A 56315-nucleotide genomic window follows, 5' to 3' on the forward strand; every position below is an offset into this window, starting at 1 on the left:
AGTCGGGGAACACCGGGTTGGGCTGGTGAACCTGGTAGAGCGGGATGCGGTCGACGCCCGCCGGCCGCCGCGCTGGCGACGCAATCGCTGGTGTTCGCGTTCCTGTCCCCGCCCGTCGGCGCGATCCTCGGGCACCTGGCGCTCGCTCGGATCCGGCGCACCGGCGAGCCGGGCCGCAACCGCGCGGTGGCCGGGGTGGCGCTGTCGTATGCGTTGGTCGCGCTGTTGGTCATCGCCCTGGCCGGGTGGGCCGGCCTGGCCGCGTTGCGATCCACCCCGAGCCGTACGCCGGGGCCGGCCGCCACCGCCGCGGCGCCGGCGGGTCCGACGGTCGAACCGGCAGGTGTGGCCGCCCTGTTGCCCGGCGCGGGCGACCTGAAGACCCTCACCGACGACCAGAACGTCGAGGCCGGCCAGTCCTGGGACCACCCGTCCAGGTCGGACCGGGAGGGGACCATCGACCGCCCGGAGTGCTGGGGCGCCATCGCGCCGGGAACCCCGGACGCCTACAACGTCGACGCCCTGTTCGGCTACCACGCCGCGGAATTCTCCGACACGCGCAGCCTGCTCAAATCGGTCCAGGTGATCGAGGCCGCCGCGGCGTTTCGCGACGCGGCGGCGGCCCAGTCGCAGCTGCACAAGCTGCAGGACGGGTGGCAGCAGTGCGGCGGGACGACCGTGAGCGTGACGATTCCCGAGGCGGGCGCGATCCCGTTCGCCGTGGGCCCGCCCGCCGACGCCGGCAACGGCATCACCACGTTGGGCCTGACGCCCAAGGGGCTGCAGGTGCGTTCGGCCCGCGCGATCGCGGCCAAGGCCAACGTCGTCGTCGACCTCTACGTGTCCTACAGCGGCACCACCGACGCCGACCGCCCCCGGGCCACGGCCGTGAGCATCGCGAACTTCGTGCTCAACAAGATCCCCGGCTGAGGCGCCCCAGTAGGGTGGGGCCCATGAAATACCTGGACGTCGACGGCGTCGGATCCGTCAGCCGAATCGGCCTGGGCACCTGGCAGTTCGGGTCGCGGGAGTGGGGCTACGGGGAGGGCTACGCCTCGGGCGCCGCCCGCGACATCGTGCACCGGGCCCGCGCCCTGGGGGTCACGCTGTTCGACACCGCCGAGGTGTACGGGCTGGGCAAGAGCGAGCGGATCCTGGGCGAGGCGCTCGGCGACGAGCGCGCCGAGGTCGCGATCGCCAGCAAGATCATGCCGGTGGCGCCGTTCCCCGCGGTGGTCAAGCAGCGGGAGCGCGCCAGCGCGCGCCGGCTGGGCGTCGACCGCATCCCGCTCTACCAGGTTCACCAGCCCAACCCGGTGTTCCCCGACTCGGTGATCATGCCGGGGATGCGCGACCTGCTCGACGAGGGCAAGATCGGCGCGGCCGGCGTCTCCAACTACTCGCTGGAGCGCTGGAAGAAGGCCGACGCGGCGCTGGGGCGGCCGGTGATCAGCAACCAGGTGCACTTCTCGCTCGCCCATGCCGGCGCCCTGGAGGACCTGGTGCCCTTCGCCGAGCGCGAGAACCGCATCGTGATCGCCTACAGCCCGCTGGCGCAGGGGCTGCTGGGCGGCAAGTACGGCGCGGACAACCGTCCCGGCGGCGTGCGCGCGGTGAACCCGCTGTTCGGCACGGAGAACCTGCGCCGCATCGAGCCGCTGCTGCAGACACTGCGCGACGTCGCGGCCACGGTCGGGGCCAAGCCGGCCCAGGTGGCGCTGGCCTGGCTGATCAGCCTCCCGGGTGTCGTGGCGATTCCCGGCGCGTCCAGCGTCGAGCAGCTCGAATTCAACGTCGCGGCCGCCGAGGTCGAGCTGCCGCCGGATTCCCGCGAGGCGCTCACCGACGCGGCCCGCGCCTTCCGGCCCGCCTCGGCCGGGCGCTTCCTGACCGATTTGGTCCGGGAGAAGTTGGGGCGTTAGGACTGCTCAGGACTGCTTCGAGTCCGCGAACGCTGCCGGGCTGGCGGGCGCGCCCCGCGCCACCACCACCGGCATCGAGGTGGCCGCGTCGGTCCGCAGGACGGTGTGCACCACGTCGATGAGGTCCTCGACGGGCATCAGCTTGCCGGGCATGCAGCCGCGCGACGCCCAGAGCGGGACGGCCTTCATGGCCAGGTCCATGTCCCAGCCGATGTTCATGCCGGTCTGGCTGTCGCCCTCGCCGCCGGCGCACTCGCCCACGATGAGGGTGGTGAAGCCGATGTCCGGATGCTCGGCCCGCCACGCCTCGACGAGCCGCTCCAGGGCCGCCTTGCTGACGCCGTACGCGCCGAGTCCCGGCCACGGCGGGCCGAACGTGCCCGCGTCGGAGGACAGGTAGACCGCCTTGCCCGCGGCGCCCGTCAGGTGCGGGACCGCCGCCGCCGTCACCAGCGCCGCGCCGATGACGTTGGTGTCGAAGATCCGCCGCCACGTCTCGGCGTCGGTGTCGACCATCCGTACCAGCGGACCGACGGCCGGCGTGTAGACGAGGTTGTCGATGCCGCCGAGCGCCTCGGCGGCGGCGGCGATCGCCGACCGGCACGACGCCTCGTCGGTCACGTCGCACGCGATGGCGACCGCACCCGCCCCGGCCTCCTGCGCCGCGGCCTCGATGCGCTCGCGGCGCCGGGCCAGCAGGGCGACCCGATCGCCGCGCTGCGCCAGACCGACACCGATGCACCGCCCGAGTCCGCTCGAGGCGCCCACCACCACTGTCCTTGACATATTCGCCCTCTCCTGTAACGAGCTGCCGTCGGCAAAAACCTACCGGATTGCGCCCGTCACGTGGCGATGGTCAGGCTGATCAGTTGCTGATGACGGTGTTCCGGTCCCCCAGCTTGGCCTGGTACATGGCCGCATCGGCCCGGGCCGTGATCGTGTCGACGGAATCGCCGGGCTGCGCAAGCGTTGCGCCGATGCTCAGGGTCGCGGAGTACGTCTTGCCGGCTACGTGGATGGGATCGGCGGCGCGGCAGCGAATCTTCTCCGCGATGTGGCCGAGTTCCTCGGCGCTGCGCACGCCGGGCAGCAGGACCAGAATCTCGTCGCCTCCCGTCCGGCCGACGGTGTCCCCCCGGCGAACGCTCCCCCGGATCCGGGCCGCCAGGGTCGCCAGCACGAAGTCGCCGATCCCGTGCCCCCAGGTGTCGTTGATGTCCTTGAAATGGTCGACGTCGCAGAACAACACGCCGACATGCGTTCCTACGTGTTGCGGTTCCTTCAGCGCGGAGGCGAGCCGGTCCAGGGCCTCGGCCCGGTTCACCAGACCGGTCAGGGTGTCGAAGCGCGCCAACCGCTCGAGTCGCTGCTCCGCCTCGACCTGGTCGTCGACGATGCGCAACGCCGCGATCACGCCGTCGGTGTCGCCGTCGGCGTCGACGTACGGTTTTCCGTGGCCCTCGACCCAGTGGTCGGTGCCGTCGGCGGAACGAATCCGGAACCGTTGCAGGACCGCGTCACCGGCGGCGACCCTGCGCAGCGCGTCGATGACCGTCTCCAGGTCGCGCGGATGGATATGGCGGCTGAGATCGGAGCCGGTCCAGCTTTGCGGTGGCCGGCCGAACGCGGCCTCCACGGAAGGTGAGATCCACGCGACGTCGGCGCCGCGAAGGTGCACGATGATGTCCACCGCGTTCTCGGCGAGGATGCGATAGCGCCGCTCGGCGTCGGCGCGTTCCTTGCTGACCAATTCCTTCTCGATCAGCAGTTTCTGCTCGCGCTGGCTGAGATAGAACGTGACCGCCCCGACGATGAGGGCGCCCAGCAGCACCGAGAAGGTCCACTCCGCGTGCTCACCCAGCCCGAGCCCCAGGAAGACCGGCCGCGACAGCGCAACGACGACCGGAAATCCGGCGAGGATGGCCACCAACCGGAGCAACGACGTCCGATCGGGCCGGGCGAGCAGCCAGGCGACCGGGAACCGGTCGGGGCGCGTCAGCGACGTCGCGGCGGCGAGCAGCAGCAGCGCAAGGCCCGTCATGAGCGCCTGACCGGTCGACGGCGAGTAACCCACCAGCGCCAGTGCGTTGAACAGGTACGCACCGACCGTGACCGCCGGGATGGCGGCGCCGGCCGCCATGCATGCCGGCCACACCAGGCGGGTCCACCGATCCACCCGGATCAGCGCCGCGGCGGCCGCCAGGAGCAGGACCGACAACGCCGTCTGCGGGCTTGGGCGCCCCGGCCAGGTCTGTTGCGACGCGCGCACCGCGTCGCCGAACCACACCTGGTCCATGGCCGACGACGACCCCCCGGCCGCGTACTCGATCAGGGTCATGCCGGCGAGGGCGCCGACCGCCAGCGCGAGCCCGCGCCCTGCCGGGACGCGGCCACGCGGTGGATTGCCCGACTGCGCCGCGATCGCCGCCGCCAGCGCCGCCAGCCACAACGCGGTCCACGGCATCATCTGCGGCCAGGCCGGATAGACCCTGGTCAACTCGTCGGTACCGGTCGCCCAGCCCGCCCAGGCCGCGCCGGCGAGCGCGAACCCGGCGGCCAGCGCGATCCGTCGGCACCAGGCCACGTCGTTCAGGCGTCCGTCCGGGCTCGACCTCTCCATCGGGTGCCCCTTCCTCGCCCGGCGGCGGCGCAACCGACATTGTGCGCGGAGCGGAAGCCGATGTCTCGGGGCAGAAGGTCATCAATCCCGGTGCGGAAGGTCACCAATGTGACCCGGCGATCGTCCCGCTCAGCCGCCGTCCGGGGCCTGCAGCACCACGGCGCTGTGCGCGTCCACGGTGAACGTGCCCCCGCCGGGCACCTCCTCCGCCGGGGTCTCCTCCTCCGGTCCGGTGAAGATGACCAGCTGCCAGGAGGCGCCGAATTCCTTTGCCGGCAAGGTGAATTCGATCGGCTCGTGATGGGCGTTGAAGCACAACAGGAACGAGTCGTCGAGGACGCGCTGGCCCCGGGCGTCGCGGTCGGGGATGCCGTGGCCGTTGAGGAACACCGCGACCGACTTCGCGAACCCCGCGCCCCAGTCCTCCTCGGTCATCTCCGCCCCCTCGGGGGTGAACCAGGCGATGTCGGGCAGCCCGTCCTGCCCGCGGCGACCCAGGGGCTTGCCGGAAAAGAACCGGCGGCGCCGGAACACCGGGTGGTTGGCGCGCAGCGCCGACACCGTGCGGGTGAATTCCAGCAGGCCGTTATCGGCCTTCGCCCAGTCGATCCAGGTGAGCTCGTTGTCCTGGCAGTAACCGTTGTTGTTGCCGTTCTGGGTGCGGCCGAGCTCGTCGCCGTGGCAGATCATCGGCACGCCCTGGGAGAGCAGCAGCGTGGTGAGGAAGTTGCGCTGCTGGCGGGCGCGCAGCGCGTTGACGTCCGGGTCGTCGGTCGGCCCCTCCGCGCCGCAGTTCCAGGACCGGTTGTGGCTCTCGCCGTCGTTGTTGTCCTCGCCGTTGGCCTCGTTGTGTTTCTCGTTGTAGGACACCAGGTCCCGCAGCGTGAACCCGTCGTGCGCAATGACGAAGTTGATCGACGCCACCGGCCGGCGCGCCGTGTGCTCATAGAGGTCGGCCGATCCCGACAGGCGGTAGGCGAACTCGTCGAGCGTGGCCGGCTCGCCGCGCCAGAAGTCGCGAACCGTGTCGCGGTACTTGCCGTTCCATTCGGTCCACTGCGGCGGGAAGTTGCCCACCTGGTAGCCGCCGGGGCCGACGTCCCACGGCTCGGCGATGAGCTTGACCTGGCTGATCGTCGGATCCTGTTGCACCAGTTCGAAAAACGTCGCCAGCCGGTCGACGTCATAGAATTCGCGGGCCAGCGTGGCGGCCAGGTCGAAACGGAAGCCGTCGACGTGCATCTCGAGCACCCAGTAGCGCAGCGAGTCCATGATCAGCTGCAGCGCGTGCGGATGCCCGACGTTGAGGCTGTTACCCGTGCCGGTGTAGTCCATGTAGTAGCGCTTGTCGTCGTCGACCAGCCGGTAGTAGGCGGCGTTGTCGATTCCCCGCATCGACAGCGTCGGGCCCAGGTGGTTGCCCTCGGCCGTGTGGTTGTAGACGACGTCGAGGATCACCTCGATGCCGGCCTCGTGCAGCGCCCGCACCATCGCCTTGAACTCCTGCACCTGCCCGCCCGGGGAGGTCGCGCTCGAGTACTTGAAGTCGGGTGCGAAGAACCCGATCGTGTTGTAGCCCCAGTAATTCGACAAGCCCTTGTCCACCAGGGTCGAGTCGTTGGCGAAGTGGTGCACCGGCATCAGCTCGATGGCGGTGACGCCAAGGCTCTTGAGGTGCTCGATGATCACCGGGTGCGCCACGGCCGAGTAGGTGCCGCGCAGCTGCTCGGGGATGTCGGGGTGGGTCTGCGTGAGGCCCTTGACGTGCGCCTCGTAGATGACGGTGTCGGCGTACTGGTGGTCCGGGGGCCGGTCGTTGCCCCAGTCGAAGTAGGGGCTGATCACCACCGACTTGGGCATGCTGGGGGCGGAGTCGTCGTCGTTGCGGCTGTCGGGGTCGCCGAAGTTGTAGCTGAACAGCGACTGGTTCCACTCGAATGAACCGTCGATGGCCTTCGAGTACGGGTCCACCAGCAGCTTGTTCGGGTTGCAGCGCAGGCCGTTCTCCGGCTCGTACGGGCCGTGCACGCGGTAGCCGTAGCGCTGCCCCGGTTCGATGCCGGGGATGTAGGCGTGCCAGACGAATCCGTCGACCTCGGGCAGCGGGATCCGGCTCTCCACCCCGTCGGCGTCGAACAGGCACAGCTCCACCCGCTCGGCCACCTCGCTGAACACCGCGAAGTTGGTGCCGGCGCCGTCATACGTCGCGCCCAGCGGATAGGCCCTGCCGGGCCACACTTCACCGGTGGGCGTGGGCGCGAGGGGTTCTGCGGATGTCATGGCGCTTTCAATACCCTGCGGCGGCCGCTTCCAAACAGCGGTGCGGAAGGGCTTGCGGCGGAGCGGTTTTCAGGGTTTTAACATGACTTTTACCGCGCCGTCCTGCTTCTTCTGGAAGATCTCGTAGCCGTGCGGGGCCGCATCGAGGGGCAGCACGTGGGTGGCGAAGGTGTCGACGCCGAGCGGGTCGCCGTCGCCCAGCAGCGGCATGATGTCGTCGACCCACCTCTTGACGTTGGCCTGCCCCATCCGCAGGGTCACCTGCTTGTCGAAGAGGGTGAGCATCGGCAGCGGGTCGGCCATCCCGCCGTAGACGCCGATCAGCGAGATGGTGCCGCCCCGTCGCACGATGTCGATGGCGGAATACAGGGCGCTGAGCCGGTCCACGCCGGCGGTCTGCATGACCCGCTTGCCCAGGAAGTCCGGCAGCATCCCGCTGGCCTGCTGCGCCAGCCGTGCCGCGGGCGAACCGTGCGACTCCATCCCCACCGCGTCGATCACCGAGTCGGTGCCCCGGCCGTCGGTCAGGTCGCGGATCGCGTCCCCCAGGGGCGCGTCGAGCCGGCCCAGATCGATGGTGTGGATGCCGCGCTCGGCGGCGCGGGCCAGGCGCTCGGGCACCAGGTCGACGGCGATGACCCGGTAGCCGAGATGATCGGCGATGCGCGCGGCCATGTCCCCGATGGGGCCCAGGCCCAGCACGGTCACCGACCCGCCGTCGGGGATGTCGGCGTAGGCCACCGCCTGCCAGGCGGTGGGCAGCACGTCGGACAGGTAGACGAAGCGCGAATCCGGCGGTCCCTCAGGGACTTTGATGTGCGTGAACTGCGCCTGCGGGACGCGCAGCAGCTCGGCCTGGCCGCCGGGGACTTCGCCGTAGAGCTCCGAGTAGCCGAACAGGGCCGCGCCCATGCCCTGGTCGCGCACCTGGGTGGTTTCGCATTGGGTGTAGAGCCGGTTGCCGCACATGTAACAACGGCCGCAGGAGATCTGGAACGGGATGACGACCCGGTCGCCGACGCGCAGGTCGCCGGTTTCCGGGCCGACCTCGCGCACGATCCCCATCGGTTCGTGGCCCAGGATGTCCCCGGGCTTCATGAAGGCGCCCAGGATCTCGTAGAGGTGCAGGTCGGACCCGCAGATGTTGGTCGAGGTGACCTCGATGACGGCGTCGGTGGGCCGCTCGATCTTGGGGTCGGGCACCGACTCCACCCGGACGTCGCGCTTGCCTTGCCACGTGACAGCTTTCATGGGCCTGGCGCATACCCGCGCCGCGCCGGCCGAAACGGCTCGGGTGGCCGTGTGCCGGGTTTACGCGCCGCGCGCGGTCTGATGGCGGCGCTTGAGCGGATGCTCGGCGTCGATCAGCGACCTGGCGATCTCGATGAGCTTGGTGTTGGATTGCTGCGAGAGCCGGGCGAGGAGTTCGAACGCCTCGACCGCGTCCAGGTTGAAGCGTTCCATGACCACACCCTTGGCCTGGCCGATGACGTCGCGTGACGCGAGCGCGCTGCGGAATTGGTCCTGGCGGCGCATCATCGACCACGCCAGGGCGACGTGGGTGGCGAAAACCCCGCCGACTTCCAGTGATTCGTCGGTGAACGCGTGGGGATGGTCGGCATAGAAGTTGAGCGCGGCCATGGTGCCGCTGTCGGCGAACAACTCGTAGGACAGGATGGAGCGGATCGGGGTCTGCTCGAGCGCGTGCATCTGGTATTTCGGCCACCGCTGATCGAGGTTCAGGTCCTCGACGTGCATCACGTGGTGCTGCCACACGGCCGACAGGCACGGCCCTTCGCCGTACCGGTTCTGGATCGCGTCCAGAACCATCGGGTAGCGATGCGTGGCGGCGACGTTGCTGACGGCCTTGGTCTTGTCGGCCAGCGTGATCCCCGCGTACTGGCAGCCCGCCACGTGCCGGACGCCGCTGTCGATGAGTTCGTGCAGCCCGACACCCGTGTCGGTGCCCTGGCGCTCGAGTTCGGCGATCAGCCCCGCCAGCCGTGCCACCACCGTGGTGTTGTCCACCGGCACGACGTCACCCCCTCGAGAGCTTCTTCATTCTGGTCCGTGTACGCCCACTGCATCCGCCGCCCGGCCGAGCCCCGCTCACCCGTGTCATGGTGGCGAGGACCGATCGACGGTGTCGACGCACGAAACGAAGTCTATGGGCCAGTCAACGAAGTGCAAAGCAGGTTACGAACGCTGCGCGGCCCGCGGGACGAAGCCGGCCGGCGGCAAGCGAAGGGGATTCGCGGCACGCCGAACGCCTTGCGAACCCGGAATTGTTGTGCCGCAATAAATAACGGCCGCGTCCTGGGACGCCCCGGCGGCGTCGGGCTAACCCGGCGGCACGGGTTAGACTCGCCTTGATGACCTCGATCGTGATCGTCGGCAGCGGCTTCACCGGATTCACCTGCGCCCGCCACCTGTCCCGCATCCTGGGCCGACGGCGGGCGCCCGTCCACATCACGATGATTTCCCCGGTCGACTACATGCTGTACACGCCCCTGCTGCCCGACGTCGCGGGCGGGGTCGTCGACGCCCGGTTCGTCGCGGTTCCCCTGGCCAACACGCTCAAAGGGGTCCGCGCCGTGCGCGGCCGCGTCGACGGCGTGGACTTCGCGCAACGCACGCTGACCTATTGCGACCCCGAGGAACGCAGCCACACCATGTCCTGGGACCGGCTGGTGCTCACCCCGGGGTCGGTGACGCGGCTGTTCGACGTGCCGGGGCTCGCCGCCCACGCGCGGGGGCTGAAGACCACCGCCGAGGCCCTCTACCTGCGCGACCACTTCGTCGAGCAGCTCGAGCTGGCCAACATCGAGGACGACCCGGCCGGCCGGCAGGCGCAGGCGCGGCGCACCGTCGTGGTGGTCGGCGCCTCGTATTCGGGCACCGAACTGGTGGCCCAGCTGCGGGCCCTGGCCGACGCGGCGGCCAAACAGATGGGCTTTTCGGCCGCCGACGCCAGGTTTTTGTTGCTGGACACGGCCGAGCAGGTCATGCCCGAGGTGGGACCAAAGCTGGGCGAGGCCGCGCTCAAGGTGCTGCGCCGCCGGGGCATCGACGTCCGGCTGGGCACGACGCTCAAAGAGGCGCACGCGGATCACGTTGTGCTCAGCGATGATTCGCGGGTCGACACCCACACCGTCGCCTGGGTGACGGGGGTGACCGGCGCGCCGCTGATCCAGCGGCTCGGCCTGCCGACGGAGCGGGGCCGGCTCACGGTCCAACCCGACCTGCAGGTGCCCGACCACCCCGGCGTGTTCGCGGCCGGTGACGCGGCGGCGGTCCCCGACCTGACGCAACCGGGAAAGATCACGCCCCCGACGGCGCAGCACGCGACGCGTCAGGGCAAGGTGCTCGCCCGCAACGTGGCCGCCAGCCTCGGGCACGGCACGGTCAAGCAGTACAAGCACCGCAACCTGGGTCTCGTGGTGGACCTGGGGCCCCGCTACGCCGTCGCCAACCCGCTGGGCGTGCACCTGTCGGGGTTGCCGGCGAAGGCCGTCACGCGGGCCTACCACCTCTACGCGGTTCCGCGCGCGGTCAACCGGTGGGCGGTGGCGCTGGCCTGGCTGACCGACGCCCTGTTCGCCCGGTCGGTGGTGTCGATCGGCCTGTCCTCCGAGGAGGACGCGCAATTCGCCGCCAGCGAGGGCATCCCGATGCCGAAGACCGGTTAGGCGCCGGTCCGCTTCTTGGCTCCCGCGGTTTTTGCCGCGCTGCGCAGACTGTGGTTGGTGGAGCGCAGGTCGGAGTTGGCCGCCGACAGCGCGGCGTTGTCGTCCTCGAGGCTCAGGATGCGCGCGACGCCGGCCAGGTTGACCCCGGCGTCAACCAGCGCGCTGATGCGCTGGAGCCGGGCCAGGTCGTCGGCGCTGTAGCGCCGCGTTCCGCCGTCGCTGCGGGCCGGCGTCAACAGCCCGTAGCGCTCGTAGAGGCGCAGCGACTGCACCGGGATGCCGGAAAGCTCGGCGGCAACGGAGATTCCGTACACCCCGCGGTCGGGCGCCGGCGCCCCGGTGTCACCGGCGTTGTCGGTCATCGGGCGTCCCCCAAACGAACTTGCACAGAAAATCTCTTTATCACACTTGCGGCGAGCTGTCGATGATGTTATATGAAATCTATGTCATTGGACATAGGTAATAGCCACTTCACAACAGCAGATTGGAGTGAGAGGTGACCGCCATGCTGATGCGTACCGACCCCTTCCGTGACCTGGACCGCTTCGCCCAGCAGGTGCTGGGCACGGCCGCCCGGCCCGCCGTGATGCCGATGGACGCCTGGCGCGAGGGCGAACAATTCGTCGTCGAGTTCGACCTGCCGGGCATCGACGCCGACTCGCTGGACATCGACATCGAGCGCAACGTGGTAACTGTGCGCGCCGAGCGGCCGGCCGTCGACCCCGACCGCGAGATGCTGGCCACCGAGCGGCCGCGCGGCGTGTTCAGCCGCCAGCTCGTGCTCGGCGAAAATCTCGACACCGACAAGATCGAGGCCTCCTACGCCGAAGGCGTGCTGAGACTGCGCATCCCGGTCGCCGAGCGCGCCAAGCCGCGCAAGATCACGGTCGGCCGCGGCAACGGATCTGCAGGCCACACTGCAATCAACGAAAACGCCGCGAAGAGGGAGGTGATAGACGCCTGATCGATCCGCGGGCGGGGCGGCGTTTCCGGCGCCGCCCTCCCCCGCGCCGGAATCATCGACGCGAGGAGGCGAGGTCCGCCATGAAATGGGAGCTGAACGGCCAAACGCCCGCTGTCGAAGGGGCGTTGGCGGGTGGCGTGCCGCAGCGCGCGGGGTGGTTCCGGTTCTATTTCGCGGACCAGCGGTGGGAATGGTCCGAGGAGGTGCAACGGATCCACGGCTACCAACCGGGCAGCGTCACCCCGACGACCGAGTTGGTGCTCGCGCACAAACACCCCGACGACCGCGGGCAGGTCGCGGCGACGATCGATCAGATCCTCAACAACCACCAGGCGTTCAGCACCCGCCACCGGATCATCGACACCGGTGGCAACGTGCGCCACATCGTGGTCGTCGGTGACCAGCTCCTCGACGAGGAGGGCGAGGTGGTCGGAACGCACGGGTTCTACATCGACGTCTCCCCGCTGGCCGAGGGCACGCAGGAGGAGCTCGTCACCGCGCGCCTCGCGGAGATCAACGGGCACCGCGCCGGCATCGAGCAGGCCAAGGGCATGCTGATGCTGGTCTACAACATCGACGACGGCGCCGCGTTCAACCTGCTGAAATGGTTGTCGCAGGAGGCGAACGTCAAGCTACGGCTGCTGGCCGAGCAGATCGTCGAGGACTTCCGGGACGCCCGCCCGACCCCCTACTCACAATCGGAGTTCGACCACCTGCTGCTGACCGCACACCGACGCATCCGCCGCTCCGCCAATCAACCGGTCAACGGCTAGCGGATTTGCGTGCGGCCTTCACCAACTGGGCGACGCCGCGCTCGATGCCCGCGGCGAGCGCCTCGATGTCCGGTGCGGTGTCGTAGTCGGCGGTGATGCCGAAGACGAACGTGTCGGCGTAGCTGAGCATCGCGACGCCCGTGCGCACCTGCAACGCGATCGGCGGGACCGGCAGGATTTCCAGCACCCGCCGGCCCATCAGCGTCTGCTTCTTGCGCGGTCCGGGAACGTTGGTCGCCAGCGCGACCACCGCCCGCTGGGGCAGCCGCGCGAGCAGGCGAATTCCCCACGCGGTCAAGGCGAACGGGATGTTACGGGCCGCCGAGACCAGCGCGCTGCCCCCCTCGCGCTGCCCGCTGGCCTTGGCCCGGGTGAGCCGGCTGTGCACCAGCCGCAACTGCTCGACGGGATCGGCCTCGTCGACCGGCAGCAACGGCAGCATCGCCGAGACCTGGTTGTCGGTCATGCCGAAGTGGTTGGTCGGGCGGACCGAGACCGGGACGAGGGTGCGCAGCGAGTTGTGCGTCGGCCGTTCCCCGCGCTCGAGCAGCATCCTGCGGTAGCTGTCCGTGATGGCCGCCAGCGCCACGTCGTTGAGGGTCACGTCGAATGCCCGGGCGACCCGCTTCAGGTCGGCCAGCCGCACTCGCGCCGCGCTGAACCGTCGCATCGTCGTGACGGGACCGTTCAGTGAGGATTCCGGCGCCGCGCGGAACACGCTCGCCGTGAGTTCGGCCGCGCCGAACGCGACGTGTTCGGCGGTCGCCGCCGCCGTGAGCGCGCCGCGCCCGATCTGGCCGATCCAGCTGAACGGGTTGAGGCCGAGCCTGGGCAGGCCCGGGCCGGAGCCGTCCGGCCGCTTGGCGGCGCGGATGTCGGTGGCGAAGGTGTTGGCGCCGCGGTCTTCCGCGTCGTCACTGAACCTCGCCAGCAGCTGGGCGGTCGCGATGCCGTCGGCGACACAGTGGTGAATCTTGGTCAAGACGGCCCACCTGTCGCCGCTGAGGCCCTCGATGACGTAGCACTCCCACAGCGGGCGCTCGCGGTCGAGCCGTCGCTCCATGACGGTCGCGATCGTCTCGAACAGCTCGGCGTCGCCACCGGGATGCGGCAGCGCCAGGCGGTGCAGGTGGCGGGCGATGTCGAAATGCGGGTCGTCCACCCATTCGGGGGCGCCGAGATCCAGCGGCCGGGTCCGCAACACCTGCCGGCACCGCGGAATGGTCGGCGCGCGATCGGCGAAGGCGGCGACGAACTCGTCGTAGGCCGGAGCGGGCCCCTCCATGATCGACACGCCGCCGACCGCCAGGCTCACGTGCGGATCGGAGTCTTCGACTTCGAGGAACGTCGCGTCGAGCGCGGTCAATTGCTCCATCTCGCTACTTTCCGCCCCCGCGCGGCCCCGTGGTCAGAGCCAGAAGTCCTCACCTTTCGGGGCCTAATGACGGCAGCGCGGCGGCGCCGGCGGGTCATATCGTGAGGCCCATGAGCGGGTTCAACTACATTCGGTTCTTCGAAGAAATAGGCATCGACGACGTGCCGGTGGTCGGCGGCAAGAACGCCTCGCTCGGCGAGATGTACCAGAAACTGTCCGGGCAGGGCATCCGCGTCCCGCACGGCTTCGCCACCACGGCGCAGGCGTACCGGCACATGCTGGACCGGGCCGGCGCCTGGGACGCCCTGCACGCCGAGCTCGACGGCCTCGACCCCGACGACGTCGCCGGGCTGGCGCGCCGGGGCAAGCGGGCCCGCGAAATCGTCTACGGCGCAGGGCTTCCCGACGACCTGGCCGCCGAGATCGTGGCCGCCTACCGGATGCTGCAAGCCGAGTACGGCGAGGAGGTCAGCCTCGCGGTGCGCAGCTCGGCGACCGCCGAGGACCTGCCGACGGCCAGTTTCGCCGGCCAGCAGGAGACCTTCCTCAACGTCCGGGGGCCCGAGAGCCTGCTGGACGCGTGCCGCCGGTGTTTTGCCAGCCTGTTCACCGACCGGGCCATCCACTACCGCATCGACCAGGGCTTCGACCATTTCAAGGTGTCGCTGTCGATCGGGATCATGAAGATGGTGCGCTCCGACCTCGCGTCGTCGGGCGTGATGTTCACCCTCGACACCGAATCGGGCTTCAACGACGTCGTTTTCATCACCGGCGCCTACGGCCTCGGCGAGAACGTGGTGCAGGGCGCCGTCGACCCCGACGAGTTCTACGTCCACAAGCCGACCTACCTGGCCGGCCACCGCGCCGTGCTGCGCCGCCTGGTCGGCGACAAGGCGGTGAAGATGGTGTTCGTCGAGGGCGGCACGAAGCACACGACACGCAACATCCCCACGCCCAAGGCCGACCGGGCCCGGTTCTGCGTCACCGACGCGGACGTCCTGGAGCTGGCCGGGTATGCGTGCACCATCGAGAAGCACTACGGCCGGCCGATGGACATCGAGTGGGCCAAAGACGGACTGGACGGGCGGCTCTACATCGTCCAGGCCCGCCCCGAGACGGCGGCATCACAGCGCAGCCTGACCACGGTGGAGTCCTATGTGCTGGAAGGCAAGGGAGAGGTGCTCACCGAGGGGCGCTCGGTCGGCGAGAAGGTCGCGTCGGGCGTGGCCAAACGAATAGACCACCTCGAGCACCTGTCGAACTTCCAGCCCGGGCAGGTGCTGGTCGCCGACACCACCACGCCCGACTGGGAACCCGTCATGAAGATCGCCGCCGCGATCGTGACCAACCGCGGCGGTCGCACCTGCCACGCCGCGATCATCGCGCGCGAACTGGGCATCCCGGCCGTGGTCGGCGCCGGCGACGCCACTACGAGCGTCCCCGACGGCGACGTCGTCACCGTCTCGTGCGTCGAGGGCGACACCGGGCGGGTCTACCGCGGCGAGGTGGGCTTCCACGTCGACCGCACCGAGGTGGCCGGGCTGCCGCGGCCCCGGACCCAGATCATGGTCAACCTCGGCAACCCGGATCTGGCGTTCAAGACGTCGTTCTTGCCGAATGACGGTGTGGGACTTGCCCGGATGGAGTTCATCGTCAGCGAATACATCAAGGTGCACCCGATGGCGCTGCTGCACCCCGAGAAGGTCGGCGACGCCGAGGCGCTGCGCACCATCGAACGGCTCACCCGCGGCTACCCCGACGGGGCCGCGTTCTTCGTGGAGCGCCTCTCCGAGGGCATCGGCACCATCGCGGCGGCCTTTTGGCCCAAGCCCGTGGTGGTCCGGATGTCCGACTTCAAGACCAACGAATACGCGAGCCTGTTGGGGGGCAACGCCTTCGAGCCCACCGAAAGCAACCCGATGATCGGCTTCCGCGGCGCCTCGCGCTACGCGCACCCGGCCTACGCCGAGGGCTTCGCGCTGGAGTGCCGGGCGATGAAGCGGGTCCGCGAGGAGATGGGCCTGACCAACGTCGTCATCATGCTTCCGTTCGTGCGCCGGGTGGCCGAGGCGGACCTGGTGCTTTCGACGATGGCCGACCTGGGCCTGCGGCGCGGCCAGAACGGGCTCGAGGTCTACGCGATGTGCGAGATCCCCAACAACGTGATCCTGCTGGATCAGTTCGCCAAGCGCTTCGACGGCTTCTCCATCGGCTCCAACGACCTGACGCAGCTGACCCTCGGCGTCGACCGCGACAGCGAGATCGTCGCCTTCGACTACGACGAACGCGACGACGGCGTCAAGGAGATGATCCGGTTGGCCGTGGAAGGCTGCCGCCGCAACGGGATTCACTCGGGGCTGTGCGGGCAGGCGCCGTCGGATTACCCGGACATGGCCGAGTTCCTCGTCCGCGCCGGCATCGACTCGATCAGCCTGAACCCCGACGTGGTGGTGAAGACCACCCGCCAGATCCTCGAGCTGGAGCGCCAGGCGGTGCCGCTGCAGTGAAATGCTCTCCGGGCGTCATCCTGGCGTTGCGCGTGACTGCTGGGCGTTGCGTGTGAATGCTCGGCGTTGCGTGTGAATGCTGGGCGTTGCGTGTGACTGCTGGGCGTTGCGTGTGACTGCTGGGCGTTGCGTGTGACTGCTGGGCGTTGCGTGTGCGCTCACGGCGGCGACACGCCGATGGGAACCACCCTGTGCGCACACGCAAAGCCCTGTGCGCACACGCAAAGCCCTGAACGCACACGCAAAGCCGCAAGACCTCAGACCCGCTCCGGCTGGCGATACAGCGCCGCACCGGCGGTGACGCCCGCGCCCGCGGCGACCAGCAGCACCCGCGCGCCCGCAGGCAGCCGTTCGGCCTCCGGCTCGAACGCCGCCGCCAGCGCGGCCGTGTGCACGCGCGAATCCTCTGCGACGCGGACCTTTTCGACCGGCACCCCGAGCGCCTCGCTCAGCGCGGCGCGATACCCGGGCCGGGCCGGTGCGGCGACGATCACGTCGATGTCCGCCAGGCTCGCCGACTGGGCATCCAGGCAGGCGCGTGCCGCCGCCGCGGCCGCCGCGGCGAATCGCTCATCGACGTCCTGCGACTGGTTGAACCGCAAGACGTTCCGCGCATCGGCGAACCCCACTGTGGCGGAGAAGGTCTCGGGTTCGTCGGTGTTGACCCACGACACCCGGCTCAGGCCGTGGTCGTCGTCGGTCCACCGGCACAGCACCGCGGCGCCGGCCGCCGAGAACGGGAAGTGCTCGCTCATCCCGTGACCCGGGTCGGCGTCGCTGGCCACGATCAGCGCACGGTGGACGCTGTGTGTCCGCAGGAACCCGTCGACGATGTGCAGAGCGGTCAACACCCCGCAGGAGCCGTTGGCGACGTCGAAGGAGAAGGTGCCGTGCGCGCCCGCGTGCGGATCCTCGGGATTGGCCCCGATGTCGTCCTGGATCAGCGCGGCCAGCGCCGGCTCCCCCAGGTTGCGGTCGCGGTAGATCCCGGCGTTGACAACCAGATCCAGTTCGTCCGGGTCACATCCGGCCCGCTGCAGGCAGTCCTTCGCGGCGGTTACCGCCAACCGCAGCGCGCTGTGCCGGCCGCGCAGCCGCGGGTGCGCGAGGTCGACTCGATCAATGACTGTGCCCATAGCGGTTCACCAGATCCTCGTCCAGGGTCAGCAAGACCACGCCGATCTCCAATCCCGAGGCCAGCGCGAGCAGCGCGACCGTCTCCCCCGGCTCGATGCGCCCGGCCTCGAGTTCTTCGACCAGCGCCACGGTATGGGTGGTCGACGCCGTGTTGCCGTAGCGGTCGACGGTGATCACGGCGTCGTGCCGCGGGCTGTCGCCGAACGCCTCCGACATGCGGGCCATGCCCTTGCGGATGGCACGCGCCGAGGTCTGATGGGTGATCACGTGGTCGATGTCGTGGATCGAAAGACCCACGGTATCAAGCACTTCGCTCAACAGCAGCGGGGTGTTGGCGATCGCGGCCTTCTGGATGGCGCGGGAGTTGGTGAACATGCGCGCGCCTGGATCGTGGCCCTCCGGGTATGCCAGGCAGAGCCGGCTGTAGTCCGCCACCGTGGTGAAGCCGGCGAGGCTGATCCCCGCCGAGCCCACGGGAGCCCGCTCGAGCAGCAACGCCGCGCCGGCGTCACCGAGGGTGAGGCAAGCGAGCTCCTTGCTCATGATGTTGCGAATGTGGCGGGCCGCGTTGTGGCCCAGCTGCGAGATGTACTCACCGCTGACGACCAGCCCCCGCTCGACGATCCCCTGTCGGATCCAGTTGTTCAGAATCGTTACACCCGTGAGCATTCCGGCGCAGGCGTTCGACACGTCGAACGTCATCGCCTGCGGCGCCCCGATCGCGTGGGCCACCGCGGAGCTCATCGTCGGCTCCAGCCATTGGGTGAGCCCGCCGCGGAATTTCGTGATGCTGCAGCTGATCACCACCTCGAGCGCCGCCGGGTCCTGCTGCGCGGTGGCCAGGCAGTTCAGCGCCGCCGAGGTGGCCAGGCTGTAGGAGTCCTCGTCGCCCACGGAGACGCGGCGCTCGCGGATCCCGGTCAACCGCTCCAGGTCGATGTGGGTGCGGTGGCGGGTGCTAGCCATCAATTCGTCTGTGGTGAGCCGGGTCTCGGGCAGCTGCCGGCCGGCGCCGGCCACCCGGGCGACGAACGGGGCGGGGGCACCCTCCGCGGCGGTCTCCATCACCAGCCAATGCCGAGTCATCGGCGACACCTCCTTGTTCGGTGCGGGCCGCCCGTCACCTGCGAAACTCCAGGACCTCGGTCACCAGCCGCCGGGCGGTGGATTCGACGGGGGGGCCGTTCAGCGTCGATTCGCCGACCCGGATCAGCAGCTGCGGCGTTCCTTCGGTCCCGGTGAGCTGCCTGATGGTGTCTCGGCTCATGGCCATCTCGGTCATGTGGGTCAAGGTGCAGGTGGCCATCCCGGCCACGGTGCACTCGAGCAACACCGCCGACAGCGCCTCCCCGCAGCGCAGCACGTCCAGCCGAGAGTCATCGTGCAGCGTGGAGAGCACCACGATCTTGGAGCGGTCGTGGTCGACTCCCGAGCGGTGCGGGTCCACGCCGGCCGGGGGGAAGGTGCGCGCGATGTCCACCGTCGCGGCTTCCGCGCCGGACACCAAAGCGCCGTCCGGGACGTGGGTGGCGTCCGACTCGAACGGGGATGTCCACCAGCGCAACTCGGATATGTAGGACGTGTCGAAGCGGCGCAGCTGCTCGATCAGGTGTGATGCCTCGGCCAGGGTTGGCCGCGCATCGTCGGCCACCACGTCCAGCAACACCTGATAGGGCAGAACCGCGCGGCGCAGCGCCGTCTCCACCGACGCCCACCTCCGCGGGACGGCGAACGGCAACCGATCCGTGCGCCGCCGCCCGATCGCGGCGGCCCGTTGCCGCTGCGCGTCCGTCACGACATCGACCGGCCGGAACTCGACGGCGGCCAGCAGGTCCGGTTCCGAGGCAACCGGAAGGCGGGTGGTCACGGAGTCCCAGCCGGCGGCCGCCATGGCGACCCTGAGGTGGTCGAGCACCGCTCCGCAGCTCAAGATCAATTCCCGTCCCGTGCGGTCGGTCGCGTGCATCAGGCGCCGGGGATCGGCCCACAGCTGCAGGCGCGCGCCCTCGACCACCCACCGCCAGGGCTGACTGTTGTGCAGCGAGGGGGCCCGGCTCGCCAACATCACTGCGTCCCGGATGGCCTCGGAGTCCGGCGCCTTCACCAGCATGTCAACCACCTCAACTAGCCTCTGCAAGTCGACACTAAGAATTCGGCTCGCCGGGCTGACAGGGCCGTTAGTCCCGAACGACCGGGGCGTTGGGCTCCAAGGGGGAGCGCCAGACGCCGAGGGCCTGTCGCGCCGAGTCCTCGGCGGACCCGGAGGTGTCGATCCGGTGCGCGGTCTCCCAGCCGCGTTGCTGGGCGGCCAACACCGCCGCGATCTCCCGGGTTACTTCGGAGTTGCCGGGCGGCCTGGTGGTGATGCGGCCGGCGGCCGTGTCGGTCGCCGCCTCGCACCGCAGTTCGACCGTCGCCGAATGTGTTTCGGACGCGAGGCGACGGGCCTCGGCGCGCATCCGCGGATCCCGCCAGGTGCCGTCGAGGATCACCGAGTGCCCCTCGGCGAGCAGCGGGCGCGCCCGCCGCAGGGCGGCCTCGTAGACGGCTTCGACGTTGCCCGGGCTGTACAGTCCCTCGTTCAGCAGGCCGGCGTCCCCGGTGATGGCGCGCGCATCCCGCAGCTCCCGCCGCACGTCGTCGGTGGAGATCACCTGCGCCCCAGTCCGTTCAGCGAGGGCCCGGGCGACGGTGGACTTGCCGGTACCGGGGTTGCCGCCGACCAGCGCCAGGCGCACCCGCGCGGCTTCCAGCTGCTCGACGGCGATGGCGAGGTGCCGGCCGGCGTCGCCGGCCGCCTCGGGCTTGCCCTGTGACAGCCGCACGCAGTCGACCTTCGCCCGGACACCGGCGCGGTAGGCGATGTAGAAATGCGCGAGCGCCGGCGGCACGGCGCGCGCCGAGTGCGCGGCGTAGCGCTGCAGGAAGTGCTCGCCAAGGTCCTTGCGGCCCAGGAACTGAAGATCCATCGCGAGGAAGGCGGCGTCGTCGACGCAGTCGACGTAGCGGAGTTTGTCGTCGAACTCCAGACAATCCAGCAGCGCGGGTCCGCCCGGGACGCAGAAGATGTCGTCGGCGAGCAGGTCGCCATGGCCGTCGACGATGAGCCCCTCCTCGATGCGCCGCCCGAACAGCGGCCCGCGGCCCGCGAGGAATTCGGCGGCGAGGTGCCGCACCCGCGACAGGGACTCGGGCGGCAGCGTGCCCGCGTAGCGGTCGAGTTCGGCGAGGTTGTCCCGCCAGCGGCGGTCGATCGCGCCGGGCTCGCCCTCGGCGTCGATCGCCGGGCCTCGCTCGGCGCCCTGGTGAAACCGCGCCAGCACGGCGGCGATGGCGTCCAGCAGGCCCGCAACGGGCTCGCCGGCGCCGCGCCGCACGATCGACGCCAGCCGATCCTCGTCGCGGTAGCGACGCATGACGACGATCGGTTCGGCCGGTCCGCCGGCCGGGTCGCTGAGGTGGGCGACCCCGAGGTAGCTGTCGGGCGACAGCCGGCTGTTCAGCTCGACCTCACGCCGGCAGGCCCGCTCGCGCTGCTCCGGCGCCCGAAAGTCGAGAAAGTCGGTCAGCACCGGCTTTTTCGCCTTGAAGGCCCGGTCACCGGCCAGCACGACCATTCCCGTGTGGGTTTCGTGTACCTCGATGTATGGCACCGCAGTGTCGGTCACCGACCCAGCGTCCGTCGCCGGGGGTATTTGTGCCAACCCCTACGACGGCCGGGCCACGATCACCGGCATCCGGACCGAGTGCACGACGGCGTTGCTGACGGAACCCAGCAGCGTCCGGGCGATGCCGCCGCGGCCGTGACTGCCGACGACGACCAATTGCGCGGACTCCGATTTCTCGATCAGCTGGCGGGCCGGCCGATCGCAGACGAGGAGCCGGTGCACCGTGACGTCGGGGTAGCGTTCCTGCCAGCCGGCCAGGCGTTCGGCCAGGCTGCGCTCGGCTTCGGCTTTCACGACGGCCCAGTCGAATCCGGGCATTTCGAGCACCTGAACGTCGCTCCACGCGTGCAGCGCCTGCAGGTCGACCCCGCGGCGGGACGCCTCGTCGAAGGCGATCGCCGTCGCAAGCTCGGACGCGGGCGAGCCGTCTATGCCCACCAGCACGGGGGCCTGCTGCGGGCGCGGCATCAACGGATCCTCGTCCCGGATGACCGCCACCGGGCACTTCGCGTGCTGAACCACGCCGGTGCTGACCGACCCCAGCAGCAGCCGGCCCACCGCCCCGCGCCCGTTGCTGCCGACGACCACCATCTCGGCCTCTTCGGACAGCTCCACCAGCGTCGCCACCGGCGGTGAACACTTCAGTTCGCTGCTGATGGAAATCTTCTGGTCCCCCTTGACCGCGTCCTCGGCGATCTTGATCGCCTGCTCGAGGGCCTGTTGGCCGTCCTGTTCCTGCCATACCGTGACCCCCGCCGGAAGCGGTATCTGGGGAAAGGTCGGCACGTAGGTGCTGTACATGTGGACCAGGGTCAGCGGGACGTTCCGCATCGCCGCGTCGCGGGCGGCCCAGCAGACGGCGGCGCCGGAGGCCGGCGATCCGTCGACTCCGACGACGATGCCGTGCCGGTTGATGGGTGTGGACATAGTTTTCCTCCCTATACGGGTGAAAACGCTATTGGCCGAACGGTCGTCGATCATGAGGCTTTAGTCCCCAAACCCGTGGACATCAGGCCCCGTTGACCGGGGCCGCGAGGTGGCATCGTCACAGATGTGACCGAATGGCCCGCCACCATCGACAGGCGCTACCACGACGCGGTGCTCCTCGGCCTGGACAGCGTCGTCTCCGAGACCGCGGACGATGGGGTCGAGGCGCGCGATTCGACCGTCCCGCTGCTGCGCCGGTTGCGGGATGCAGGCGTCGCGACGGCCGTACACTCGCCTGTCCGGGACTGCGCGCAGCTCCTGCGCGCCGCCGGAATTGACGACCTGGTGGGCGTTGTGGACGGCGACGCGGCGCACACGGCCAACCGCCTGGGGGTGCGCCCGGTGCGTTGCGTCCTCATCGACCACGACCCGGCCGGCATCAAGGCCGGCGCGGACCTGGGCATGGGCCTCGTCATCGGGATTACGCGCAACGGCGACGCCGACGAGTTGCTGTCGTGCGGCGCCGACACCGTGATCGCCGACCTGGCCGGGATCTCGGTGCGCAGCGGTGGGGCGGCCATGTCGAAGATCACCGACGCAATGCAGGCCTACGGGCAGGTGAAGGAACTGGTCGCAAACCGGCGACCGGTAGTCTTCCTCGACTTCGACGGCACGCTGTCCGAGATCGTCGATCACCCGGACTCGGCGTCGCTCGTCGCGGGTGCCGACGACGCGCTGCGCGCGCTCGCCGCGCGCTGCCCGGTGGCGGTGGTCAGCGGCCGCGATGTCAGCGATGTCCGCGGCCGGGTCGGGGTCGACGGGGTGTGGTACGCGGGCAGCCACGGCCTCGAATTGACGGCGCCGGACGGCACCACTCAGGAGAACGCGGCGGCCGCCGCCGCCACCCGCGCCCTGGCACGCGCCGCCGAGCGCTTGGCGGAGACGCTGAGCGATATCTCGGGAATAGTGGTGGAGCGCAAGCGCTTTAGTATCGCGGTTCACTATCGCCACGCCAATCCCTTCAACGTCGACCGGGTGATCAGGACCGCCCGCGAGCTCGGCCGCTCCGAGGGGCTCCGGGTCACCCCCGGCCGCAAAGTCATCCAGCTTCGCCCCAACATGGACGGGGACGCCGGCACCACGCTCAACTGGCTCCTGCAGCGCATCTTGGGCAGCGACGCCGACTCGGGCACCGTGTTGCCGCTTTATGTCGGCGACGACATCACCGACGAGGACGCGTTCGACGCGGTCCAATTCGACGGCGTCGGAATCGTGGTGCGCCATGACGACGACGGTGATCGCGAGTCCGCCGCGCTGTTCAGCCTCGAAAGCCCGTCGGCCGTAGCCGAATTCGTCGGCCGACTGGCCAAAGACCTGGAATCCGTCTCATCGAAAGCCGACGACGCCTGGGAGCTCGTGTACGAGGGCTATGACCCGCAGTACGAGCGGCTGCGCGAGGCGCTGTGCACCGTCGGCAACGGCTACATCGCGACCCGGGGCTGCGCACCCGAGGCGGCCGCGTCCGACGCCCATTACCCGGGCACCTACGCCGCCGGCATATACAACACCCTGGCGGATCGGGTCGCGGGCCGCACCATCGAGAACGAAAGCCTGGTCAACCTGCCCAACTGGCTGTCGCTGACGTTCCGGATCAACGGCGGGCCGTGGTTTCACGTCGACGAAGCCTTCTCGAAAGCCGAAATATTGTCCTACCGGCAGACGTTCGATCTGCGTCATGCGACGCTGACCCGCACGCTGCGATTCCGGGACGGATCGGGTCAGATCACGACGCTCGCCCAGCAGCGCTTCGCATCCATGCACCAGCCCCACCTCCTGGCCATGCGGACCACCGTCAGCGCCGAGAACTGGTCGGGCACAATCGAGTTCAGCTCCCTGCTGGACGGCAGCGTGGAAAACACCATGGTCGAGCGCTACCGGTCGTTGTCCAGCGCACACCTGACCGGGACCGTGATAGACGAAATAGCGCCCGACTCCGTGCTGTTGCGCACGGAAACATCGCAGTCGAACATCTCGATCGCGGTCGCGGCCCGCACCACCCTGTGGCGCGAGGACGCCAGGGCGGACGCCCAGTACGCCGTCGTGGTCGACGGCGACCGCGGCGGTCACAACATCGCGGTCACTCTGTCGGCGGGCCAGTCGGTCACGTGCGAGAAGGTCGCGACCTTCTTCACCGGCCGCGACACCGCCATCTCCGAACCGGCAAGCGCCGCACAGCAATACCTCGACGCCGCCGGCCGCTACGCCGACCTGCACCGGCAGCACGCCCGGGCGTGGGACCGGCTCTGGGAGCAGTGCAACATCGGCATTGCCGACAACACGCTGATGCTGCGCGTCCTGCGGCTGCATTTATTGCATGTGCTGCAGACGATTTCGCCGCACACCGCCGAACTCGACGCCGGGGTGCCGGCGCGGGGGCTGCACGGCGAAGCCTATCGCGGCCACGTCTTCTGGGACGCCTTGTTCGTCTCCCCTGTGCTGAGCCTGCGCCTGCCGAACGTCGCCCGTTCGCTGCTGCTCTACCGGTACCGGCGGCTGCCCGAGGCGCGCCGCGCCGCGCGGCGGGCCGGGTATCTCGGCGCGATGTACCCGTGGCAATCGGGCAGCGACGGGCGCGAGGTGAGCCAGGAGGTGCACCTCAATCCGCAGTCCGGCCGGTGGAACCCGGACGCCAGTGCGCGCGCACACCACGTCGGCCTCGCCATCGCGTACAACGCGTGGCAGCACTACCAGGTGACCGGTGACCGCCAATGGCTCGGCGACTACGGCGCCGAGATGCTGGTCGAGATCGCCCGATTCTGGGTGGGTTTGGCCACCTTCGATGACACCCGCGGGCGCTACACGATCCGGGGGATCATCGGCCCCGACGAGTTCCATTCCGGTTATCCCGGCAAGGAGTACGACGGGATCGACAACAACGCATACACCAACGTGCTGGCGGTCTGGGTGATCATGCGGGCGATGGACGCCCTGGACCTGCTGCCGCTGCGCGACCGGCTCGACCTGGTCGGCAAGGTGGGCCTCACGACCGACGAGCTCGCTCGGTGGGATCACGTGACGCGGCGGATGTTCGTCCCATTCCACGACGGCGTGATCAGCCAGTTCGAGGGCTATTCCGAACTGGACGAACTGGATTGGGACGCCTACCGGCAGCGCTACGGCAACATCCAGCGACTCGATCGCATCCTGGAAGCCGAGAACGACAGCGTCAACAACTACAAGGCGTCCAAACAAGCCGACGCGCTGATGCTGTTCTACCTGCTGTCGTCGGAGGAATTGCTGGGCCTGTTCGGCCGGCTCGGCTACCGCTTCGCGCCGGAGCAGATTCCCAAGACCATCGACTACTACCTGTCGCGGACCTCGGACGGATCGACGCTGTCCGCGATCGTGCATTCGTGGGTGCTCACTCGCGCGCACCGGCACCACGCCATGCGGTACTTTGTGCAGGTGCTCAGCTCCGACGTCGTCGACATCCAGGGCGGCACCACGTCGGAAGGGATACACCTGGCGGCCATGGCGGGCAGCGTCGACCTGCTGCAACGGTGCTTCACCGGCCTGGAAACTCGCGACGACCGGTTGGTGCTCGCCCCGCACTGGCCCGAGGCGCTCGGCCCCATCGAGTTCCCCTTCGTCTATCGCAGCCAGCGGGTTCATCTGAGGATCACCGGACTGACCGGCGTTCTGACGTCCGAGTCCGGCAACGCCCGAGCCATCACGGTCGAGTGCCGCGGCCGCGTGCAGCAGCTGTTGCCCGGGCACAGTATCGAGGTCGCATGACGCCCGGCCGGCCGAGCCCGCAAGGACCAATTTCCCGAAATGGGGGTCCAACGGCCCTCCTGACACGCCGTCGCCCGCCGATAACGTCGTTGGATAACGGCCCTGGGGATCGCACCGGCCGTTCGGATCGGGAGGAATCATGAATCAGCCGCAGCCACCCGCGCGGATCGTCGTAGGTATCGATGGCTCACAGGCGGCGATCAACGCGGCCAAGTGGGCGATCGCGGAGGCGATCAGCCGGAATGTCCCGCTGCGGTTGGTTCATGCCATCCCTGACCGACCCGTCGATGGAACCGACGACGACAGCATGGAGTTCGGGTACGCCCAGGCGTCCCTGCGCGACGCCGACGCCGCGCTGCAGGCCGCGGGCCAGCCGGTCAAGGTCGAATGCGACATCGTGCGCGGGTCGCCGGAGGGCATCCTGGTCGACGAATCACGGCGCGCGGCGCTGGTGTGCGTGGGCTCGGTGGGCATCGGCCGCATCGCCCGAAAGATACTCGGCTCGACCGCCGATGCCGTTGCCCGCAAAGGGCAATGCCCGGTGGCCATCGTTCGTAGCAGCGGCCGGAAATCGGACCCCGGATGGGTCGCCGTCGTCGTCGACGATTCGCCGGCCAACGACGCGGTGCTCGAGCACGGCTTCCGCGAGGCGCGGCTGCGCCGGGCCCCGATCCTGGCGCTGGGCGTGTGGCGGTGGGGGTTGGGCGAGATCCCGTACCGCCAGCTGGAGCAGCGGCTGGGACCCTGGGTGTCGCGGTATCCCGAGGTTCACGTCATGCCCGCCGCCGCGCGGCGCGGTCCCGCCGAGTTCCTCGCCCACACAGAGGAATCCGTGCAACTCACGGTGGTGGGCAGCGAGGACGCGGACAAGGTGGCCCGGATGGTGGGCTCAACCGGCCCGAACCTCTCCGGTTACGCCGGATGCTCGGTGCTCGTCGTGCGCAGCTGACGGAGGCGTCCGGCCTATTGGCGGCGACCCGACTTCGCCCGGCTTCGCCGCGCTCGCGATCGCCGCCCGGCCTATTGGCGGCGACCCGACTTCGCCCGGCTTCGCCGCGCTCGCGATCGCCGCCCGGCCTAGCCGGCGGCCCACTCCTTGGCCCGGTCGAGCTCGTCCAGCCCGAACACGGCGACCTCGCCGGGGATCATCCAAGCCAGCGCATGCAGGACATGACCGACCCAGTCCTTGTCGGACACGATCGCGATCCGCTTGAACGCCGAATGATGCGAGAAGACCATGCCGAACCCCAGCTTGATGTCCTCGGCGAATCCTCCGACCCCGAAGCCCTCGTAGTCCGACGCGATCACCTCCACGATCCTGACCTCGCCGGCGTTCAGCATCTCTTCGATCGCGGGCCTGAAGTGGCGAAGCTCGTCCCCCCGCAACCGGCCCGACACGCGGATGCCGGTCACCCCCGGCGGCATGTCCTCCAACAGTTCGATCATTTGTTCTCCTAACGGACCACGATCACCGGAACGCGTGCCGATTGCGCCACCGCGGAACTCACCGATCCCAGCAGCATCCCGGGAAATCCCCCGCGCCCGCGACTACCGACCACGACGAGTTGGGCGCGTTCGGACTCCTGCAGCAGCCACCGGGACGGCTTGTCGCAGAACAGCAATCGCTCGACGTGCACATCGGGATACTGTTCCTGCCAGCCGGCGAGGCGTTCGGCGAGGATCTCCTGCCCCTCGCGCTCCCGGTCGCGCCAGTCCATCCCGAGGATGGGGAACACCCCGACGTCGCTCCACACGTGCAGCGCGCGCAACCCCACCCCGCGGCGCGAGGCCTCGTCGAAGGCCAGTGCGGTCGCGGCTTCCGACGCGGGCGATCCGTCGACGCCCAGCAGGACGGGTGCGGCGGCGTCGGGGGCCGGACCCTCGCTGGAGTGGATGACCGCGACCGGGCAGTGCGCGTAGTGAATGAGTCCGGTCGTGACCGAGCCCAGCAGCAGGCGACCCAACGCACCCAGGCCCTGGCTGCCGGCAACGATCACCCAGGCGTCCTTAGAGGCTTCGGCGAGGGCCCGCACCACGCCGGAATAGACCACCTCCGTGCGTATTTCGGGCGGCGCGGCCCCTGCCACGCACGCGCTCAGCGCCTTGCGGGCCTGATCGATGACGCGCTGGGCGTCGTCGCGCTGCCAGTCGGGCATCTCGGCATACAGTCGACCCTCCGGCCAGCCGACGACCACCGGCTCTACGGCGTGCATCAACGTGATGGGCAGCTTGCGCATGATGGCCTCGCGCGCTCCCCAGGCCACGGCGGTGTCGGATGCCGTCGACCCGTCGACGCACACCAGCACTCCGAATTTCGTTGTCACGTCTGACATTTCGCATCCTCGTCGCTCATGTCGGGCAGCTCGATCTCCAGGTGACGCACCGATCCGTAGCCCGCCGGCTCACAACGCCAGCCCAGGTCGTACACCACCATCAGCATGAGGTGATTCTCGCCCAGGACGTCGGCGACGAACCGCCCGATCCCGTGCAGCCGGGCCACCCGGCCCAGCTGCTTGAGCAGTGCCGTCCCCACGCCCAGCGAATGGTCTTCATGCGCGACGACGACGGCGAACTCGGCGGCCTTCGGCTCCTCTTCGACGAGGACATAGTGGGCCACGCCGATCAGCCGGTCGCCGTCGAACGCGCCGAGCGCACATATCCCGTCGGGCGGCTCGGTCAGCTTGTCGACGAGGTCGGCCAGCTCGACCGGCTGCAGCGTGAAGAACCGGAAGTACCGGTCGTGGTCGGAGAGATGCTGGTGCAGCGCCAGCACGGCCGCTGCGTCATCGGCGCCCAGCCGGCGCAACGACACCACCCGCCCGTCGAGCAGCGACGCCGCAGCCGCGAATTCCACCCCTTGGTCGCCCATGATCACCGACGTTATTCGTCGCGGGGGCGGTTGGGCAGGGGCCGTTGGACCCCTAAGCGGCGGATTTGGTCCCGGCCGCGCGGCCCGGTTACTGGTCGGTCAGCGGGGCGACCCAGTGCACCCGGGTGCCGCCCTCCAGCGGATTGCTGATCTCGCAGCTGCCGCCGAGCTGCTCGGCCCGGTGTTTCATGTTGGCCAGGCCGCTGTGGCGCGAGTTACCGGCGGGGATGCCGCAACCGTTGTCGGTCACGTCGAGGATGAACATGTCGGCGACCTCCACCTCGACGGTCAGTCGCGACGCACCGGAGTGCCGTAGCGCGTTGCTGACGGCCTCCGCGGCGACCGCTTCGGCGTGCTCGGCAAGCCCACCTCCCACGGCGGTCATCGGTCCGTGCAGGCGCATCGTCGTGACGATCTCGCGATTTTCGGTCAGGTCGGCGACCACCTGCTGGATCCGCTGCCGGAAGTCGCCGTTCTTCCCCAACGGGGATTTCAGCTGGAAGATGGTCGTGCGGATCTCCTCGATGATGGTCTGCAGGTCGTCGAGGGTGCGGTTGAGCCGCTCGGCCACCTCCGGCGAACGCGTCCGGGCCAGCGTGCCCTGCAGGTCCATTCCCGCGGCGAACAACCGCTGGATGACGTGGTCGTGCAGATCGTGCGCGATGCGCTCGCGCTCGGCGATGATGGTCAGCTGGCGCGAGTCGTCGCGGGCCGACGCCAGGACCAGCGCCATCGCGGCGTGGGTGGCGAAATCGCTGACCAGGTCGAGGTAGCTCTCGTCGAACGGCGGCTGGTCGGCGGCGCGGGCGATCGCGATCACGCCCGCTACCCGTTCGTCGGCGCGCAGCGGCATCAGGATCGCGGGGCGCTGGCCGACGTCGGTGAAGGCCTGGATCGGGTAGCGCAACGACTCGGTGATCAGCGGTTTGCCGGTGCGGAAGACCTCGCCGCTGCTGGACTTGTCCACCGGAACCCGCCGGCCCATCACCTCCTCGGCGTGCAACCCCACCGCTGCGGAGACCACCAGCGTGTCGGTTTCGTCGTCGGGCGCGTCCGAGTCGGCGGGCACCAGCACGATCGCCTGTTCGGCGCCGGTCAGGATCCGCGCGCTTTCGGCGATCAGCTGCATCGGGCGCCGGTGCGGCTGGGCGCTGGACAGCAGGGCGGTGGTGATCTCGCGGCTGGCCTCCATCCACTTCACCGACAACCGCTCGCGCTCGAACAGCCGCGCGTTGTCGATGGTGGCCGCGGCTGCGAACGCCAGCGCGCGGGCGGCGACCTCGTCGGACTCGGAGAACACCCGCCCCGGGTCCACGTGGGTCAGGTAGATGTTGCCGAAGACCATGCCGCGGATCGTGATCGGCACAGCGAGAAATCCCCGCATGGGCGGGTGGTGCTCGGGAAACCCCACGGCCGCCGGGTGGGCGGTCAGATCGTCCACGCGCAGCGCCGGCGTGTCGAGCAGCGACAGGCTCAACAGCCCCTTGCCGACGGGCAGGTGCCCGATCCGTTTGACGGTGTCGGGGTCCATCCCCTCGTGGATGAACCTGAGCAGGTTGCCGTCGGGGTCGCGGATGGCCAGCGCGCCGTACGGGGCGGACGTCAGCTCCCTGGCGGCGGCGATGATCCGGTGCAACGTCGCGTCGAGGTCACCGACGTCACCACTGATGTCCACGAAGACGCGGAGCAGGTGCTCCATCTGGTCGCGGGCAGCCAGCAACTCGTCGAGCTGGGCGTGCATCCTGCTGACCAGCTCGCGTTGGCCCAGCCCGGCAAACGCCGAGCCGCGTTCGTCGCTGGCCACCCGACCTGTACCTCCACGACGCCTTCAGCGATGGGGCAGCTTACGTCGGGCAAGCCGATGCGTTCGAAGTGAGCGACGCGAGATGCCTGCGGTCAGCTTAGCCCTTCGTGGGTCTGGCACCCAACATCAACGGCTCGGCGCCGAGTGGCCGCCGGCGCGCAAGAGCGCGGCCAGCAGCAAACCCTATGGGCGCCTCGGCCGCGCCAGCATCAGCCGGGCGGCGCCTCCGTGGAGCGGCCCGACCCCTGGTCCAGCTTGGAGGCAAACACCGCGGCCTGCGTCCGCCGCTCCATGCCCAATTTGGCCAGCAAACGTGAGACGTAGTTCTTCACCGTCTTCTCGGCGAGGAACATCCGGGCGGCGATCTGCCGGTTGGTCAACCCTTCGCTGAGCAGCCCGAGCAGGGTGCGCTCCTGCTCGGTGAGCCCGGACAGCGGGTCTTCGCGTTCCGCCGTGCCGCGCAGCTTCGCCATCAACGCCGCGGCAGCCCGGTTGTCCAGCAGGGACTTACCGGCGCCGACCTCTTTGATCGCGTGGGCCAGCTCCATCCCTTTGATGTCTTTGACGACGTAACCGCTGGCGCCGGCCAGGATCGCCTCGAGCATCGCCTCGTCGGAGGTGAACGACGTCAGCATCAGGCACCGCAGGTCCGGAATGTCGGACACCAGGTCGCGGCACAGTTCGATGCCGTTTCCGTCGGGAAGGCGCACGTCGAGGACGGCGACGTCGGGCCGCAGCGCCGGGATTCTCGCTTTGGCCTCCGATACGGAACCGGCTTCGCCGACGATTTCCAGCTCCGGATCCGATGCAAGCAGGTCGGCGAGGCCGCGCCGAACGACTTCGTGGTCGTCGACGAGGAAGACCTTGACCATGACGAATTCTTTCTGCTGGACGGATGAGGCGACAGTCATGAAGCCATCGACTCAAATATCCCACAATTCCGTCCTCGCCTGGGTCCGTCCCCGCCCGGGCTCACAGGTGTTGCTGATTGACGACCAGCACCGAGCAGTCGGCGCCGTGCAACACGGCGCTGCCGGAAGGCCCGACGAGTTCGTCCACCCGCTGACGGTTGCGCGCGCCGACCACCACCAGCCCGACGGACCGGCGCAACGCGAGGTATCCGAGCAGGCCGCCGTGCACCGCCAGCGACTCGACCCGCAGCTCCGGGTAGCGGCGCTTCCACCGCGCGAGCCGGCGGTCCAGGTCGGCCAGCGCCCGGCGCTCGCCCTCGGGCAGCCCCCTGTCGTCCGGCGCGGGCGGACGGCAGATGATCGCCCGGAGGGCGGCGTTGCGCAGCCGGGCCTCCTCGATGGCGGCGCCCAGCAGGACACCATTGTCGGGCGAGCCGTCCAGCTCGACGACGATCGAATCCCCGGGGGGGCGGCCGTCGCGGGCCCGAACGATCGCGACGGGGCACCGCGCGGAGATCGCCAGCGCGGCGGCGACCGAACCGACCCGGCCGGGCTGGAAGTGCCGCAACCCGACCGCGCCGACGCACACCATGGCGGCCGACGCCGACGCGCCGATCAAAGACCCGATCGCCGGGCCCGACACGACTTCGGTTTCGGTCTTGACGGCCTTGCCCGCGGCCTCGATCGCCTTGCCCGCGCGGCGAAGCGACGTTTGCGCGGCGTCGGCGTCACCCCGCTCGGCCGCGCAGAGCAGGCGCAGGGGCGCGTCACGGCTCACGGCCTCGTCAACCGCCCAGAGCGCCGCCCCGACCGCCGCCTTCGAGCCGTCGATGCCCACCACGATCGACCTCGGCATGGCCAGCCCTGTCATGGACGTTGCCCGGGCTCTAGTGGCGGACGACCAGCACGGAACAGTCGGGGTAACCCACGATCGGATGGCAGTTCGGGGTGGCCAGCCCGGCGATCTCGGCGGCGTCGGCGCTGCCCACCACCGCCAATCCGATTGCGCCACCGTGCTTTTCGCCGGTGTGCACCCCGGTGCCCGCCGCGACGGTCTGGACGTGCACGTCCGGGTAGCGCCGGACCCAACTGTTCAGCCGCCGATCGATCTGGCGCACGGTGGCGTGGCGGCGCCGGCCCTGTTCCATGGCCTCGTGCACCACCTCGTCGTTGTCCGGCTCGTCGTTGAGCACCACGGCGATCACCCCGAGCTCGGTCGGCGTGCCGTCCGGGTTGGTGCGGATGATCGCGACCGGGCATTGCGCATCGGCCACCAACGCGGTGGCCGTGGGCCCGAGCAATCCGTCGGACGCCCAACCCCGCCGGGAGGTGCCGACGCAGATCAGCGCGGCGTGCTGGGATTCGTCGATCAGCACCTGCCCGGGATCGCCCGACAGGATTGCCGTTTCGACCTCGACCGGCTTTTTCGCGCGCTGCACGGCGCACTCCGCTTGGGCGAGCGCCGTTTCGGCGCGCTCGAGTTCCCACTCGGAGATGGGCGCCGAACCGGTTTCCGCCCCGCGGCGAGCGACGACGTAGACGAGGCGCAGCGGCAGCTGCCGGCTCAGCGCCTCCTCGATCGTCCACTTGGCAGCGTTCACCGCGGCGGGTGAGCCGTTGATGCCCACGACCACCGACTTGGCGTCCAGCTGGTTCATGTCGGCTCCTGACTGGTTCGACTCCTGATGTCAGGCTATTGCGCCGCCACTCGCCGGACAGGGGTCGTTTGGCCTTATCTGTGAAGCCGTTCGTCAATCGCGACGTCGCACGGTTCGGCCGTGCGCGCGAACAGCTTCTCCACTTCCGCCCGGCCGCAGGCGGCCGTTCCGGGCGTCGTCAGCATCGCCGCTCCGGCGGCGATCCCCAACCGAACGGCCTTGACCAGCGGCCAGCCGCGGCACAGTCCGACGGTGATCGCGGCGACCATCGCGTCGCCGGCCCCCACACCGCTACCGCCCGGCATCGGAATCGCCGAGAAGCGCTGGGCGCCATGGCCCGTCACGAGCAGCGCGCCGTGATGTCCCAGCGACACCAGCACAGCTTCCGCGCGACCGCTGTCGACGAGCTCGCGTGCGGCCTCGAGCTGCTCGGCTTCGGTGACCAGCGGGCGGCCCACGCATTCCCGCAGTTCCCGCACGCTCGCCTTGAGCAAGAACACCCCGGAGGAGACGTGCTGCAGGCCGCCGCCGGAGGTGTCCAGGACGAGGCGGACGCCCAGTTGCCGGCACATGTCGGCGACCCGCTGATAGAAGTCGGCGGTCACACCCGGCGGCAGGCTGCCACTGGCCACCACGAATTCGGCCGACTTCGCCACCGTCCGCAGTTGCTCGAGGCAGCGCGCCTGTTCGCGCAACGTCAGCTGCGGCCCCGGCAGCACGAACCGGTACTGCTCGCCGCTGCTGCTCTCGTTGACGGTGAAGCTTTCCCGCGTCGCCGCGGCGATCGGGACCTGCCAGAACGGCACGCCTTCGTCGCTGAGCAGCTTCGCGATCAGCCCACCGGTCGACCCGCCCGCCGGAAAGACCGCCAACACCGACCCGCCGAGCACGGAGGCGACGTGTGCGACGTTGATGCCGCCGCCCCCCGGGTCGTAACGGGTTGCGGCGCAGCGCAATTTATCGGTCGGGCGCACGACGTCGACGCTCGTGGTGATGTCGAGCGCCGGGTTCATGGTCAACGTGACGATCTGCGGACGGCTGGTGGGCGTCCGCACGATCGCTCCCGTCGTCGGCGCCGCGGTCACAGGCCGGTGGGATACGTCTCGGGCGTCTCGCCGGCGATCCACAGGCTCGTCACCTCCAGCGGCTCGAGCGCTCGGGTCTGGTCGATGTGGATCATCGCGTCGAACTGGTCGGCCGGCCGGACGTGGAAGTAGTGGCTCTGCCGTTCCGTTTCGGGCCGGTAGATGACCCCGATGGCACGGCCCAACCGCACCGCGCTGAGCGGGTCGGCGGCCTCGGGGCTGATGAGCGCCGACACGAAGAACGCGCTCCTGCCGGTCTCGTGCAACAGTTCCTCGATGCTGCCGCCCAGCGCCGGACGCACCACCTTGCGCTCGGCGACCCCGCCCCAGTCGCTGGCGGCGGTGACGGTGCCGGAGTACGTGCTGAACCCGATGAGGCGCGAGTCGTCACCGTACCGCTGGCGGGCGAGCTGCCCCAGGGTGAGCTGGCCGTCCTGCCAGACCTCGGTCGCCCGCGCGTCCCCGACGTGGGAGTTGTGTGCCCACACCACTATTCGGGCCGACGGCGTATCGCTATGGCGATCCAGATGGTTCAGCAGCGCCTCGAGCGTCTGCGCCATGTGCTTGTCGCGCAGGTTCCACGACGTGACCCGCCCGCTGAACATCGCGCGGTAGTACACCTCCGCGTTGCGCACCGTCTGGGCGTTCTGCTCGGCGTAGAACAGTTCGTCCTCGGCCAGCAGCCCGTCCCGGCGCGCGTAGGCCAGCGCGTTGCGCTGGATCTCGACCAGCTGCTCGATCGCCTCCGTCTCGCACGACGGGCCGGCGCCGAATGCAGCCGAAAAGCCGTACGCCTGACCATCATCGGCCGAGGTGTGGTCGAAGCAGCCGTACCGTTCGCGCGCCCGCACGGCGGCCTTCGGGTCGATCTTGTCCAGGTAGGCGATCACCTCGCCGATCGACCGGTGCAGGCTGTACAGGTCCAGCCCGTAGAAGCCGGCCTGCCGGCCGTCCGACTCGTGCAACCGGTTGTGGGCGCGCAGCCAGTCGACGAAATCGCCGACGACCGTGTTGCGCCACATCCAGGCCGGGAAGCGCTCGAATCCGCTCAGGGCCTCATCGGCGCTCTTGTCGTCGCCGAGGCCGCGCACGTAGCGATTGACGCGGTAGGCGTCGGGCCAGTCGGCCTCGGCCGCCACGGCGCCGAAGCCCTTCTCCTCGATCAGCCATTTGGTGATGGCGGCCCGCGCCTCGTAGAACTCGTGCGTGCCGTGCGAGCTTTCGCCGATCAGCACCACCCGCGCGTCGCCGATGAGCTCCTCCAGCGTTTCCCGCGGCGGCAGGCCCTGCGGCGCGTCGATGGCCACGGCGCGGACCACCTCGGCCGGTGTCGACGCCGCGGGCCGGCTCACGGAGGCCTCGGTGGTCGGGGTGGACAGCAATTGTCGAACCTCGTCGTCGGTGACCTGGCGGAAATCCCAGAACGACTCCCCCACCGCGAGGAACGGGGTCGGCATCGACGCGCACACCACATCGTCGACGAGGGCGGCGAATTCGCGGCAGGTCGACTCGGGCGCCGCGGGCACGGCGATCACGATGTGAGCCGGCTCGGCCTCCCGCAGGGCCTGCACCGCCGCGAACATGCTTGCGCCGGTGGCCAATCCGTCGTCGACCAGGATCACCGTCTTGCCGGCCACCTCGATGGGCGGGCGCCCGTCGCGGTAGGCGGCCTCGCGGCGGATGAGCTCGCGGCCTTCGCGTTCGGCGATCGCGCGCAGTTCCTGCGGCGTGATCCGCAGGCCGCGCACCACGTCGTCGTTGACGACGACGCGGCCCCCGCTCGCCAGCGCGCCGACCGCGAACTCCTCGTGGCCGGGGGCGCCGAGCTTGCGCACGATGAACGCGTCGAGGGGGGCGTGCAGGGCGGCCGCCACCTCCCACGCGACGGGGACCCCGCCCCGCGCCAGGCCCAGCACGATCACGTCCCCCCGGTCGCGGTAGGCGCCGAGAAGGGATGCCAGCACACGACCGGCCTCGCGGCGGTCGCGGAATACGCGCCGCGGCGAGCGACGGGTGGCGTCAGCTGCCCTGGTCATGGTGCGGTCGATTCGGCCGAGCGGACCTGGACGCGCCGTTCGGCCGGCTTCGCCGCCGAAACGCCCACGGAGACAGTGAGGATGCCCTTGTCGTAGGTGGCCTCGGGGAAGAGCGACCTCGGCCGGCGCCGAACAGAAAGGGTGCTCATGGGCGTCTCCTGGAACTCGGGATGACTGGCTGTGACAGCGTTTGACAGCTCCATCCGACCAGCCGGCCGTGACGGGCGGTAGGGACGGAAGTCCCGGCGTTGCGGGCCGTTCGTCGGCTCCCCGCATCGAGATCGACGCCGGCGCGAAAACGTCGAGTGGGCCGCGCGCTCGCGTCGATTTCGGTGCCCAAAAGCGCGATCAGGCGCGAGCGGCGATGTAGGCCATCACCCGGTCGAGGATGAGGTCGTAGGTGTCGCCGTCTTCCACGAGGCGGTCCAGTCCCTGCCGGCGCAGGAAGCCGTCGAGGCGCCGATCCAGCGGCCAGTCGGCATAGTCGTCGTCGGCGTAGGGCGAGTGCAGGAATTGCCACGCGAGCGTGTCGACGTCGCCGTCGGTCAGCAACGGCGGACCGCTTGGCACGGGAGTCATTTCAGCCGCGGTCCGCTCGGTGGATCGCCGCCTGGACCGCGGCGATCCGAGACCGCGCGCGCTCGTCGGCGGCCCTCTGCTCGGCGGCGGTGACGACGATCGCGTCCGGGCCCGGAAACACGGTCGCCTCTTCGTCGGTGTCGAGCCATCGAACCCGAAACGGCGGCTCGCCCTCCGGCGAATGCACCGCGGTGATCAGCCCGCGCAGGTCGCGGCGCCCGACCGTGCCGCCCTTGATCACCAGCCAGTCCCCGGCTTCGGCCTTCATCGCCGAATCTCCAGCACTTCCCGCATCGGCCGCCGCGGGGTCGGCTTGGGGGCCGGTTCGCCCTCGGGTTCGATGCCGACCCTGATCAGAACCTGAGGTACCGACGCCGGACGGGCCGTGAGGTCGACGATGACGTCCCGGCTGGACACCAGTTCCGTGAGGTGCGTGACCGGGCAGGTGGCCAGCCCGGCCATCGTGCACTCCAGCAGGATCGCCGAAAGTGCCTCGCCGCAACGCAGGGCGTCGGCGCGGGTGTCCTGCGGGGTGGACAGCACGAGAATCTTCGCCTCGTCGTAGGTGCCCGCGGAGCTGCGCTCGTCCGACGGATCAACGGGGAACCGGCGGTTGACGTCGACCCGCCGGGCATCCGACTGCGAGACGAGCGCGCTGTCGGGGATGCCCTCCTGCTCCCGCAACGGCGATGTCCACCACAGCAATTCATGCTGATAGGAATCGTCGTAGCGGCGCAGGGCGTCGGTGAGCCGGGACGCATCGGCCAACTGCGGCCTGGCCGCCTCGGTCAGCACGTCGAGGAACACCGCGTCCTTGTCGAACGAGCTCCGCAAGACCGGTTCGAACGTGCCCCAGTGCCTCGGGGCGCGAAACGGCAGGCGGTTGGTCCGGCGATGAAGTATCGCGTCGGCGCGATCGCGCCGTGCCTGCGTCACGTCGTCGACCGGGGCGAAGTCGGTAGCGGCGAGGTGGTCGAGGTTGTTCGGGTTGGGAAAGCGATCGACGTCGGTCGCCCACCCCGCCGCGGCCATCGCCACCCGGAAGTGATCGAGCGCCGCGCCACAGCTGATGATCGCCTCGCGACCCGAGGTGTCGGTCGCGGTGACCGTTCGACGCGGGTCGACGAACAGGTCGACGCTCGTGCCGCCCGCAACCCAGTGCCACGGCTGGATGTTGTGCAGGGACGGAGCACGGCACGCGAGTTCCACCGCGCTAGTGATCACGCCGGTGTCCACCGTCGTTCGGGTCATGCGCTCACCCTCCGGCATGCGCGCACATCGACGCCAGGGTCCTTGGTCCCCTGCCCCACGTCATTGGGCCCGACGCGACCGTCGGGACGACCGGCCGGTCATTGATGACTTTCGTCTCTATTGCGGCACCGGGGCCCGGCAAACGATGAGGATGCCCAGGCGAGGAGAAATGTGCCCCCATGGAAATGATCCGCAAGACGCCCCACGACTTCTCCGTCCGTCCCAACCTCACGGACTATGAACGCACACGCGCGCAGTTCCACTGGTCCGACGTGCCGGCGCTGTGCGAAGGGATGGGTCCGGGCCGGTGCAACATCGCCTACGCCGCGCTGGACCGGCACGCCGACGGCCCGGCCTCGACGCGCACTGCGCTGAGGTTCGTCGCCGACGTGGGCTGGAACGGCGCGATCACCACGCACGACCTCAGCTACGCGGAGCTCGGACACTTCGCCAAGCGGTTCACCAGCGCCCTGCGCTCGCTCGGGATCGACAAGGGCGACCGCGTTTTCACGATCATGGGCCGCTGCCCCGAGCTCTACATCGCGATGCTGGGCGCGCTGCGCAACGGCAGCGTGGTCTCGCCGTTGTTTTCGGCCTTCGGGCCGGAACCGATCGCCACCAGGGTGACCATCGGGCAGGCCGACGTGCTGGTGACCACCAGGGCGATCTACGAGCGCAAGATCGCCAAGATCCGCGATCGGCTGCCGTCGGTCCGCCACGTCTTCGTCGTCGACGGCGGCCGCGGGGGCGACCCACCGCCCGGGACGCTCAACTTCTGGGACTGGCTGGACGCGGCCGACGAGAACGCGCCGATCGAGCCCACCACCGCCGAGGACCCGTCGCTGCTGCACTTCACCAGCGGCACCACCGGCACACCCAAGGGCGCGATCCACGTGCACGGCGCCGTGGCGATGCACTACGTCACCGGCCTGTACGCGCTGGACCTGCATCCCGACGACACCTATTGGTGCACAGCGGATCCCGGCTGGGTCACCGGAACGTCCTACGGCATCATCAGCCCGCTGCTGCACGGGGTCACCTCGATCGTCGACGAGGCCGATTTCGACGCCCAGCGGTGGTACCAGATCCTGCAGGACCAGGCCGTGTCGGTGTGGTACACGGCGCCGACCGCGATCCGGATGCTGATCAAGGCCGGCCCCGAGCTGCCCGCCCAGTATCGATTCCCACGGCTGCGCTTCATCGCCAGCGTCGGCGAGCCGCTCAACCCCGAGGCCGTGTGGTGGGGAAAACGGGTGCTGGGCTTGCCGATTCACGACAACTGGTGGCAGACCGAGACCGGCGGCATCATGATCGCCAACACCCCCGCCTTCGACATCAAGCCGGGCTCCATGGGGCGGCCGCTGCCGGGTGTCGACGCCTGCATCGTGCGCCACAACGACGAGGCGTCCGGTGGCAGCACGGAGGTCGTCGACGAACCGGACGTCGAGGGTGAGCTCGCGCTCAAGCCGGGATGGCCGTCGATGTTCCGCGGCTACCTCAACAACGAGGAGCGGTACCGCAACGCCTTCGCCGACGGGCTGTACCTGAGCGGGGATCTGGCCAAAAGGGATGCCGACGGCTACTTCTGGTTCGTCGGGCGCAAGGACGACGTGATCAAGTCCGCGGGCCATCTGATCGGCCCGTTCGAGGTCGAGAGCGCGCTGACCGATCACCCGGCGGTCGCCGAGGCCGCCGTCATCGGCATACCGGACCCGACGGTCGGCGAGATGGTCAAAGCCTTTGTCACGCTGAAGAATGGCGTGACCGGCGACGAGGACCTGCGCCTGGAGCTGCTGGGCCACGCGCGCAAGCGGCTCGGCGCGACCGTGGCGCCCAAGGAGATCGAGTTCGTCGACTCGTTGCCGCACACCAGCAGCGGCAAGATCATGCGCCGGCTGCTCAAGGCCCGCGAACTCGGCCTGCCCGAGGGCGACACCTCCACGATCGAAAAACACCCTGACCACCACACCGAGGGGGTGCCGTCATGACCGACACCAAGCTGGCCCATGAGCTGCTGACCGACATGATTCGGGTCCGGCGCATGGAGGAAAAATGCGCGGAACTTTACAGCGCGGCCAAGATTCGCGGGTTCCTGCACCTCTACGTCGGGGAGGAGGCCGTCGCCGCCGGGTCGTTGCGCGCCCTGGCCGACGACGACGCGGTGGTCGCGACGTATCGCGAGCACGCGCACGCGCTGCTGCGCGGCATCCCGATGACCTCGATCATGGCCGAGATGTTCGGCAAGCAGGAGGGCTGCTCACGCGGCCGCGGCGGGTCGATGCATCTGTTCGACGCGGCCAAGCGGTTCTACGGCGGCAACGCGATCGTCGCCGGCGGCCTGCCGCTGGCCGTGGGCATCGCCCTGGCCGACGCGATGCTGCAGCAGAAGCGGGTGACCGCCTGCTACTTCGGCGACGGGGCGGTGGCCGAGGGCGCGTTCCACGAGTCGCTGAACATGGCCGCGCTGTGGAACCTGCCGGTGCTGTTCTGTTGCGAGAACAACCTTTACGCGATGGGCACCGCGCTGGACCGCGCGCAGTCGCAGACCGACCTCACCGTCAAGGCGGCGTCGTACCGCGTTCCCACGATGGCCGTCGACGGGATGGACGTCGAGGCGTGCCACGTCGCCGCGCAGCAGGGCGTCGATCACGTCCGCGACACCGGCGGGCCGTTCTTCATCGAGTTCCGCACCTACCGGTTCCGGGCGCATTCGATGTTCGACCCCGAGCTGTACCGGGACAAGGGCGAGGTCGAGAAGTGGCGCGAGCGCGACCCGATCCGGTCGTTCACCGACAAGTGCCTGGATGACGGCAGCCTCTCCGAGGATGACGTGCGTGAGATCGAAGACGCGGCCGCCGCCGAGATCGAGGCCGCTGTGGCGTTCGCCGAGGCCGGAACGTGGGAGGACGTGGCGGATCTCGAACGCGACGTGCTCACCCCGCAGCCGGAGGCCCTGCGATGAACACCGCGAAGACCACCTACCGGTCCGCCGTTCACGACGCGATGCGCGACGCGATGAACGACGACCCGCGCGTCGTGCTGATGGGAGAGGACGTCGGCCGCTACGGCGGAACGTACGCGGCGTCCAAGGGCCTGCTGGAGGAGTTCGGTCCCGAACGGGTGCGCGACACGCCGCTGTCGGAACTGGGCTTCGTGGGGATCGGGATCGGGGCCGCGATCAACGGGCTGCGCCCGATCGTCGAAGTCATGACGGTGAACTTCAGCCTGCTGGCGCTCGACCAGATCGTCAATACCGCTGCGGCCCTTCGTCATATGTCCGGCGGGCAGTTCTCCGTCCCGCTCGTCGTCCGGATGGCCACCGGCGCCGGACGACAGCTCGCCGCCCAGCACTCGCACAGCCTGGAACCCTGGTACGCCCACATCCCCGGCATCAAGGTGCTGGCCCCGGCCACCGTCGAGGACGCCTACGGCATGCTGGGCCCGGCGCTGGCCGATCCGGACCCCGTGGTGATCTTCGAGCACGTCCAGCTCTACAACACCTCGTCCGACGTCGACGCGCTCGGCCCGACCGACATCGCCCGGGCGGCCGTCCGGCGCAACGGCACCGACGTGACCGTGGTCGCCTACGGCGGCTCGCTGTGGAAGGCGCTGGACGCGGCCAATGAGTTGTCACTGACCGGAATCGACTGCGAGGTCATCGATCTGCGGATCCTGCGGCCCCTCGACGAGGGCACCATTCTCGAATCGGTGCGCAAGACTCATCGCCTCGTGGTCGTCGACGAGGCCTGGCGCAGCGGCAGTCTGGCCGCGGAGATCACCGCGCGCGTGGTGGAGGGCGCGTTCTACGACCTCGACGCCCCCATCGCCCGGGTGTGCAGCGCCGAGGTCCCCATGCCGTATGCGAAACACCTGGAACAGGCGGCCCTGCCGCAGGCCGCCCAGATCGTCGCCGCCGTCCAGAACCTCTTCGGTGAGCGGCAATGATCGAGTTCACCATGCCGGCCCTGGGCGCCGACATGGACGAGGGCACGCTCAACGAGTGGCTGGTCAAGCCCGGCGACAAGGTGACCCGCGGCCAGATCGTGGCCGTCGTCGAAACCACCAAGGCCGCGGTCGAGGTCGAATGCTGGCAGGAGGGGACGGTCAGCGAGCTGCTCGTGCCGGTCGGTGAAACCGTCCAAGTGGGAGCCCCGTTGGCGACGCTGCTGGCCCCGGGTGAGAAGGCGGAGAAGCGGCCCGCGAAGCCGCGGCCGGCGGCGAGCGAGGTCACCGAGCCGGAGGCGGCACCGGCGAAGCCGCACATCGCCGTCACACCGCCCGGCATCCCGCAACATCGCCGCTGGGTATCGCCGGCCGCGCGCCGGCTGGCCCTGTCGCAGAACGTCGACCTCAATGCGGTGAGCGGCACCGGTCCGCAGGGCGCCGTGACCATCATCGACGTCGAGCACGCCGCCGCGCACCTGCATCACGAAGCCGTTGCCGCTCCCAAACCGGCCGCCGAGGCCCCGGCCAAGACCAAGCCGGCGGACCGCGCGGCGCTGATGCGCAAGTCGATCGCGGCGGCGATGAGCCGTTCCAAGCGGGAGATCCCGCACTACTACCTCGCCGAGGAAATCGTGCTGGACAGCGCGATGACGTGGCTGACCACCCGCAACGCGCAGCGCTCCATCGACGAACGGGTGCTGCCGGCCGTCCTGCTGTTGAAGGCCGTCGGCGTTGCCGCGCAGCGATTCGGCGAGTTCAACGGGTTCTGGCGGGACGACGGCTTTCAGCCCGCGAACGGGGTGCACGTCGGCGTGGGGATCTCGCTGCGCGGCGGCGGCCTGGTCGCCCCGGCCATCCACGACGTCCCGGAGAAGAAGCTCGACGAGCTGATGGACGATCTCACCGATCTCGTGGCGCGGGCGCGCTCGTTCTCGCTGCGGAGCTCCGAGATGTCGGATCCGACAATCACCATCACCAACCTCGGCGACCAGGGCGTCGACGCGGTGTTCGGAGTCATCTACCCGCCGCAGGTGGCGCTGGTCGGTTTCGGTCAGCAGGCTCAGCGCGTCTGTGTCATCGACGGCGGAATCCGGGTCGTGACCGCGGTGCAGGCCACGCTGGCCGCCGACCATCGGGCAAGCGACGGCCACCGGGGTGCGCTGTTCCTGAAAGCCATCAACGAGCTGCTCCAGCAGCCCGACCTCTTAGAAAAGTGAGTGTGCAATGACGACGAACGAAGACACCCGCGCGGTGGTGCTGTCGGTGCTGACCACCATCGCCCCCGAAGTCGAGCCGGACGACATCCGCGACGACGTCCTGCTTCGCGACCAGGTCGATCTCGATTCGATGGACTGGCTGAGCTTTCTGCGCGGCATCCACCGGCGGCTGCACGTCGAGATCCCCGAATCGGACTACGCATCGCTGCGGACGCTGGCCGACGTCGTCGGCTATGTCGAAAAGAACGCCACGGCACCCAGTGCGTAGCAGCGCGGCGCAGGGCCTTTCGGCCCACCGATGCCCCCGTCGACCGGGGACGAACGGCCCTGCCCACGGCCCGCGAACTCGCCTACCGTCGATGCCATGATCGCGACGCTGGACACCCAGACCCTGAAGAGCGCGGTGCAGCTCGCGTGCCGGGCCCCGTCGGTGCACAACAGCCAGCCGTGGCGGTGGGTGGCCGAAGACGGGGTTGTGCACCTGTTCGTCGACCGCGACCGGACGGTGCCGGGCACGGACCGTTCCGGGCGGGAAGCGATCCTCAGCTGTGGCGCCGCGCTCGATCACTTCCGGGTCGCGATGCTCGCCGCGGGTTGGGGCACGGAGATCGACCGATTTCCCAACGCCAAGGAGCCCGACCGGTTGGCGACGGTCGAATTCCGTCCCGTCGAACACGTCACGCGCGCGCAGCGCGACTACGCCAACGCGATCATGCAACGCAGAACCGACCGGCTTCCGATGGGTCAGCCCAGCTACTGGAGCCTCTTCGAGCCCGTGCTGCGCGGTGCGTTCGACGCGAACGTGGTGATGCTCGACGTGCTCGCCGACGACCACCGGCCAAGCCTGGCGCGGGCCTCCATGCTCACCGAGGCGCTGCGCCGCGATGACGCCTCGTATCACGCCGAACTCCAATGGTGGACTTCGCCGTTCGCGTCGCACGCGGGCGTGCCGCCGGGCGCGCTGCTGTCGGACAGGGAAAGCCACCGGGTGGACGTGGCGCGCGAGTTCCCGGTCAGGAGCCACGAGGATCGCCGCCCCGAGGTGGCGGTGGACTGGTCCAAAATCCTGGTGCTCTCCACCCCGAAGGACACCAGGGAGGATGTGCTGCGGTGCGGCGAGGTGTTGTCGACCGTCCTGCTGGAGTGCACGATGGCCTTCCTGGCGACCTGCACACTGACCCACCTGATCGAACTGGACGAGAGCCGCGAGGTGGTGCGCGGCCTGCTCGACAAGGGGGGCCACCCGCAGGTGCTGATCCGCGCCGGGATAGCGCCGCCGTTGGAGGCCGTTCCGCCGCCCACCCCGCGGCGCCCTCCGGGCGACGTCCTCGAGATCCGCTAGCACCCGCGGTTCTGCAATAGCCTTGTTGTCGAACACGACCCATCAAAGAAGGGTGGCTGATGTCTCCGACGTCCGGGATCGACGATGAGGTGACCATCCTGCCGGTGCACGAGTGCTGGGAGCTGATGGCCGGTGTCACGCTGGGGCGGCTGGTCACCAGCGTGGACGGCCAGCCCGAGATCTTCCCCGTCAACTACGTCGTCCAGAACCACACCGTGCTGTTCCGCACCGCGGAGGGCACCAAGCTGGTCAGCACCGCGATCAACAACCGCGTGCTGTTCGAGGTCGACGACCACAACGTCGCCGAGGGCTGGAGCGTGATCGTCAAGGGCAGGGCGCGCTCGCTGCGCACCAACGAGCAGATCGAGGAAGCCGAACGCGCCCAGCTGCTGCCGTGGACGTCGTCGGAGAAGAACCATTACGTGCGGGTGATGCCCGAGACGGTCACGGGCCGCCGGTTCCGGTTCGGTCCGCCGCTGCTGGGCAGCCGGGATCGCACCTGAGTCATCGGACCAGCCGCCGACGGCGCGGCCGCGGCATGAACTCCAGCGACAGCAACACCAGCAGCGCGGCCGGGATGTGGTGGGCGCACACCACCACATAGCGCCGCTCGGCCAGCGCGTGGAACTTGCGCAGGTAGCGGTACAGCGACTCCAGGCGGATGAACGGGTCCAGCAGGTGAATCAGGCGGTACGCGACCCGCTGCAGCGGGGTCGGTTGCGCCGCATCGAAGATCTCCGGAAACGCGGCGAATGCCAGCGAAAGGCGCAGCGCGCCTTGGCTTTTCGCTGCGGTGATCATCTCGACGCTGAGCCGCTCGTCGACACCGTTGGGCGCGTCGGGGCGGCGGAACGGCGCGTCGAGGCTGACTTCCAGCCCGGCGTCGGCGGTGGCGTATCGGTGAAATGCCACCGCCCGCCCGCGCCGGTCGCGCGCGATGGCCAGCTGCACCCCCGGGTAGCGTCCCCGCAGGGCCCCGTCGAGGTTCATGCAGAACCCGCGCTCGGTGCGCGCCGCGCGGTGGGCGGCGTAGAGCACCTCGGTGAGCTCGGCGGTCAGTGTTGGATCGAGTCCCTGTTCGTCGACGATCTGCGTGGTGATCCCGCTGTTGCGGGTGCGCTGCACCGCCTGGCGGAGGTTGCGAAAGCGGCGCCCCCGCAACGTGAAGTGGCGAACGTCGACGACGACGTCGCGGCCGATCGGCACCGTGATCATCTTCTGCCCGACCACGTCGTCGCGCCATAGCGCGACGTGCCGCTCGCCGCCGGCCAGCACGATGATCTGCCAACCCCGGCCGCGGCACATGCGGACGAAATCGGCCACCAGCCCTTCGAATCGGGCGGCGTCGCCGATCGGGTCGCCGCTGACGACGGCGAACCCGAGGCGGGTGCGGAATGCGATCGCCGCGGATCCGTCGGCGTTGAAGTGGTAGCTCTTGCCCGAGTGCATGGCAAAGGGCGCCAGCGCGTCCCCGTGGGTGGCGTCGACGAGCGGCCACACCCGATCCAGTAGCTCCGGTTGGGGTTTGGCCGTGGTCGGCGACATCAGCGCGAGCCCGCTGGCCGCGATGAGGAAGTTCCCCAGCCCACCGAACGACAGGAAGTGCGCGCACAATCCGGCGCCCACCGCGGCGGCGGCGATCGCGGCGTGCCCGGTGGTGACCGGCCGGCCCAGAAAGATGCCGCGCGCGATCAGCGCCGCGGCGGCGAGCAGCGCCACCGACCACCCGAACCTGCCGGGGGCGGCCCGCTCGTAGCCGAGGTGTTCGCGCGCGGCCAGCACGGTCAACCAGGCCAGGGCGCACAGCAGAACTGCGAGGCTGCCGAGGCGGGCGCCCCGGACGTCGGCCCTGACCAGAACCCGCTCGCGGCCGCGCGCCGCGACGGCCCCCCGGCTGCCCTGGTTAGTCCTCATGGCGCGCTCTGTTTCCCGGCCGCGTCGCGCAGGCATTCGTCGGCGGGCCGAACGGGCTGGTCGGACATACATCAACCTTTTCCGACAGGGTTTTGAGGCGGCCGTCAACGACGCTCCCGACGCTAATCGGCGCGGCCCGCATCGGGGAGAGCCGTTTGTCCTCCGGTTATTGCCATTGGTCCCCGGCGCTGAGCCGGCTGCCGGCGCTGCGCGGCACCTCGGCTACGCGTCTCGGGCTTTCGAGACCAGGCCCCACAGGCAGGCGCGAAAAGCGCTCTCGTCGATGCGCATTCGCGAAGCGATCTGGCCGTCGGTATGGCCCCGCAGGACCAAACCGAGAAGCTCACCTTCGAGTTCGGTCAACGACGCGGCGTCCAGGAGGTTCGCGCGCGCCCGGTCGGCGAGGTAGGCGGTCGCGGCGCCGGTGTCGTAGAGCAGGTCACCGGCCGCGGCGCGTTTGATCCCGGCGACCACTTCGGATCCCTTCGCGTTTCTCACGATGCAACCGTCGGCGCCGGCGCGCATCGCGTCGAAAAGATCGCTGCTGGACCCGAATGAGGTGAGGATGATGCAGTGCAGCCCCGGCACCAGCGAACGCAACTCCCGGCACAGGCCGAACCCACCGCCGTTGGGCAGCCGGTCATCCAGCAGCACCACATCGGGGCGGCACGGCGGGATGCGCGACAGCGCTTCGCCGACGTCGGCCGCTTCGCCGACGACCTCGATGTCGGCGTCGCATTCGATCAACTCGCGCAGCGCGTGCCGGACGATGGCGTCATCGTCGACGAGGAACACGCGGACTACGCGTCGCACGAGACGAGTCTCCCCTCCCCCAGGGCCGGACAATCCCGATTCGGAGCACCGCCGTCATTCCCGGTGCGGTGCCTGGCAGGCGGTCAGCCGGCGAACAAGCACGTCCGCCTCCGCGAGGCCCGCATGGACGAAACGTTACAGATATCCGTAACGATGCGGCAAGAAACGGTCCGCACCGTGCCAGGGGTCCTCCCCGACAGGGCGTGTCCGCCCGCATCAGACGCGCGTTGCGCTTTCTGATCGCCGGCGGTCGATCTCGGTCACTGCTAGGCCGACGACCTCGGGGACGGCGCGCTCGACCCGGGGATCCAGGCCGGCGCCGTGGCCGGTGTCGGCGACGTCGACGGTGAGCAGCACCAACTCCCCGGGTACCCGGTCCAGCGCCGCACCCAGCGCGTGGGTACGCACGAGATCGACGCCGTGCGAACTCAAGCCGTCACGCGTCGCCACGTCGCCCAGGCCGCAGCGCCGCACCCGGCCCGGCCTCGGCGGCGTCCCGACCGCACCGTCGATCACCACGGCGAGCGCCACGCCCGACCACGCCTCCAGCAGGCTCAGCGGATCCACGATGTCGGTCACCACCCGCACACCGGGCAACGCCAGCCGGCTCAGCTCGTCGGCCGCCGCGATGCCGACGCCGTCGTCGCGGCGGAAGCGATTGCCCAGGCCTATCACGACCGCGTCGACCGCGTCGACCGCGTCGACCGCCTCGACGTTCTGACCGGTCACGTGCGGTGGATCGTCAACGTCAGGAAGTGCGCCGAACACGAGATGCACGGGTCGTAGCTGCGGATCAATTGCTCGCACAGCGCGGTCAGCGCGGTGTCGTCGAGGGTCAGGTTGCCCGACACCAGTCGGGCCAGGTCGGCTTCGATCGCCGCCTGGTTCTGCGAGGTGGGCGGGATGATCTGCGCCGCGGACACCAGCCCGTCGTCGCCGATCCGGTAGCGGTGATACAGCAGCCCGCGCGGCGCCTCGCTGACGCCGTGCCCGACTCCGGCGCGCGCCGGGACGTCGACGAACGGGCGCGGCGGGCGCTGGTAGGCGTCGATGATCCGCAGCGCCTCCTCGATCGCGTAGACCACCTCGACGGCGCGGACGACGATGCTGCGGAACGGGTTTCGGCATTCGCCCGAGAAGCCCGCCGCGGCGGCGGCCTGCGCCGCGACTGGCGACAGCGTCGCGGAGTTCAGCGCGAACCGCGCCAGCGGCCCGGTCAGGTACCGGCCGCCGTCGAGGGTCGCGTGCAGGGCGGTGGAGTGGGGCACCTGCGACTCGGCGACGTGCTCGCCGAAGTCGGCCACCGGAAAGGACGGGCCGGCGCTGCGCGCGATCGCGCCGTTCTCGATCGGGTAGCGGCCGGGCGCCGTGAGCGCGAGGAACTCGTGATCGAGCTCGAGGTCGGGGAACTCGAACCCGGCCACCCACTCGACGGTGGCGAGCGCGTTGTCGAGCGCGCGGCGCAGCTGTTCGGCGATCGGCCCGAAGTCCGAACGCGTTGGCACCGAATAGAATCCGCCGAGCCGGACGTTGACCGGGTGTATCGCGCGCCCGCCGACGAACTCCATCAGCTGGTTACCCGCCTTCTTCAGCGCCAGCCCGCGCTCCACGGCCCACGCGTGGTCGCGGGCCATGCCGATGATGTCGGGGTAGCCGAGGAAGTCGGGGGCGTGCAGCAGGTAGATGTGCAGGACGTGGCTGTGGATCCATTCGCCGCAGTAGAGCAGGCGCCGCAACGCGACGAGCTCGTCGTCCACCTCGACGCCACAGGCGTTTTCGATCGCGTTGCAGGCGCTGACCTGATAGGCGACCGGGCAGATGCCACAGACCCGGGCCGTCAGGTCGGGCGGCTCGGTGTGGGCCCGTCCGCGCAGGAACGCCTCGAAGAACCGCGGCGGCTCATAGATGTTGAGTTGCACGGTTTCCAGGGCACCGTCTTTGAGCGTGACGTGCAGCGCGCCCTCGCCTTCGACGCGCGTCAGGGTGCCGACGCTCAGCGTGCGGGTGGACTCGGTCACGGGCGGCTCCGCTCGGCGTGAAAGGCCGCGACGTTGAACGTCGAGAAAACCCGATCGACGTCGCCGTCGGACATCCCGTCGCGGCGCAGCAGCGGGATCAATGTCGCGGTCCGCGGCGCCGCGGACGGCCCGAAACAGCCGAAGCAGCCGCGATGGTGCCGGGGGCACAGCGCCCCGCACCCGGCGTGCGTGACCGGCCCCAGGCACGGAATGCCTTCGGAGACAACGACGCACGTGACCCCGCGGAGCTTGCACTCGGTGCACACCGTCTTGGCCGGGAGCCGCGGTTTGCGACCGATCAGCAGCGCCGAAAGGGTGTCGAGCAGCTGACCGCGGTCGATCGGGCAGCCGGGCAGCTGGTAGTCCACCTTGACGTGCGCCGACGCCGGCGTGGAGGTGGCCAGCGTGTCGACGTACTCCGGTTTGGCGTAGACGACCGACGCGAACTCGGCGACGTCGGCGAAATTGCGCAGCGCCTGCACTCCCCCGGCCGTGGCGCACGCGCCGATGGTCACCAGAACCTTCGACTGCTCACGGATTTCGCGGATGCGATGCTCGTCGTGACGGGTGGTGATCGAGCCCTCGACGAGTGACACGTCGTACGGTCCGCCGACCATCGCGCTGGAGGCCTCGGCGAACGTGGCGATCTGCACCTGGTCGGCCAGGGTGAGCAGCTCGTCCTCGCAGTCCAGCAGGGTCAGCTGGCACCCGTCGCAGGAAGCGAACTTCCACACGGCCAACGTGGTTGGGCCCATCTACAGCTCCTTCACTCGCAACAGCGGGCCGGCGACGTCGTAGCCGACGACGGGGCCGTCCCGGCACAACAGCAGCGGTCCCAGCTGGCAGTGACCACACCAGCCGACCCCACACTGCATGTTGCGCTCCAGCGACACCCGGATGTCCCTGGCGGCGAGCCCTTTGGCGAGCAGGGCCTCGGCGCCGAAGCGCAGCATCGGCTCCGGCCCGCACAGGAAGGCGGTGGTGCGGCCGGGGTCGAGCGTCAGCCGGCGCAGCGGCTCGGTGACCAGGCCGACCTCGCCGTGCCAGCCCTGGACCGGGACGTCGACCGTGACGTGCACTTCGATCTGTGGGTCTTCGGCCCACTTCGCGAGCTGATCGGCGTACACGAAGTCCGTCCGCGAGCGGGCGCCCGCGATGAGCGTCACCCTGCCGTAGCGGGCCCGTCCGGCCAACGCACCCAACACCGCGGGGCGCAACGGGCACAGGCCCACCCCGCCGGCCACCATGACCAGGTCCCGGCCCGCGGCCTCCTCCAGCCCCCAGCTGGTGCCGAACGGGCCCCGGACCCCGACGACGCTGCCCGGTTCCGCGCCGTGCAGGGCGCGGCTCACCGCCCCGACCGCGCGGATGGTGTGCGTGATCGACCCGTCCGTCACCGAGGGATCGCCGCTGATCGAGATCGCGGCCTCGCCCACCCCGAACGCGTACAGCATCATGAACTCGCCGGGCTGCGGCGTGCGCAGCGCCTCGGCGACGGGCTCGAGGCACAGCGTCGCCGAATCAAGGCTCTCCACAACGCGACTGCGCACCCGGTACGGGACGGGCGCCATGGCCGGCGTCGGCTCAGCAAGTTCAGTCATCGCCGGCCATCTTGTTCATCTCCGCGGTGATGTCGATTCCGGTGGGGCACCAAGCGATGCACCGGCCGCAGCCCACGCAGCCCGACATGCCGAACTGGTCGTGCCAGGTGCCCAGCTTGTGGGTCAGCCAATGCCGGTACCGCGAGGCCCCGGACTGGCGCACGCTGCCGCCGCCGTGCACGTAGGTGAAGTCGAACTCGAAGCACGACGCCCAGTGGCGCCAGCGCTCGGCGTGCTCGCCGGTGAGGTCGCTGACGTCCTCGGTGCCGGTGCAAAAGCAGGTCGGGCAGACCATGGTGCAGTTGCCACAGGTCAGGCAGCGGCTCGCGACCTCGTCCCACTGCGCCGACTCGCGGTTGGCAATGAGCAGCTCCCGCAGGTCCGTCTCGGGCATGTGGCGGCCCATCTGGTGGGCCGCGGCCGCGACATCGTCACGCGCGGAACCGATTTCGTCGTCGCTGGCCGCGCGGTGCGTGATCGCCGCGAGCACGTCGGCACCCTCGGGACTGCCGACGTCGACGACGTACGACGGCGCGTCACCGTCGAGGCGCTCCGTCAGGGCCAGGTCGTAGCCGGGGCCGGCCGCGGGTCCGGTGCGCATCGACGCGCAGAAGCACAGCCCGCCCGGCTCCGTGCAGTTCACCGCGACGACGAACGCCCGGCGCCGGCGGCCGGCGTAGGAGCTGTCCGGGTAGTCGGGCCGGCCGAGCACCCCGTCGAGGGTGGCGATCGCGGCCAGGTCGCACCCGCGCACTCCCAGAAACGCGTAGCGCGGGACTTCGTCCTCAGCGTCACCTGCCCCGTCCCGGGTGCCGGCCCACATCCGTTGCCGCGGGGGGTGAAGGAACTGCTTCCACGACTGCGGACCGGCCGAGTGCCCGAATGCCGCGTCGTCGTCGCGGCGCCGCACGCGGTAATGCCCCGGACCGACGTCCACGCCCCAGCCGCGCGGCAGGTCGTCCGCCGATTCGAGTTCGGCGAGCACGATCGCGTTGTCCCGCAACGTCGGACCGACCACCCGGTAGCCCCGCTCGATCAGCACCTCGACGAGGCGGTGCAGCGCGGCCATGTCGAGCCAGGCGGCCCGCTGATTTTCGGCGTCTGGACTCACCGACACATCATCCGCCTGAATGGCGTGGGCTGCATAGGGGTTCGCGTGCCGCCGGCCTCATTGCCGATTGGTCCGGCCGCCGTCGTCCACCAGGAATCTGATCGCACGGTCCCATTGGGCGTCGCGCGTTCGATCGAGCCGCGACCGGATGCCGGCCACGAACGCGGCGATCCCGAGGGCCGCCAGCAGCGCGATCGCGCCCGCGATGCCGACCGCGTCTGCCACGGCGTGCCACGTCGGGGTCGGCGGCAGCGACTGCTTGCCGTCCTTGTCCACCCACAAGTCGATCCGCTCTCCCGTCTCTGCGGGGGCGCTGAGTTGCACTGTGCCCGTGCGCTCGCCGGCCGCCACCGGCCACCGGGCTTGCACGACGGTCGTGCCGAAGGCCGCGCGCCGCGCGTCGGCGACGGTGGCGGTGACGAGGTGCCGCTCGTGTGCCTCCTGGGCGTAGAGATGTGCGCGCGCGTCGTAGGCCATCGCGCCGAGCACCCCGACGACCGGTATCGCGACGAGCGACGCGAGGAGCGCGACCACGGTGACCGCCGCCTCGATGCGGTCGGCGCGCCGAAGCAACGGGTTGCGGCCGAAGATCCGCGCGACGGGCCAGCGGCGCGGGTTGATCGTGAACGTCTCCATCACGACTCGGTCACCCACTCGACGAAGTCGGAGAGCTCGCGCCGCGGCGTCGCCGGCAGGGGGTCGGCGTTGATCGGCGCCCAGCCCACCCGGAGCAACATCTGCGGGTAGTCGCCGCCGCCGAAGATGTCGCAGCGGACCGACGCGCGCGTCTCGGGGATCTCCAGCGGTTCGGTGACCGGGCAGCTGGCCAGCCCCATCGACGTCGCGGTCAGCAGAACGACGCTGGTGGCCTCCCCGGCGCGCAGCTGCGCCAACCGGTCGTCGGCCCGCGTCCCGAGCGCAAGCACGACGGCGTTGTCGTCGCCGGGCGACGAGTCCGGCGCCATGGGCAGCGTGGGTCCGGCGAAGAACCGGCCCGGTATTTTCGCCGCGGGATCGGACGCCGGCGTGCTGCGGGCCGGCACACCCGCCACCGACGCGTAGCGCCCGCTCCATGCGGTGAGCTCCGCGACGTAGTCGCGGTTCAGGTGCTCCGCAACCGATTCGGCGACGATCTTGTGCAGCCTGTCGAGGTCTTCGACCTGGCACAGCGTCACGCCGTTTCGGGCCGCCCGCGCCGCCATCAGCGCGATGTCGGCGACCGGCACCGGCCACGAACTGTAATGACGGCGATCGGTCCGGCGCCGCGGTATCGCCGCGGCGAGCGCGATGTCGACGGCGTCGGCGGGGTACGGCGACAATTCGATCGAGGCGAGGTGATCGAGGTCGGCCGGATTCGGCAGCCGGGTCACCTTGGACAGCCAACCGACGGCCGCGAAGGCGGCGACGCAGTGGTGTAGCGCCGCGCCGCAGCTGAGGATCAGGTCGCGGCCGTCCGGGTCGGTGTTGGGCAGTTGGCGTTCGGCGTCGGCGTAGAGATGCACGCTCGCGGCGTCGACGCGCCATCGCCACGGCTGCGTGTTGTGCACCGAGGGTGCCCGAGACGCCAGTGCCAGGACGGTCCGGACCGTGCCGGCGTCCGGAAAACGTGCGTTCATGGCTGTCGTTCCCTTCGGATGAAGCTCCTCGACGTCCACCATCGCTCAATCGCGCGGGGCCAAACGAGAGCACGACGGCACTAGCCAAAAGGACTTTGGGCCAATCCCCTAGGCCCCGGCCGGGGCGGGCTTTTGCGCCTTTCCGCTTGCCTGGCCGCGAGCCGCCAGGGCGCCCGCAATCGACGTGCTGGTGACCGTCAGTAGGGCTCCGAACATCAACGCCGACGCTTCGCCCGCGACGAGAAGGTGTTCCTGCGTCCCGATGGTGGCCGCGGCCACCGGCACCCCGAGCTGGCCCGCCGACAGCACCGCCAGCGTCAGCGGCTGGCCGAGCAGCCGTCCCGCGCTGTGCGCGAGCACGGCGCCCAGCCCCAGCCCGACGCCCAGCAGGATCAGCTTCGGGTGCGAACCCAGCTCGCGCACCTGCAGCGAGGCGCCCAGCCACACGAAGAACAACGGACTGAAAAAGCCCTCGGTGATGCCGAACAGCTGGCGCGCCAGCCGGTGCGGCTCGCCGACCATCGCGATCACCAGACCCAACGCGAAGCCCGCCAGCATGATCGACACGTGGGTGTCTACGGCGAGTGCCGCAAGGGCGAACAGCGCCAGCAGGTTCGTCCGCAGTTCGAGCGCGAACCGATGGTCCTCGGAGTAGACGTGCATCCGTCGCCGCAAGCCCCGGCGGTCGGCCGCCCGCAGCACCAGGAAGAGCACCACCGCGCAGCCGGCGATCGAAAGCGCGCCGAGGGCCGCGACCGGCGCCCGTCGTAGGTCGATCACCAAGGGCAGCAACACAATACACGCGGCGTCGGCGATCGCGATCTGCACCGTCACCGACAGGACATCCGGTCCCTGCAGCCGCAGCGAATCGATCACCGGCAAGGCCAGCGCCGCCGACGACGACGCCATCAGCACCGCGTACAGCGCAGCGTGGCCGGTGCCGAACGCCGCGGCCAGGCCGGCACCGAGGGCCGCCGCCACGGCACCGACCGCGACCGCCCGCACCAGCGCGCGCGACGCCAACGAGCGCAGCGCGGGATCACGGAGCGGGACATGGGTGCCCACCACGAACATCACCAGCGCGAAGCCGATGTTCGCGAACAATTGAAAGGTCGGGTTGGTGTCGTCGACGAGCCCGAAACCGGTCCTGCCGACGACGAGCCCGGCGAACAGCTCGCCGATGATGACCGGTATCCGCAGTCCCGGCAGCGAAGCCAGCAGCGGACCGGCGAAACCCACGGCGGTCAGCAGCGCCAGGGTGTGGAAGCCGAACCCGTGCACGTCAGCGGCCCTTCCCCGCGGTCAGCATCACGTCATTCTGCATCGGCGTCCGCAAAAGGCCAGGGAAATGCCCCGGAGAGTCATTGGGGACCATTTCCCCTGTTGACGGGAGACGGGCTCCGCTTAGCATGCGCTCGACGGCATCTGTCGTCCGTTGCCGTCAGCGTGATCACGTGAAGGAGCCCGCCATGTTCGTCCCGACCGCCTTCCCGCGCCGGGTGATAGCCAGTGCGATCGGGGCCGGCGCGCTCTTGTGCGCCGGCGCGGCGACCGCCGCCGCGGAACCGGCGCCGCGGCCGGCCAACTGCACGGCCGCCGACGTGGCCGGTGTCGCGGCCGGCGTAGCGGCGTCGCTGTCGACCTACCTTTACACCCATCCGGATCTGAACGGGTTCTACACCGGCCTTCAGGATCGCCCCAAGGACCAGCTCCGCGACGACGTGCAGAACTACTTCAGCGCCAACCCGCAGGAACAGGCCGACCTGGAGAACATCCGGCAGCCGCTGGCCGACATCAGGCAGCGGTGCCAGTGGACCCCGCTGCTCGGGGAGACCGGAACCACCCCGTGAACGACCGCCCCGACGTGATGGGAAGGAGATTCTCAATGAATCTGTGGGCGCGATCTTGGACCGCCGCGGGGATCACGGTGCTGGCCCTCGCGGCGGTTCCCGAGATGTATGCAGTCGTATGGCCCTCCGGCGTGGCCAACGCCGACGTCTGCGCGAGCGTCGGCAGGCGGGTCTCGGTGAGCGGGTGCACCAATGTGGCCGACACGGTCAACACCTACGCGCCGCCGCCCGGCGACTATGCCCCGCTGCCGCAGGACTTTCCGCCACCGAACGCGAGCGTCTGTGTCAACGCGGGGCGGCGAATCCATGTGAGCGGCTGCACCTAAAAGCGCGGCGAGGCGGTTGCTCAGGCCCAGCTGGACCCGACGGCGCTGTCGGTGCTGGCCATGTTGCTGCCGGCGCTTTGCACCTTCTGGCCGTGGGCGTTGGCCTGCTCGTAAATCACCTGGAAGTTACGACCCAACGCGGTGATGAACTCCTGGCAGGCCACCGAACCGGCGCCACCCCAGAAGTCACCAGCGGCCAGCACATCGCGAACGATGGACTGGTGCTCGGCCTCCAACGACGCCGCCTGGGCGCGAATCGTCGCGCCGTGGGCGTCGACGTCGCCGAACTGGTAATTGATGGTCATGTTTACGTCCTTTCAAGTCTTGGAAGTTGTTGGACGACAGCGCCGTTGGGCTAGCTGCCGAGGATCTGCTGCGAGGCCTGCTCTTGCTGCTCGTAGTTGTTGGCGTCGCGGATCAGCCCGTCACGCACACCGTGCAGCATGTTCACGATGTTGCGGAAGGCCTGATTCATCTGACCCATGGTGTCGTAGGAGGTCGCCTGCGCCTGGCCACTCCAGCCGGCACCGGCGATGTTCATCGACGACGCCCACATCTTGCGGGCCTCGTCCTCAACGGTCTGCGCGTGGACCTCGAAACGGCCCGCCATCGCCCGCATCTCGTGCGGGTCGGTCATAAAACGTGTTGCCATCACACTGCTCCGTTCATTTCATCGGTTGTAACTGTCAGGGATTCGTATCGCTTGACTCAG

54 protein-coding genes and 1 pseudogene (1 of these 55 running past the window's edge) are annotated in these 56315 nt (G+C 69.7%); 17 read left to right on the forward strand and 38 right to left on the reverse strand.

Annotation, left to right across the window (positions count from 1 at the left end):
* The first annotated feature begins 90 nt into the window (after positions 1 to 90).
* Complete coding sequence (locus tag A5705_RS22530; protein WP_068280174.1) at positions 91 to 930, forward strand: sensor domain-containing protein; 840 nt, start codon at positions 91 to 93, stop codon at positions 928 to 930.
* A gap of 23 nt (positions 931 to 953) precedes the next feature.
* Positions 954 to 1922, forward strand: coding sequence for an aldo/keto reductase (locus A5705_RS22535; protein ID WP_067883517.1), 969 nt, complete (start codon positions 954 to 956; stop codon positions 1920 to 1922).
* A 6-nt stretch (positions 1923 to 1928) separates the two neighbouring features.
* Here the strand turns inward: A5705_RS22535 and A5705_RS22540 are convergent, their stop codons facing one another.
* From A5705_RS22540 to A5705_RS22560, 5 genes are all read right to left on the reverse strand, one after another.
* Entirely contained in the window at positions 1929 to 2696 is a 768-nt protein-coding gene (locus A5705_RS22540) for an SDR family oxidoreductase (RefSeq protein WP_082956643.1), read from the reverse strand.
* 91 nt (positions 2697 to 2787) lie between these two features.
* Entirely contained in the window at positions 2788 to 4542 is a 1755-nt protein-coding gene (locus A5705_RS22545; protein WP_067883519.1) for a sensor domain-containing diguanylate cyclase, read from the reverse strand.
* Between the two features lie 129 nt (positions 4543 to 4671).
* Positions 4672 to 6822 (reverse strand): glycogen debranching protein GlgX, encoded by a 2151-nt coding sequence (gene glgX / locus A5705_RS22550; protein WP_068280178.1) that lies wholly within the window; start codon positions 6820 to 6822, stop codon positions 4672 to 4674.
* 69 nt (positions 6823 to 6891) lie between these two features.
* Positions 6892 to 8073: a zinc-dependent alcohol dehydrogenase gene (locus A5705_RS22555; RefSeq protein WP_067883521.1), complete on the reverse strand. Its 1182-nt coding sequence runs from the start codon at positions 8071 to 8073 to the stop codon at positions 6892 to 6894.
* 60 nt (positions 8074 to 8133) lie between these two features.
* A complete protein-coding gene (locus A5705_RS22560) occupies positions 8134 to 8856 on the reverse strand; it encodes a GAF and ANTAR domain-containing protein (RefSeq protein WP_068280181.1) in 723 nt (240 codons plus the stop codon).
* 338 nt (positions 8857 to 9194) lie between these two features.
* On the opposite strand from A5705_RS22560, the gene A5705_RS22565 reads away from it, so the two are divergent.
* The gene (locus tag A5705_RS22565) at positions 9195 to 10511 is read left to right on the forward strand and encodes an NAD(P)/FAD-dependent oxidoreductase (RefSeq protein ID WP_068280183.1); all 1317 of its coding nucleotides are present in this window, start codon (positions 9195 to 9197) and stop codon (positions 10509 to 10511) included.
* On the opposite strand, the gene A5705_RS22570 is transcribed toward A5705_RS22565, so the two are convergent.
* Positions 10508 to 10873 (reverse strand): helix-turn-helix transcriptional regulator, encoded by a 366-nt coding sequence (locus A5705_RS22570; RefSeq protein ID WP_068280186.1) that lies wholly within the window; start codon positions 10871 to 10873, stop codon positions 10508 to 10510. The two genes, A5705_RS22565 and A5705_RS22570, sit on opposite strands and share 4 nt — an antisense overlap.
* Before the next feature lie 143 nt (positions 10874 to 11016).
* Between A5705_RS22570 and A5705_RS22575 the strand changes: the two genes are divergently transcribed.
* The gene (locus tag A5705_RS22575) at positions 11017 to 11475 is read left to right on the forward strand and encodes an Hsp20/alpha crystallin family protein (RefSeq protein WP_067883561.1); all 459 of its coding nucleotides are present in this window, start codon (positions 11017 to 11019) and stop codon (positions 11473 to 11475) included.
* Between the two features lie 80 nt (positions 11476 to 11555).
* The gene (locus A5705_RS22580) at positions 11556 to 12248 is read left to right on the forward strand and encodes a PAS and ANTAR domain-containing protein (protein ID WP_068280188.1); all 693 of its coding nucleotides are present in this window, start codon (positions 11556 to 11558) and stop codon (positions 12246 to 12248) included.
* On the opposite strand, the gene A5705_RS22585 is transcribed toward A5705_RS22580, so the two are convergent.
* Positions 12238 to 13623 carry a wax ester/triacylglycerol synthase family O-acyltransferase gene (locus tag A5705_RS22585; protein WP_067883526.1) on the reverse strand — a complete coding sequence of 462 codons (1386 nt, stop codon included), beginning with the start codon at positions 13621 to 13623 and terminating at the stop codon, positions 12238 to 12240. The two genes, A5705_RS22580 and A5705_RS22585, sit on opposite strands and share 11 nt — an antisense overlap.
* A gap of 110 nt (positions 13624 to 13733) precedes the next feature.
* Between A5705_RS22585 and ppsA the strand changes: the two genes are divergently transcribed.
* A complete protein-coding gene (gene ppsA, locus A5705_RS22590; RefSeq protein ID WP_067883527.1) occupies positions 13734 to 16130 on the forward strand; it encodes a phosphoenolpyruvate synthase in 2397 nt (798 codons plus the stop codon).
* A gap of 257 nt (positions 16131 to 16387) precedes the next feature.
* Here the strand turns inward: ppsA and A5705_RS22595 are convergent, their stop codons facing one another.
* From A5705_RS22595 to A5705_RS27955, 5 genes are all read right to left on the reverse strand, one after another.
* On the reverse strand, positions 16388 to 17266 hold the full coding sequence (locus A5705_RS22595; RefSeq protein ID WP_067883528.1) for a 3-oxoacyl-[acyl-carrier-protein] synthase III C-terminal domain-containing protein: 879 nt from the start codon (positions 17264 to 17266) through the stop codon (positions 16388 to 16390).
* Positions 17250 to 18353, reverse strand: coding sequence for a 3-oxoacyl-ACP synthase III family protein (locus A5705_RS22600; protein WP_067883529.1), 1104 nt, complete (start codon positions 18351 to 18353; stop codon positions 17250 to 17252). The genes A5705_RS22595 and A5705_RS22600 overlap by 17 nt, the downstream gene beginning before the upstream one ends.
* A 34-nt stretch (positions 18354 to 18387) precedes the next feature.
* Complete coding sequence (locus A5705_RS22605; protein WP_067883530.1) at positions 18388 to 19377, reverse strand: NAD(P)H nitroreductase; 990 nt, start codon at positions 19375 to 19377, stop codon at positions 18388 to 18390.
* A gap of 67 nt (positions 19378 to 19444) precedes the next feature.
* Positions 19445 to 20884, reverse strand: coding sequence for a bifunctional aminoglycoside phosphotransferase/ATP-binding protein (locus A5705_RS27950; protein ID WP_068280221.1), 1440 nt, complete (start codon positions 20882 to 20884; stop codon positions 19445 to 19447).
* A 90-nt stretch (positions 20885 to 20974) separates the two neighbouring features.
* Positions 20975 to 21862, reverse strand: coding sequence for a universal stress protein (locus A5705_RS27955; RefSeq protein ID WP_067883531.1), 888 nt, complete (start codon positions 21860 to 21862; stop codon positions 20975 to 20977).
* Positions 21863 to 21988: 126 nt separating this feature from the next.
* On the opposite strand from A5705_RS27955, the gene otsB reads away from it, so the two are divergent.
* Together otsB and A5705_RS22625 are read left to right on the forward strand one after the other, a co-directional pair.
* Positions 21989 to 25657 carry a trehalose-phosphatase gene (gene otsB / locus A5705_RS22620; RefSeq protein ID WP_067883532.1) on the forward strand — a complete coding sequence of 1223 codons (3669 nt, stop codon included), beginning with the start codon at positions 21989 to 21991 and terminating at the stop codon, positions 25655 to 25657.
* A gap of 139 nt (positions 25658 to 25796) precedes the next feature.
* Complete coding sequence (locus tag A5705_RS22625; protein WP_067883533.1) at positions 25797 to 26606, forward strand: universal stress protein; 810 nt, start codon at positions 25797 to 25799, stop codon at positions 26604 to 26606.
* Between the two features lie 128 nt (positions 26607 to 26734).
* On the opposite strand, the gene A5705_RS22630 is transcribed toward A5705_RS22625, so the two are convergent.
* The 13 genes and pseudogenes from A5705_RS22630 to A5705_RS22690 all read right to left on the reverse strand — a co-directional run bounded on the left by A5705_RS22630 (position 26735) and on the right by A5705_RS22690 (position 37850).
* Entirely contained in the window at positions 26735 to 27103 is a 369-nt protein-coding gene (locus A5705_RS22630) for an STAS/SEC14 domain-containing protein (RefSeq protein WP_067883534.1), read from the reverse strand.
* Between the two features lie 8 nt (positions 27104 to 27111).
* A complete protein-coding gene (locus A5705_RS22635; protein WP_067883535.1) occupies positions 27112 to 27990 on the reverse strand; it encodes a universal stress protein in 879 nt (292 codons plus the stop codon).
* Positions 27978 to 28526 (reverse strand): GNAT family N-acetyltransferase, encoded by a 549-nt coding sequence (locus tag A5705_RS22640; RefSeq protein WP_067883563.1) that lies wholly within the window; start codon positions 28524 to 28526, stop codon positions 27978 to 27980. The genes A5705_RS22635 and A5705_RS22640 overlap by 13 nt, the downstream gene beginning before the upstream one ends.
* A gap of 88 nt (positions 28527 to 28614) precedes the next feature.
* Positions 28615 to 30267 carry a GAF domain-containing protein gene (locus A5705_RS22645; RefSeq protein ID WP_197517068.1) on the reverse strand — a complete coding sequence of 551 codons (1653 nt, stop codon included), beginning with the start codon at positions 30265 to 30267 and terminating at the stop codon, positions 28615 to 28617.
* A gap of 272 nt (positions 30268 to 30539) precedes the next feature.
* Positions 30540 to 31202, reverse strand: coding sequence for a response regulator transcription factor (locus tag A5705_RS22650; RefSeq protein ID WP_067883564.1), 663 nt, complete (start codon positions 31200 to 31202; stop codon positions 30540 to 30542).
* A gap of 100 nt (positions 31203 to 31302) precedes the next feature.
* Positions 31303 to 32112 carry a universal stress protein gene (locus A5705_RS22655; RefSeq protein ID WP_068280191.1) on the reverse strand — a complete coding sequence of 270 codons (810 nt, stop codon included), beginning with the start codon at positions 32110 to 32112 and terminating at the stop codon, positions 31303 to 31305.
* A 16-nt stretch (positions 32113 to 32128) separates the two neighbouring features.
* Positions 32129 to 32899: a universal stress protein gene (locus A5705_RS22660; protein ID WP_067883538.1), complete on the reverse strand. Its 771-nt coding sequence runs from the start codon at positions 32897 to 32899 to the stop codon at positions 32129 to 32131.
* 74 nt (positions 32900 to 32973) lie between these two features.
* Positions 32974 to 33957: a 1-phosphofructokinase family hexose kinase gene (locus A5705_RS22665; RefSeq protein ID WP_255400524.1), complete on the reverse strand. Its 984-nt coding sequence runs from the start codon at positions 33955 to 33957 to the stop codon at positions 32974 to 32976.
* Positions 33958 to 33980: 23 nt separating this feature from the next.
* Entirely contained in the window at positions 33981 to 36020 is a 2040-nt protein-coding gene (locus A5705_RS22670) for an erythromycin esterase family protein (RefSeq protein ID WP_067883539.1), read from the reverse strand.
* Positions 36017 to 36124, reverse strand: a pseudogene (locus tag A5705_RS27960) (Hsp20/alpha crystallin family protein); the annotation flags it as partial. The gene A5705_RS22670 and the pseudogene A5705_RS27960, both read right to left, overlap by 4 nt.
* A 244-nt stretch (positions 36125 to 36368) precedes the next feature.
* Positions 36369 to 36599, reverse strand: a complete 231-nt coding sequence (locus A5705_RS22680) for a hypothetical protein (protein ID WP_067883143.1) — start codon at positions 36597 to 36599, stop codon at positions 36369 to 36371.
* Position 36600: 1 nt separating this feature from the next.
* Positions 36601 to 36867 carry a DUF1918 domain-containing protein gene (locus tag A5705_RS22685; RefSeq protein WP_067883142.1) on the reverse strand — a complete coding sequence of 89 codons (267 nt, stop codon included), beginning with the start codon at positions 36865 to 36867 and terminating at the stop codon, positions 36601 to 36603.
* Positions 36864 to 37850: a nitroreductase family protein gene (locus A5705_RS22690; RefSeq protein WP_067883141.1), complete on the reverse strand. Its 987-nt coding sequence runs from the start codon at positions 37848 to 37850 to the stop codon at positions 36864 to 36866. Before A5705_RS22690 ends, A5705_RS22685 begins: the two co-directional genes overlap by 4 nt.
* 179 nt (positions 37851 to 38029) lie before the next feature.
* Here A5705_RS22690 and acsA point away from each other — a divergent pair, with 179 nt between their 5' ends.
* From acsA to A5705_RS22725, 7 genes are all read left to right on the forward strand, one after another.
* Positions 38030 to 39838, forward strand: coding sequence for an acetate--CoA ligase (acsA, locus tag A5705_RS22695; protein ID WP_068280194.1), 1809 nt, complete (start codon positions 38030 to 38032; stop codon positions 39836 to 39838).
* On the forward strand, positions 39835 to 40812 hold the full coding sequence (gene pdhA, locus A5705_RS22700; protein WP_067883139.1) for a pyruvate dehydrogenase (acetyl-transferring) E1 component subunit alpha: 978 nt from the start codon (positions 39835 to 39837) through the stop codon (positions 40810 to 40812). The genes acsA and pdhA overlap by 4 nt, the downstream gene beginning before the upstream one ends.
* Positions 40809 to 41795, forward strand: a complete 987-nt coding sequence (locus tag A5705_RS22705) for an alpha-ketoacid dehydrogenase subunit beta (protein ID WP_068280197.1) — start codon at positions 40809 to 40811, stop codon at positions 41793 to 41795. Before pdhA ends, A5705_RS22705 begins: the two co-directional genes overlap by 4 nt.
* Positions 41792 to 43012 carry a dihydrolipoamide acetyltransferase family protein gene (locus A5705_RS22710; protein WP_067883137.1) on the forward strand — a complete coding sequence of 407 codons (1221 nt, stop codon included), beginning with the start codon at positions 41792 to 41794 and terminating at the stop codon, positions 43010 to 43012. The genes A5705_RS22705 and A5705_RS22710 overlap by 4 nt, the downstream gene beginning before the upstream one ends.
* A 7-nt stretch (positions 43013 to 43019) precedes the next feature.
* Positions 43020 to 43280, forward strand: a complete 261-nt coding sequence (locus A5705_RS22715; protein ID WP_067883136.1) for an acyl carrier protein — start codon at positions 43020 to 43022, stop codon at positions 43278 to 43280.
* Positions 43281 to 43376: 96 nt separating this feature from the next.
* On the forward strand, positions 43377 to 44354 hold the full coding sequence (locus A5705_RS22720; RefSeq protein WP_067883135.1) for an NAD(P)H nitroreductase: 978 nt from the start codon (positions 43377 to 43379) through the stop codon (positions 44352 to 44354).
* Between the two features lie 59 nt (positions 44355 to 44413).
* Positions 44414 to 44857 carry a pyridoxamine 5'-phosphate oxidase family protein gene (locus A5705_RS22725; protein WP_067883134.1) on the forward strand — a complete coding sequence of 148 codons (444 nt, stop codon included), beginning with the start codon at positions 44414 to 44416 and terminating at the stop codon, positions 44855 to 44857.
* Position 44858: 1 nt separating this feature from the next.
* On the opposite strand, the gene A5705_RS22730 is transcribed toward A5705_RS22725, so the two are convergent.
* The 10 genes from A5705_RS22730 to A5705_RS22775 all read right to left on the reverse strand — a co-directional run bounded on the left by A5705_RS22730 (position 44859) and on the right by A5705_RS22775 (position 54708).
* Positions 44859 to 46268 carry a bifunctional lysylphosphatidylglycerol flippase/synthetase MprF gene (locus tag A5705_RS22730; RefSeq protein ID WP_067883133.1) on the reverse strand — a complete coding sequence of 470 codons (1410 nt, stop codon included), beginning with the start codon at positions 46266 to 46268 and terminating at the stop codon, positions 44859 to 44861.
* A gap of 222 nt (positions 46269 to 46490) precedes the next feature.
* Positions 46491 to 47081 (reverse strand): response regulator transcription factor, encoded by a 591-nt coding sequence (locus A5705_RS22735; RefSeq protein WP_067883132.1) that lies wholly within the window; start codon positions 47079 to 47081, stop codon positions 46491 to 46493.
* A gap of 216 nt (positions 47082 to 47297) precedes the next feature.
* Positions 47298 to 47810, reverse strand: a complete 513-nt coding sequence (locus tag A5705_RS22740) for a hydrogenase maturation protease (protein ID WP_068280200.1) — start codon at positions 47808 to 47810, stop codon at positions 47298 to 47300.
* Positions 47807 to 49099, reverse strand: a complete 1293-nt coding sequence (locus tag A5705_RS22745; protein ID WP_067883130.1) for a Ni/Fe hydrogenase subunit alpha — start codon at positions 49097 to 49099, stop codon at positions 47807 to 47809. Before A5705_RS22745 ends, A5705_RS22740 begins: the two co-directional genes overlap by 4 nt.
* A complete protein-coding gene (locus tag A5705_RS22750) occupies positions 49096 to 49854 on the reverse strand; it encodes an oxidoreductase (protein WP_067883129.1) in 759 nt (252 codons plus the stop codon). Before A5705_RS22750 ends, A5705_RS22745 begins: the two co-directional genes overlap by 4 nt.
* Positions 49855 to 50700 (reverse strand): FAD/NAD(P)-binding protein, encoded by an 846-nt coding sequence (locus A5705_RS22755; RefSeq protein WP_067883128.1) that lies wholly within the window; start codon positions 50698 to 50700, stop codon positions 49855 to 49857.
* Positions 50693 to 51769 carry a 4Fe-4S dicluster domain-containing protein gene (locus tag A5705_RS22760; RefSeq protein WP_067883166.1) on the reverse strand — a complete coding sequence of 359 codons (1077 nt, stop codon included), beginning with the start codon at positions 51767 to 51769 and terminating at the stop codon, positions 50693 to 50695. Before A5705_RS22760 ends, A5705_RS22755 begins: the two co-directional genes overlap by 8 nt.
* A gap of 99 nt (positions 51770 to 51868) precedes the next feature.
* On the reverse strand, positions 51869 to 52465 hold the full coding sequence (locus tag A5705_RS22765; RefSeq protein ID WP_231964552.1) for a hypothetical protein: 597 nt from the start codon (positions 52463 to 52465) through the stop codon (positions 51869 to 51871).
* Positions 52447 to 53427: an NAD(P)H nitroreductase gene (locus A5705_RS22770; RefSeq protein ID WP_067883165.1), complete on the reverse strand. Its 981-nt coding sequence runs from the start codon at positions 53425 to 53427 to the stop codon at positions 52447 to 52449. The genes A5705_RS22765 and A5705_RS22770 overlap by 19 nt, the downstream gene beginning before the upstream one ends.
* Positions 53428 to 53535: 108 nt before the next feature.
* Positions 53536 to 54708 (reverse strand): cation:proton antiporter, encoded by a 1173-nt coding sequence (locus A5705_RS22775; protein WP_068280203.1) that lies wholly within the window; start codon positions 54706 to 54708, stop codon positions 53536 to 53538.
* 188 nt (positions 54709 to 54896) lie between these two features.
* Between A5705_RS22775 and A5705_RS22780 the strand changes: the two genes are divergently transcribed.
* Positions 54897 to 55277, forward strand: a complete 381-nt coding sequence (locus A5705_RS22780) for a heme-binding protein (RefSeq protein WP_067883164.1) — start codon at positions 54897 to 54899, stop codon at positions 55275 to 55277.
* A gap of 35 nt (positions 55278 to 55312) precedes the next feature.
* On the forward strand, positions 55313 to 55603 hold the full coding sequence (locus A5705_RS22785) for a hypothetical protein (protein ID WP_068280205.1): 291 nt from the start codon (positions 55313 to 55315) through the stop codon (positions 55601 to 55603).
* Positions 55604 to 55623: 20 nt separating this feature from the next.
* On the opposite strand, the gene A5705_RS22790 is transcribed toward A5705_RS22785, so the two are convergent.
* The 3 genes in view from A5705_RS22790 to A5705_RS22800 are tightly spaced (at most 56 nt apart) and all read right to left on the reverse strand, a layout consistent with a single transcriptional unit that may run on beyond the window.
* Positions 55624 to 55908 carry a WXG100 family type VII secretion target gene (locus A5705_RS22790; protein ID WP_067883125.1) on the reverse strand — a complete coding sequence of 95 codons (285 nt, stop codon included), beginning with the start codon at positions 55906 to 55908 and terminating at the stop codon, positions 55624 to 55626.
* A 50-nt stretch (positions 55909 to 55958) separates the two neighbouring features.
* Complete coding sequence (locus A5705_RS22795) at positions 55959 to 56255, reverse strand: WXG100 family type VII secretion target (protein WP_066914021.1); 297 nt, start codon at positions 56253 to 56255, stop codon at positions 55959 to 55961.
* Between the two features lie 56 nt (positions 56256 to 56311).
* Positions 56312 to 56315, reverse strand: partial view of a PPE family protein gene (locus A5705_RS22800; protein WP_068280208.1) — the end only. The gene runs 1100 nt beyond the window's last position; 4 of the gene's 1104 nt are visible here — the last part of the coding sequence; its start codon lies off the right edge, out of view — the gene reads right to left on this strand; the stop codon is at positions 56312 to 56314.

Origin of the sequence: Mycobacterium sp. E787 (assembly GCF_001668725.1) — a bacterium.
In the GTDB taxonomy this organism is placed as follows: Bacteria; Actinomycetota; Actinomycetes; order Mycobacteriales; family Mycobacteriaceae; genus Mycobacterium.

Excerpts from the sequence above, each read along its gene's own strand:
- A5705_RS22535 (WP_067883517.1), top strand. The coding sequence starts at position 954 with ATGAAATACCTGGACGTCGACGGCGTCGGATCCGTCAGCCGAATCGGC.
- A5705_RS22545 (WP_067883519.1), bottom strand. The coding sequence starts at position 4,542 with ATGGAGAGGTCGAGCCCGGACGGACGCCTGAACGACGTGGCCTGGTGC.
- glgX (WP_068280178.1), bottom strand. The coding sequence starts at position 6,822 with ATGACATCCGCAGAACCCCTCGCGCCCACGCCCACCGGTGAAGTGTGG.
- A5705_RS22555 (WP_067883521.1), bottom strand. The coding sequence starts at position 8,073 with ATGAAAGCTGTCACGTGGCAAGGCAAGCGCGACGTCCGGGTGGAGTCG.
- A5705_RS22565 (WP_068280183.1), top strand. The coding sequence starts at position 9,195 with ATGACCTCGATCGTGATCGTCGGCAGCGGCTTCACCGGATTCACCTGC.
- A5705_RS22570 (WP_068280186.1), bottom strand. The coding sequence starts at position 10,873 with ATGACCGACAACGCCGGTGACACCGGGGCGCCGGCGCCCGACCGCGGG.
- A5705_RS22575 (WP_067883561.1), top strand. The coding sequence starts at position 11,017 with ATGCTGATGCGTACCGACCCCTTCCGTGACCTGGACCGCTTCGCCCAG.
- A5705_RS22580 (WP_068280188.1), top strand. The coding sequence starts at position 11,556 with ATGAAATGGGAGCTGAACGGCCAAACGCCCGCTGTCGAAGGGGCGTTG.
- A5705_RS22585 (WP_067883526.1), bottom strand. The coding sequence starts at position 13,623 with ATGGAGCAATTGACCGCGCTCGACGCGACGTTCCTCGAAGTCGAAGAC.
- ppsA (WP_067883527.1), top strand. The coding sequence starts at position 13,734 with ATGAGCGGGTTCAACTACATTCGGTTCTTCGAAGAAATAGGCATCGAC.
- A5705_RS22595 (WP_067883528.1), bottom strand. The coding sequence starts at position 17,266 with ATGGGCACAGTCATTGATCGAGTCGACCTCGCGCACCCGCGGCTGCGC.
- A5705_RS22600 (WP_067883529.1), bottom strand. The coding sequence starts at position 18,353 with ATGACTCGGCATTGGCTGGTGATGGAGACCGCCGCGGAGGGTGCCCCC.
- A5705_RS22605 (WP_067883530.1), bottom strand. The coding sequence starts at position 19,377 with ATGCTGGTGAAGGCGCCGGACTCCGAGGCCATCCGGGACGCAGTGATG.
- A5705_RS27950 (WP_068280221.1), bottom strand. The coding sequence starts at position 20,884 with ATGGTCGTGCTGGCCGGTGACCGGGCCTTCAAGGCGAAAAAGCCGGTG.
- A5705_RS27955 (WP_067883531.1), bottom strand. The coding sequence starts at position 21,862 with ATGTCCACACCCATCAACCGGCACGGCATCGTCGTCGGAGTCGACGGA.
- A5705_RS22625 (WP_067883533.1), top strand. The coding sequence starts at position 25,797 with ATGAATCAGCCGCAGCCACCCGCGCGGATCGTCGTAGGTATCGATGGC.
- A5705_RS22630 (WP_067883534.1), bottom strand. The coding sequence starts at position 27,103 with ATGATCGAACTGTTGGAGGACATGCCGCCGGGGGTGACCGGCATCCGC.
- A5705_RS22635 (WP_067883535.1), bottom strand. The coding sequence starts at position 27,990 with ATGTCAGACGTGACAACGAAATTCGGAGTGCTGGTGTGCGTCGACGGG.
- A5705_RS22640 (WP_067883563.1), bottom strand. The coding sequence starts at position 28,526 with ATGGGCGACCAAGGGGTGGAATTCGCGGCTGCGGCGTCGCTGCTCGAC.
- A5705_RS22645 (WP_197517068.1), bottom strand. The coding sequence starts at position 30,267 with ATGCACGCCCAGCTCGACGAGTTGCTGGCTGCCCGCGACCAGATGGAG.
- A5705_RS22650 (WP_067883564.1), bottom strand. The coding sequence starts at position 31,202 with ATGGTCAAGGTCTTCCTCGTCGACGACCACGAAGTCGTTCGGCGCGGC.
- A5705_RS22655 (WP_068280191.1), bottom strand. The coding sequence starts at position 32,112 with ATGACAGGGCTGGCCATGCCGAGGTCGATCGTGGTGGGCATCGACGGC.
- A5705_RS22660 (WP_067883538.1), bottom strand. The coding sequence starts at position 32,899 with ATGAACCAGCTGGACGCCAAGTCGGTGGTCGTGGGCATCAACGGCTCA.
- A5705_RS22670 (WP_067883539.1), bottom strand. The coding sequence starts at position 36,020 with ATGACCAGGGCAGCTGACGCCACCCGTCGCTCGCCGCGGCGCGTATTC.
- A5705_RS22680 (WP_067883143.1), bottom strand. The coding sequence starts at position 36,599 with ATGACTCCCGTGCCAAGCGGTCCGCCGTTGCTGACCGACGGCGACGTC.
- A5705_RS22685 (WP_067883142.1), bottom strand. The coding sequence starts at position 36,867 with ATGAAGGCCGAAGCCGGGGACTGGCTGGTGATCAAGGGCGGCACGGTC.
- A5705_RS22690 (WP_067883141.1), bottom strand. The coding sequence starts at position 37,850 with ATGACCCGAACGACGGTGGACACCGGCGTGATCACTAGCGCGGTGGAA.
- acsA (WP_068280194.1), top strand. The coding sequence starts at position 38,030 with ATGGAAATGATCCGCAAGACGCCCCACGACTTCTCCGTCCGTCCCAAC.
- pdhA (WP_067883139.1), top strand. The coding sequence starts at position 39,835 with ATGACCGACACCAAGCTGGCCCATGAGCTGCTGACCGACATGATTCGG.
- A5705_RS22705 (WP_068280197.1), top strand. The coding sequence starts at position 40,809 with ATGAACACCGCGAAGACCACCTACCGGTCCGCCGTTCACGACGCGATG.
- A5705_RS22710 (WP_067883137.1), top strand. The coding sequence starts at position 41,792 with ATGATCGAGTTCACCATGCCGGCCCTGGGCGCCGACATGGACGAGGGC.
- A5705_RS22715 (WP_067883136.1), top strand. The coding sequence starts at position 43,020 with ATGACGACGAACGAAGACACCCGCGCGGTGGTGCTGTCGGTGCTGACC.
- A5705_RS22720 (WP_067883135.1), top strand. The coding sequence starts at position 43,377 with ATGATCGCGACGCTGGACACCCAGACCCTGAAGAGCGCGGTGCAGCTC.
- A5705_RS22725 (WP_067883134.1), top strand. The coding sequence starts at position 44,414 with ATGTCTCCGACGTCCGGGATCGACGATGAGGTGACCATCCTGCCGGTG.
- A5705_RS22730 (WP_067883133.1), bottom strand. The coding sequence starts at position 46,268 with ATGAGGACTAACCAGGGCAGCCGGGGGGCCGTCGCGGCGCGCGGCCGC.
- A5705_RS22750 (WP_067883129.1), bottom strand. The coding sequence starts at position 49,854 with ATGGGCCCAACCACGTTGGCCGTGTGGAAGTTCGCTTCCTGCGACGGG.
- A5705_RS22755 (WP_067883128.1), bottom strand. The coding sequence starts at position 50,700 with ATGACTGAACTTGCTGAGCCGACGCCGGCCATGGCGCCCGTCCCGTAC.
- A5705_RS22760 (WP_067883166.1), bottom strand. The coding sequence starts at position 51,769 with ATGGCCGCGCTGCACCGCCTCGTCGAGGTGCTGATCGAGCGGGGCTAC.
- A5705_RS22770 (WP_067883165.1), bottom strand. The coding sequence starts at position 53,427 with ATGAACGCACGTTTTCCGGACGCCGGCACGGTCCGGACCGTCCTGGCA.
- A5705_RS22780 (WP_067883164.1), top strand. The coding sequence starts at position 54,897 with ATGTTCGTCCCGACCGCCTTCCCGCGCCGGGTGATAGCCAGTGCGATC.
- A5705_RS22785 (WP_068280205.1), top strand. The coding sequence starts at position 55,313 with ATGAATCTGTGGGCGCGATCTTGGACCGCCGCGGGGATCACGGTGCTG.
- A5705_RS22790 (WP_067883125.1), bottom strand. The coding sequence starts at position 55,908 with ATGACCATCAATTACCAGTTCGGCGACGTCGACGCCCACGGCGCGACG.
- A5705_RS22795 (WP_066914021.1), bottom strand. The coding sequence starts at position 56,255 with ATGGCAACACGTTTTATGACCGACCCGCACGAGATGCGGGCGATGGCG.